General features: G+C 46.3%; 54 protein-coding genes, 1 tRNA gene, 1 riboswitch and 2 other annotated features (2 of these 58 only partly in view). Of the genes, 7 read left to right on the forward strand and 48 right to left on the reverse strand.

Annotated features, from left to right (window positions below; translation table 11 throughout):
- Window positions 1-661, reverse strand: partial view of a valine--tRNA ligase gene (locus tag MHB72_RS15560; protein WP_216919861.1) — the beginning only. Its footprint begins 1,982 nt before the window's first position; 661 of the gene's 2,643 nt are visible here — the first part of the coding sequence; it begins with the start codon at window positions 659-661; its stop codon lies beyond the left edge, outside the window.
- A 60-nt stretch (window positions 662-721) separates the two neighbouring features.
- Window positions 722-954: a binding site (T-box leader), on the reverse strand.
- 167 nt (window positions 955-1,121) lie between these two features.
- Here MHB72_RS15560 and MHB72_RS15565 point away from each other — a divergent pair.
- Complete coding sequence (locus tag MHB72_RS15565) at window positions 1,122-1,313, forward strand: hypothetical protein (RefSeq protein ID WP_020452457.1); 192 nt, start codon at window positions 1,122-1,124, stop codon at window positions 1,311-1,313.
- A gap of 18 nt (window positions 1,314-1,331) precedes the next feature.
- Here MHB72_RS15565 and ysxE read toward each other — a convergent pair whose 3' ends face one another.
- From ysxE to hemA, 8 genes are all read right to left on the reverse strand, one after another.
- On the reverse strand, window positions 1,332-2,354 hold the full coding sequence (ysxE, locus tag MHB72_RS15570; protein ID WP_216919852.1) for a spore coat protein YsxE: 1,023 nt from the start codon (window positions 2,352-2,354) through the stop codon (window positions 1,332-1,334).
- Between the two features lie 27 nt (window positions 2,355-2,381).
- Complete coding sequence (locus MHB72_RS15575; RefSeq protein ID WP_216919844.1) at window positions 2,382-4,013, reverse strand: LysM peptidoglycan-binding domain-containing protein; 1,632 nt, start codon at window positions 4,011-4,013, stop codon at window positions 2,382-2,384.
- Between the two features lie 148 nt (window positions 4,014-4,161).
- Window positions 4,162-5,457 carry a glutamate-1-semialdehyde 2,1-aminomutase gene (hemL, locus tag MHB72_RS15580; protein ID WP_020452460.1) on the reverse strand — a complete coding sequence of 432 codons (1,296 nt, stop codon included), beginning with the start codon at window positions 5,455-5,457 and terminating at the stop codon, window positions 4,162-4,164.
- Window positions 5,458-5,482: 25 nt separating this feature from the next.
- Complete coding sequence (hemB, locus tag MHB72_RS15585; RefSeq protein WP_020452461.1) at window positions 5,483-6,457, reverse strand: porphobilinogen synthase; 975 nt, start codon at window positions 6,455-6,457, stop codon at window positions 5,483-5,485.
- A gap of 3 nt (window positions 6,458-6,460) precedes the next feature.
- Window positions 6,461-7,252, reverse strand: a complete 792-nt coding sequence (locus tag MHB72_RS15590) for a uroporphyrinogen-III synthase (RefSeq protein ID WP_216919841.1) — start codon at window positions 7,250-7,252, stop codon at window positions 6,461-6,463.
- Window positions 7,242-8,183, reverse strand: a complete 942-nt coding sequence (hemC, locus tag MHB72_RS15595) for a hydroxymethylbilane synthase (protein ID WP_023855431.1) — start codon at window positions 8,181-8,183, stop codon at window positions 7,242-7,244. Before hemC ends, MHB72_RS15590 begins: the two co-directional genes overlap by 11 nt.
- Window positions 8,184-8,222: 39 nt before the next feature.
- The gene (locus MHB72_RS15600) at window positions 8,223-9,053 is read right to left on the reverse strand and encodes a cytochrome c biogenesis protein (RefSeq protein ID WP_020452464.1); all 831 of its coding nucleotides are present in this window, start codon (window positions 9,051-9,053) and stop codon (window positions 8,223-8,225) included.
- A gap of 5 nt (window positions 9,054-9,058) precedes the next feature.
- Window positions 9,059-10,420, reverse strand: coding sequence for a glutamyl-tRNA reductase (gene hemA, locus MHB72_RS15605; RefSeq protein ID WP_020452465.1), 1,362 nt, complete (start codon window positions 10,418-10,420; stop codon window positions 9,059-9,061).
- Window positions 10,421-10,608: 188 nt separating this feature from the next.
- On the opposite strand from hemA, the gene MHB72_RS15610 reads away from it, so the two are divergent.
- Window positions 10,609-11,094 carry a hypothetical protein gene (locus tag MHB72_RS15610; protein ID WP_035338224.1) on the forward strand — a complete coding sequence of 162 codons (486 nt, stop codon included), beginning with the start codon at window positions 10,609-10,611 and terminating at the stop codon, window positions 11,092-11,094.
- Window positions 11,095-11,142: 48 nt separating this feature from the next.
- On the opposite strand, the gene yihA is transcribed toward MHB72_RS15610, so the two are convergent.
- The 14 genes from yihA to ilvE form a co-directional block, all read right to left on the reverse strand.
- Entirely contained in the window at window positions 11,143-11,730 is a 588-nt protein-coding gene (gene yihA / locus MHB72_RS15615; protein ID WP_075752023.1) for a ribosome biogenesis GTP-binding protein YihA/YsxC, read from the reverse strand.
- Entirely contained in the window at window positions 11,727-14,051 is a 2,325-nt protein-coding gene (gene lon / locus MHB72_RS15620) for an endopeptidase La (protein ID WP_020452468.1), read from the reverse strand. Before lon ends, yihA begins: the two co-directional genes overlap by 4 nt.
- A gap of 216 nt (window positions 14,052-14,267) precedes the next feature.
- Window positions 14,268-15,923, reverse strand: a complete 1,656-nt coding sequence (lonB, locus tag MHB72_RS15625) for an ATP-dependent protease LonB (protein ID WP_035338220.1) — start codon at window positions 15,921-15,923, stop codon at window positions 14,268-14,270.
- A gap of 182 nt (window positions 15,924-16,105) precedes the next feature.
- Entirely contained in the window at window positions 16,106-17,371 is a 1,266-nt protein-coding gene (clpX, locus tag MHB72_RS15630; protein ID WP_003184083.1) for an ATP-dependent protease ATP-binding subunit ClpX, read from the reverse strand.
- A gap of 268 nt (window positions 17,372-17,639) precedes the next feature.
- A complete protein-coding gene (gene tig, locus MHB72_RS15635; protein ID WP_020452470.1) occupies window positions 17,640-18,914 on the reverse strand; it encodes a trigger factor in 1,275 nt (424 codons plus the stop codon).
- Between the two features lie 226 nt (window positions 18,915-19,140).
- Complete coding sequence (ddcA, locus tag MHB72_RS15640; RefSeq protein WP_023855434.1) at window positions 19,141-20,148, reverse strand: DNA damage checkpoint antagonist DdcA; 1,008 nt, start codon at window positions 20,146-20,148, stop codon at window positions 19,141-19,143.
- A 130-nt stretch (window positions 20,149-20,278) separates the two neighbouring features.
- On the reverse strand, window positions 20,279-20,878 hold the full coding sequence (leuD, locus tag MHB72_RS15645; protein ID WP_026579127.1) for a 3-isopropylmalate dehydratase small subunit: 600 nt from the start codon (window positions 20,876-20,878) through the stop codon (window positions 20,279-20,281).
- Between the two features lie 12 nt (window positions 20,879-20,890).
- The gene (leuC, locus tag MHB72_RS15650) at window positions 20,891-22,309 is read right to left on the reverse strand and encodes a 3-isopropylmalate dehydratase large subunit (RefSeq protein ID WP_216919839.1); all 1,419 of its coding nucleotides are present in this window, start codon (window positions 22,307-22,309) and stop codon (window positions 20,891-20,893) included.
- A 33-nt stretch (window positions 22,310-22,342) separates the two neighbouring features.
- Window positions 22,343-23,455 carry a 3-isopropylmalate dehydrogenase gene (leuB, locus tag MHB72_RS15655; RefSeq protein WP_023855435.1) on the reverse strand — a complete coding sequence of 371 codons (1,113 nt, stop codon included), beginning with the start codon at window positions 23,453-23,455 and terminating at the stop codon, window positions 22,343-22,345.
- A 27-nt stretch (window positions 23,456-23,482) separates the two neighbouring features.
- The gene (locus MHB72_RS15660) at window positions 23,483-25,039 is read right to left on the reverse strand and encodes a 2-isopropylmalate synthase (RefSeq protein WP_026579125.1); all 1,557 of its coding nucleotides are present in this window, start codon (window positions 25,037-25,039) and stop codon (window positions 23,483-23,485) included.
- A complete protein-coding gene (gene ilvC / locus MHB72_RS15665; protein WP_020452476.1) occupies window positions 25,026-26,054 on the reverse strand; it encodes a ketol-acid reductoisomerase in 1,029 nt (342 codons plus the stop codon). Before ilvC ends, MHB72_RS15660 begins: the two co-directional genes overlap by 14 nt.
- A 23-nt stretch (window positions 26,055-26,077) precedes the next feature.
- On the reverse strand, window positions 26,078-26,596 hold the full coding sequence (ilvN, locus tag MHB72_RS15670; RefSeq protein ID WP_020452477.1) for an acetolactate synthase small subunit: 519 nt from the start codon (window positions 26,594-26,596) through the stop codon (window positions 26,078-26,080).
- A complete protein-coding gene (gene ilvB, locus MHB72_RS15675) occupies window positions 26,593-28,317 on the reverse strand; it encodes an acetolactate synthase large subunit (protein ID WP_079289276.1) in 1,725 nt (574 codons plus the stop codon). The genes ilvN and ilvB overlap by 4 nt, the downstream gene beginning before the upstream one ends.
- Window positions 28,318-28,473: 156 nt before the next feature.
- Window positions 28,474-28,735: a binding site (T-box leader), on the reverse strand.
- A 4-nt stretch (window positions 28,736-28,739) separates the two neighbouring features.
- Complete coding sequence (ilvE, locus tag MHB72_RS15680) at window positions 28,740-29,654, reverse strand: branched-chain-amino-acid transaminase (RefSeq protein ID WP_023855438.1); 915 nt, start codon at window positions 29,652-29,654, stop codon at window positions 28,740-28,742.
- 458 nt (window positions 29,655-30,112) lie between these two features.
- Here ilvE and MHB72_RS15685 point away from each other — a divergent pair, with 458 nt between their 5' ends.
- A complete protein-coding gene (locus MHB72_RS15685) occupies window positions 30,113-30,337 on the forward strand; it encodes a hypothetical protein (protein ID WP_081691800.1) in 225 nt (74 codons plus the stop codon).
- A 44-nt stretch (window positions 30,338-30,381) separates the two neighbouring features.
- On the opposite strand, the gene gdhA is transcribed toward MHB72_RS15685, so the two are convergent.
- Window positions 30,382-31,764, reverse strand: a complete 1,383-nt coding sequence (gene gdhA, locus MHB72_RS15690; protein ID WP_020452481.1) for an NADP-specific glutamate dehydrogenase — start codon at window positions 31,762-31,764, stop codon at window positions 30,382-30,384.
- Window positions 31,765-32,162: 398 nt separating this feature from the next.
- On the opposite strand from gdhA, the gene MHB72_RS15695 reads away from it, so the two are divergent.
- Complete coding sequence (locus MHB72_RS15695) at window positions 32,163-32,417, forward strand: hypothetical protein (RefSeq protein ID WP_020452482.1); 255 nt, start codon at window positions 32,163-32,165, stop codon at window positions 32,415-32,417.
- A gap of 44 nt (window positions 32,418-32,461) precedes the next feature.
- Here the strand turns inward: MHB72_RS15695 and MHB72_RS15700 are convergent, their stop codons facing one another.
- From MHB72_RS15700 to MHB72_RS15765, 14 genes are all read right to left on the reverse strand, one after another.
- On the reverse strand, window positions 32,462-32,953 hold the full coding sequence (locus MHB72_RS15700; protein ID WP_031304790.1) for a hypothetical protein: 492 nt from the start codon (window positions 32,951-32,953) through the stop codon (window positions 32,462-32,464).
- Between the two features lie 369 nt (window positions 32,954-33,322).
- Window positions 33,323-33,396 (reverse strand) — tRNA-Arg (locus tag MHB72_RS15705).
- A gap of 119 nt (window positions 33,397-33,515) precedes the next feature.
- Window positions 33,516-34,037 (reverse strand): YfcE family phosphodiesterase, encoded by a 522-nt coding sequence (locus MHB72_RS15710; RefSeq protein WP_101561165.1) that lies wholly within the window; start codon window positions 34,035-34,037, stop codon window positions 33,516-33,518.
- A 16-nt stretch (window positions 34,038-34,053) separates the two neighbouring features.
- Window positions 34,054-34,644, reverse strand: coding sequence for an XTP/dITP diphosphatase (locus MHB72_RS15715; RefSeq protein ID WP_020452485.1), 591 nt, complete (start codon window positions 34,642-34,644; stop codon window positions 34,054-34,056).
- 22 nt (window positions 34,645-34,666) lie between these two features.
- Complete coding sequence (rph, locus tag MHB72_RS15720; protein ID WP_020452486.1) at window positions 34,667-35,407, reverse strand: ribonuclease PH; 741 nt, start codon at window positions 35,405-35,407, stop codon at window positions 34,667-34,669.
- Window positions 35,408-35,532: 125 nt separating this feature from the next.
- Window positions 35,533-36,642, reverse strand: coding sequence for a GerMN domain-containing protein (locus MHB72_RS15725; protein WP_216919837.1), 1,110 nt, complete (start codon window positions 36,640-36,642; stop codon window positions 35,533-35,535).
- 152 nt (window positions 36,643-36,794) lie between these two features.
- Window positions 36,795-37,613: a glutamate racemase gene (racE, locus tag MHB72_RS15730; RefSeq protein ID WP_020452488.1), complete on the reverse strand. Its 819-nt coding sequence runs from the start codon at window positions 37,611-37,613 to the stop codon at window positions 36,795-36,797.
- A 7-nt stretch (window positions 37,614-37,620) separates the two neighbouring features.
- Window positions 37,621-38,064, reverse strand: coding sequence for a MarR family winged helix-turn-helix transcriptional regulator (locus MHB72_RS15735; protein ID WP_003184148.1), 444 nt, complete (start codon window positions 38,062-38,064; stop codon window positions 37,621-37,623).
- A gap of 161 nt (window positions 38,065-38,225) precedes the next feature.
- Window positions 38,226-38,450, reverse strand: coding sequence for a spore germination transcription factor GerE (gerE, locus tag MHB72_RS15740; protein ID WP_003184172.1), 225 nt, complete (start codon window positions 38,448-38,450; stop codon window positions 38,226-38,228).
- A gap of 175 nt (window positions 38,451-38,625) precedes the next feature.
- Entirely contained in the window at window positions 38,626-39,324 is a 699-nt protein-coding gene (locus MHB72_RS15745) for an SDR family NAD(P)-dependent oxidoreductase (protein WP_026579118.1), read from the reverse strand.
- A 17-nt stretch (window positions 39,325-39,341) separates the two neighbouring features.
- Window positions 39,342-39,812 carry an acyl-CoA thioesterase gene (locus MHB72_RS15750; protein ID WP_023855446.1) on the reverse strand — a complete coding sequence of 157 codons (471 nt, stop codon included), beginning with the start codon at window positions 39,810-39,812 and terminating at the stop codon, window positions 39,342-39,344.
- A 63-nt stretch (window positions 39,813-39,875) separates the two neighbouring features.
- Complete coding sequence (gene sdhB, locus MHB72_RS15755) at window positions 39,876-40,640, reverse strand: succinate dehydrogenase iron-sulfur subunit (protein ID WP_020452491.1); 765 nt, start codon at window positions 40,638-40,640, stop codon at window positions 39,876-39,878.
- A complete protein-coding gene (gene sdhA, locus MHB72_RS15760) occupies window positions 40,637-42,400 on the reverse strand; it encodes a succinate dehydrogenase flavoprotein subunit (RefSeq protein ID WP_020452492.1) in 1,764 nt (587 codons plus the stop codon). Before sdhA ends, sdhB begins: the two co-directional genes overlap by 4 nt.
- A 33-nt stretch (window positions 42,401-42,433) precedes the next feature.
- Window positions 42,434-43,042 carry a succinate dehydrogenase cytochrome b558 subunit gene (locus tag MHB72_RS15765; protein ID WP_020452493.1) on the reverse strand — a complete coding sequence of 203 codons (609 nt, stop codon included), beginning with the start codon at window positions 43,040-43,042 and terminating at the stop codon, window positions 42,434-42,436.
- 301 nt (window positions 43,043-43,343) lie between these two features.
- On the opposite strand from MHB72_RS15765, the gene MHB72_RS15770 reads away from it, so the two are divergent.
- Window positions 43,344-43,787, forward strand: coding sequence for a YslB family protein (locus MHB72_RS15770; protein WP_144498754.1), 444 nt, complete (start codon window positions 43,344-43,346; stop codon window positions 43,785-43,787).
- Between the two features lie 150 nt (window positions 43,788-43,937).
- Here MHB72_RS15770 and MHB72_RS15775 read toward each other — a convergent pair whose 3' ends face one another.
- Both MHB72_RS15775 and MHB72_RS15780 read right to left on the reverse strand, forming a co-directional pair.
- Window positions 43,938-46,511, reverse strand: a complete 2,574-nt coding sequence (locus tag MHB72_RS15775; protein ID WP_216919835.1) for an FtsX-like permease family protein — start codon at window positions 46,509-46,511, stop codon at window positions 43,938-43,940.
- Window positions 46,508-47,257, reverse strand: coding sequence for an ABC transporter ATP-binding protein (locus MHB72_RS15780; protein ID WP_216919834.1), 750 nt, complete (start codon window positions 47,255-47,257; stop codon window positions 46,508-46,510). Before MHB72_RS15780 ends, MHB72_RS15775 begins: the two co-directional genes overlap by 4 nt.
- Before the next feature lie 164 nt (window positions 47,258-47,421).
- Between MHB72_RS15780 and MHB72_RS15785 the strand changes: the two genes are divergently transcribed.
- Together MHB72_RS15785 and MHB72_RS15790 are read left to right on the forward strand one after the other, a co-directional pair.
- Window positions 47,422-48,096, forward strand: a complete 675-nt coding sequence (locus MHB72_RS15785) for a response regulator transcription factor (RefSeq protein ID WP_105980114.1) — start codon at window positions 47,422-47,424, stop codon at window positions 48,094-48,096.
- Window positions 48,097-48,098: 2 nt separating this feature from the next.
- Window positions 48,099-49,520: a sensor histidine kinase gene (locus MHB72_RS15790; RefSeq protein WP_216919831.1), complete on the forward strand. Its 1,422-nt coding sequence runs from the start codon at window positions 48,099-48,101 to the stop codon at window positions 49,518-49,520.
- A gap of 562 nt (window positions 49,521-50,082) precedes the next feature.
- Here the strand turns inward: MHB72_RS15790 and MHB72_RS15795 are convergent.
- The 8 genes from MHB72_RS15795 to MHB72_RS15830 form a co-directional block, all read right to left on the reverse strand.
- Window positions 50,083-51,315, reverse strand: coding sequence for an aspartate kinase (locus MHB72_RS15795; RefSeq protein ID WP_216920272.1), 1,233 nt, complete (start codon window positions 51,313-51,315; stop codon window positions 50,083-50,085).
- A 147-nt stretch (window positions 51,316-51,462) separates the two neighbouring features.
- Window positions 51,463-51,643: riboswitch (Lysine riboswitch) on the reverse strand.
- 64 nt (window positions 51,644-51,707) lie between these two features.
- Entirely contained in the window at window positions 51,708-53,480 is a 1,773-nt protein-coding gene (gene uvrC / locus MHB72_RS15800; protein WP_023855450.1) for an excinuclease ABC subunit UvrC, read from the reverse strand.
- Between the two features lie 145 nt (window positions 53,481-53,625).
- Window positions 53,626-53,940 carry a thioredoxin gene (gene trxA / locus MHB72_RS15805; protein WP_020452497.1) on the reverse strand — a complete coding sequence of 105 codons (315 nt, stop codon included), beginning with the start codon at window positions 53,938-53,940 and terminating at the stop codon, window positions 53,626-53,628.
- Between the two features lie 212 nt (window positions 53,941-54,152).
- Window positions 54,153-55,130, reverse strand: coding sequence for an electron transfer flavoprotein subunit alpha/FixB family protein (locus MHB72_RS15810; RefSeq protein ID WP_039072904.1), 978 nt, complete (start codon window positions 55,128-55,130; stop codon window positions 54,153-54,155).
- A gap of 49 nt (window positions 55,131-55,179) precedes the next feature.
- A complete protein-coding gene (locus MHB72_RS15815) occupies window positions 55,180-55,953 on the reverse strand; it encodes an electron transfer flavoprotein subunit beta/FixA family protein (RefSeq protein WP_026579113.1) in 774 nt (257 codons plus the stop codon).
- A 31-nt stretch (window positions 55,954-55,984) separates the two neighbouring features.
- Window positions 55,985-56,761 (reverse strand): enoyl-CoA hydratase, encoded by a 777-nt coding sequence (locus MHB72_RS15820; RefSeq protein ID WP_020452500.1) that lies wholly within the window; start codon window positions 56,759-56,761, stop codon window positions 55,985-55,987.
- Between the two features lies 1 nt (window position 56,762).
- The gene (locus MHB72_RS15825; RefSeq protein WP_020452501.1) at window positions 56,763-57,365 is read right to left on the reverse strand and encodes a TetR/AcrR family transcriptional regulator; all 603 of its coding nucleotides are present in this window, start codon (window positions 57,363-57,365) and stop codon (window positions 56,763-56,765) included.
- 141 nt (window positions 57,366-57,506) lie between these two features.
- On the reverse strand, window positions 57,507-57,671 hold the end of the coding sequence (locus tag MHB72_RS15830; RefSeq protein ID WP_216919829.1) for an AMP-binding protein. Its footprint extends 1,515 nt past the window's final position; 165 of the gene's 1,680 nt are visible here — the last part of the coding sequence; its start codon lies beyond the right edge, outside the window — the gene reads right to left on this strand; it ends in the stop codon at window positions 57,507-57,509.

Below are 57,671 nucleotides of genomic sequence, written 5' to 3' on the forward strand. Positions count from 1 at the left end.
TCGCAATTTCAATCGAGCCTGAACCGTCTTTCAGCGGATAGCGCATATGATAGAACGCGCCTTGTACGTCTTTATAGATGACTTCGATGTCAGACAGAGCCGTTTTAGTGGCCGGGTCCCAGTTAATGATATATTCTCCGCGGTAAATCAGCCCTTTTTCATATAGCTTCACAAATACTTCGCGAACCGCTTTAGAAAGCCCTTCATCAAGGGTGAAACGCTCCCTTGAATAGTCAAGGCCAAGCCCGATTTTCGCCCATTGGCTGCGAATAAAATCGGCATATTCCTCTTTCCATTTCCATGTTTCTTCAAGGAATTTTTCGCGGCCGAGATCATAGCGCGTTTTTCCTTCTTCGCGAAGCTTCGCTTCTACTTTTGCCTGAGTTGCAATACCGGCGTGATCCATACCCGGCAGCCAGAGCACGTCATAGCCCTGCATCCGTTTCATTCTTGTCACGATATCCTGCAAGGTGGAATCCCAAGCATGCCCCAAGTGCAGCTTACCCGTCACATTCGGCGGGGGAATGACAACGGTGTATGGTTCTTTTTCAGGGTCGTTTTTCGCTTCAAAAAATTTGCCGTTCACCCAATAGTCGTATCTGTCTTTTTCAACTGCAGACGGATCGTATTTTGTCGGCATCGTCAGTTCTTGATTATCCATTTTCAAACCTCCAACAGTATTAAACGGCTGAACAATAAAAAAGAGCCCTCTCGATCCTGTTAAAAGGACGAAGAGAACTCTCTCGCGGTACCACCTTTTTTCATGAATGCGAAAAAAACGCATTCACGCACTTAAATGGGATAACGGGACTTTCCCGAATTTCTCTACTTTTTGTTCGAGAAATTGCGCTCCTGGGCGACCTTCCAAAAAAGACTGACTGGGAGCCTTTCAGCGAACCGGCTTCCCTCTCTGCAAGCGTCTGTTTTTGTACTCTTCCCATTCAAAGCGGGTGATCATTGACTTTTCAGCACGTACTTTTTCTTTTTCTTATATTACTAAATCTTTTTCATTTTCGTCAATCATCTTTTCCGTTTTTCTCTTGTTTTATACGATACTGGGCCATGCACACAAGCTCTTTTTCCTCATATGATGCTGTAACGATAAGGAGAGGAGGCATAAGATGCGAAAAAAATTCAACACACATTCATTCCAGCCGTGGCTGAAGCAAGTCAGGCTTGTTGCTGTTCAAGTCGTCCTCCCGATCACGATCTTCCAGGGCATACGCACGATCATCTTTCCGACCACATTTGATGTCCTCCTTTTGGGCATTCTCATATTCCTTGCGTGCGCCTTTCACCTTGACTGGATATAAGCACGAAAAAAGTCCGCATCATGATGATGGGGACTCTGTTTCTTCCTGCAGTTTTCTGTTTTCTTCCGTCTCGTGAATGCTCATCACAAGCGGTTCGGCGTTTTTCATTTGCCAGTACGCCTTCAAAAGCGTTGTACAGGCTTCTTTTTCTCCGGGCCCCTTCTCAAGGTCGTAGCGGTTCAGCACACCGAATACAGGCCCGGGGTAAGCCATATAGCTGAGGAATAAGCTGATTTCTTCCTCCCGCAAAGGATAGACATTGTGATACGTATAAAACCAGTTTACACATTCCGTGCACATCACGGGATTCGTCTTAAACATTCTTGTAAAAAATACGATGAGATCGTTCGCTGGGGGCCCGTGGCCCGCTTTCTCAAAGTTCGTAAAGTAACCCGTTCCGGTATCGTTATAGAGAAAATGCCGGACGGACAGCTGCCCGTGGTTTAAAACCATTCTCGAAGACTCTTTGTCTTTCATGGTCTCATACCACTCTTCAAGGTGGGCAAGCGCAAAGTCTGCAGCTGATATCGTCTCTTTGAAATACATGGCTGCCTGAAGCTGGAACGGGGACATATACCATTCGTTTTCCGCTCTTGAGATGAATTCTTCATATTTCTGTTTTTGCTGTTCCCATTTCCGTTTTGTCCGTTCATAGTGCACGAGTATTTCTTCCCGCCTCACACCGAGCTCTTTTTCCGTTCGCTGGTGAAGAAGAGCGATTTCTTTAAACATATATTCGTGTTTTTGGTCACGCTCTTCCTCTCTTTCAAGGGTAAGCCAAGGCATGAGATAACAGACATCTTCTCCGGCTTGCGTTAAAAATTCGCCCGTGCGGTTTCGATAGACGGGAACAAACTGCCTGTAGCCTTTTTCCTCCAGCAAGATCATCTGTTCTGTGAAGCGGGCGTTTCTTGAAGCCGCCAATTTTTTCAGGGCGAATACACCGCGATCCGTATACACTTTCCATACCTTTGGACTGACCGATTCCATATATTCAGGCGTAAGACCGTACTCATTTAAAACAGACTGGATGCCTTCCATCGGCTTCACCACATTTTTATCAATGCATTAGGCATGGCTGTTTTGATAATCCGGTATATAAAGGATCTGTCCCTCTTTTAATTCCTCGTCAAGGGAAAGGGAATTCATCCGGATGAGCTGCTGGACATTAATATCATAGCGCTCGCACAAAAGATCAATGGTATCGTTTTGCTGAACGATGCACATCCTCATTCGAGTAAACTCCTCCTCTCCCTGTTTTGTAAACAGCTTTGTCAAATAGAGAGCATTGTCATTCTCCTTCGCTGACACTTCCTGGTCGTCTGCTGCCGGCATCTCATCTCTTTCTTCTTCAGGCTCCGTCTGCTCATGAAACGAATATTCCGGGATTTCAATGGTATGTCCGGCTTCCTCTTCTTCATCAATCGCTTCTGCTTTCTGTGTCACTTCAACTTCAAACGTCTCAGGCTCCCTGTCATTCTGGTCTTCCTCCAAAAGAGGCGGAACACCGTAGAACGGGGTTTCTTTCGGTTCATCATGAGTTTGATAAGCCCTTTGGAGCGGCTCCGGCTCTGCTTCCGCTTCTTCCCTTTTTAACTCGTATTCTTCCGGCTTTGCTTCTTTCTCCTCTTTCAGCTCATATTCTTCCGGCTTTGCTTCTACTTTCTCCCTTTTCAGCTCATATTCTTCCGGCTTTGCTTCTACTTTCTCCCTTTTCAGCTCATATTCTTCCGGCTTTGCTTCTTTCTCCTCTTTCAGCTCATATTCTTCCGGCTTTGCTTCTACTTTCTCCCTTTTCAGTTCATATTCTTCCGGTTTTGCTTCTACTTTCTCCCTTTTCAGCTCATATTCTTCCAGCTTTGCTTCTACTTTCTCCCTTTTCAGCTCATATTCTTCCGGTTTTGCTTCTACTTTCTCCCTTTTCAGCTCATATTCTTCTTCCGGATGTTCAAGAGCGGCGTCTTTTGGATTTTCCATTTCACGCTTCGTCCGCTCTGCCGCAGACAAAGACGCTGTAAAAAACGGCTTTGTTTCCTCTGTATCGTCTCCGAGAAACGACTGGTAAATCGGAACCGCTTCCGCATCGGTATCAGTTTCTTCTGCTTCTTCATACGGCTGTTCTTCGTCCTGCTCTTCATAAGACCTGTCAAGCTGAATCAAAAATTCTTCCTCTTTACCCTGTTCTTCGTCGTTTGAAGGTGATCTGAAGGCAGGCTCAAGCTCCTCTTCCGACTGGACGGCCGCAGGCATAGTACGCGGTTCTTCTTCTCCGGCTTCACCGCTTACATTCAAGAGGCCTTCAATCGCCAAATCAGCTTGAATCGTCAGCATCCTCGCATCTGTCAGCTGATAATCGAAAGCGTCAATAAAAACAAATACGTCGTTTAAATGATTGACCTTGTCTTTCGGGATAGTGATATCCACTGGGAAACAATGCGTCAGCTCTGCGCTGCCGTCCCCTTTCAGCTTTACATCTTCCACAAATCGGCTTGTCGCAGGCAGCTCTGCATATTCCCGGGTTTGATCTATGTTGTATTCGCCTGTCAGCTCTAATGACCCTCGTATGGATACATAATCATTTACTTCCTGAACGGTAATGTCAGGATCCAATGAAATCGATAATAATTCGGATACTTCCTGTCCTTTTTGAAAACAGATTGACTCTTCTACAGAAAATTGCAAACGATTGTTTTGCGGCAAACTGATATCCTCCCTTCACCTAATTTTTAAAATTAGATGTCAGTAAAGATGTATGAGAAAAGCAGGCAGAATATGAACAGAAAAATCATAAGCCGTTACCGGCACCATGCAAAAAAGAGCCGCCGGCAATGTCCGGCAGCCCTTTTCTTTATCTGGAGCGGCTGATTCTTTCGAATACGCGTTCAGCAGCTTGAATCGTATGCTCAATGTCGTCATCCGTATGAGCGGTTGACAAGAACAGCCCTTCAAACTGTGAAGGCGGGAGAAACACGCCTTCATCGGCCATCCCTTTATAATATTCGGCAAACAGTCCGAGATCAGACTGTTTCGCTGTATCATAATTGATGACCGGTTCATTTGTGAAGAAAAAGCCGATCATAGACCCCGCTCGATTAAATGTACACGGAATGCCATTTTTCCCGGCAGCTTCAGAAATTCCTTTTTCCAAACGGTCTGCTTTGCGGGAGAATTCCTGGTAGGATTCAGGAGTCAGCTGTTTCAATGTTTCAAGTCCGGCTGTCATGGCAAGCGGGTTGCCGGACAGCGTGCCGGCCTGATAGATCGGACCGCTCGGCGCAATTTTCTCCATGATTTCCGCCTTTCCTCCATAAGCGCCGACAGGAAGACCGCCGCCGATCACTTTTCCGAGGCAAGTCAAATCAGGCGTCACTCCGAAATAGCCTTGCGCACAGTTGTAGCCCACCCTGAAACCTGTCATTACTTCATCAAAAATCAGCAGAGCACCATGCGTCTCAGTCAGCTCGCGAAGCCCTTCGAGGAACCCTTTAACCGGAGGTACAACACCCATATTGCCCGCGACAGGTTCAACGATAACGCCGGCAATGTCCTCTCCGAATTCCTGAAAGACAAGCTTCATGCTTTCCAGATCATTGTAAGGAACGGTAATCGTGTTTTTTGCAATGCTTTCCGGAACTCCGGGACTGTCAGGGAGGCCGAGCGTTGCTACTCCAGAGCCCGCTTTAATCAGCAGGGAATCACCGTGTCCATGGTAGCAGCCTTCAAATTTCACGATTTTGTTACGGCCTGTGTAACCGCGCGCCAGCCGCAAGGCGCTCATCGTCGCCTCCGTACCGGAGCTTACCATCCGAACGATTTCTATGGAAGGAACACGGTCGATGACAAGCTCGGCAAGCTCGGTTTCCAGTTCTGTCGGTGCACCGAAGCTTGTCCCGTGTTCTGCCGTGTTTTGAATTTCTTTCACCACTTTTTCATTGCTGTGTCCTAAAATAAGCGGTCCCCATGACAAGACATAATCAATGTATTCGTTTCCGTCAATATCATAGATTTTTGATCCTTTTCCCCGCTCCATAAAAATCGGGTCCATGTTCACTGATTTAAAGGCTCTGACCGGGCTGTTCACCCCGCCAGGCATGACTCGTTGCGCCTCTTCGAATGCCGCTTTAGACTTCTCATAGCTCCGCATCCTCTAAAACCCCCAGTTCAAATTCTTATTCCGAAATCCATTTTGCCGCATCTTTTGCAAAGTACGTAATGATCAAATCAGCGCCCGCCCGTTTCATGCTTGTCAGCATTTCGAGAACAAGAGCTTTTTCTTCAATCCAGCCGTTTTGGGCCGCGGCTTTGACCATCGCATACTCCCCGCTTACATTGTATCCGACAACAGGCAGGTTAAATTCGTTTTTCACTTCTCTGACGATATCAAGATATGAAAGCGTCGGCTTGACGATCAGGAAATCGGCGCCTTCTTCCACATCGGATTTTGCCTCCCGGAGAGCCTCCCTGCGGTTGGCATAATCCATTTGGTACGTCTTGCGGTCGCCGAACTGCGGACTGCTTCCCGCGGCATCGCGGAACGGGCCGTAAAACGCGCTCGCATATTTTACAGCGTACGACATGATCGGCACATTTGTAAATCCTTCCTGATCAAGCGCATCCCTGATGGCGGCAACGAAACCGTCCATCATGTTTGAAGGCGCAATAATGTCAGCGCCTGCACGGGCTTGGCTGACAGCGGTTTTTGCCAAAAGAACGAGCGATTCGTCATTTAGTATTTCACCGTTTTCCACAAGGCCGCAGTGACCGTGGTCCGTGTACTCGCATAGGCATGTATCTGCGATAACGACAAGCTCAGGAAAGTCTTGTTTAATTTGCGCAATCGCTTTTTGAACGATGCCGTGGTTGTGATAGGCTCCGCTTCCCACATCATCTTTGTGTTCAGGCACGCCGAAGACGATCACAGATTGAATGCCGAGGCCTGCGACTTCCTCCATTTCCTCTTTCAGCCGGTCCAAAGACAGCTGGTATACGCCCGGCATGGACGGAACTTCGCTTTTAACGTTCTCTTCCTCGGTTACAAATATCGGATAAATGAAGTCAGATGCTCTTAACTCGGTTTCTCTTACCAATTTTCGCATACCTGCTGTCGTCCGCAGGCGGCGGTGTCTTTGAAATGATGCTTCCATTTGTCATTCTCCCTTTCTTGAAATGCGGCATATTTCACGCAGCATTCCGTCGATTGTATAGACGTCCGGCATATATGAAGGAATTCCGTAGTCCGACAGCGCCTTCTTTGTCATAGGCCCGATCGTAATAAAAGCCGTACCGTTCTTTTCGGCCCACGTTCTGCTCTCCTCTTTCAAAATGGACATGAATGTATGTACCGTCGAGGAGCTGGTAAATGTCACAAAATCAAAAGACGCGTGTTTTGCTGCTTCCTTAAGCTCCAGAATTCCTTTTTCATCATGAACGGTTTCATACAAAATCCATTCCGAAACTTGAATTCCGAGCGGAGTGAGGGTTTTCTTGATGACGTCCCGGGATAAATTTCCTTTTAAAACGGCCACTTTATCATGACGGCCGACATTTCGCTTCAGTGCCTCCGCCAAATGTTCAGCCACGTATAACTCAGGCATCAGATCGACAGAAAGACCCCTGTCGCGCAAATACCTGGCCGTTTTTTCACCGACAGCGGCAACCTTGGCCTTTGATGCGAAAGGAACGCTGAACCCGGCGTTCTTTAAATAAGAAAAAAAGAATTTTGCCCCGTTCACGCTTGTAAAAACAAGCCAGTCCGCGCTTTCAAGATCTGCTCGAAAGCGTCGGACCTGTTCTCGCGGGAGGGCGGGCCGAAACGAAATCAATGACGTTAAAACAGCTTCTCCGCCCAAAGCCTCCACCTTTTCCCTGAAGGATTGGGCTTGGGCTTTATTGCGGGTGACGAGCACTTTCTTTCCCTGTAAAGGAAGATCATGCTTCATTGTCTTCCAGCTCCTGTTTCACACGGTCAATCAGTGCCTTTGCTCCTTTTGCCGACATGACCGCCGCGCATTCTCTGCCGACAGCCTCCGGATCTTTTCCTTTTACTGTTTCTCTGTATGCGGTTTTTCCGTCAGGCGATGCCACAAGACCGGTCAGTTCGATGACGCCGTCTTCGTCCATCGTCGCAAATCCGGCGATTGGCACTTGGCAGCCGCCTTCCATCGCATGAAGAAAAGCGCGCTCGGCCGTGACGGTCAGCTGTGTGTAGCGGTCGTTCAGGCGCGAAAAGAGGGACAGCAGCTCCTCATCCGAGCCTCTGCACTCGATCGCCAACGCGCCTTGCCCAACGGCGGGAAGGCAGCTCTCTGGATCAAGAAATTCGGTGACGACATCGTCCTTCCAGCCCATTCTTGACAGGCCTGCCGCTGCTAAAATAATCGCGTCGTAATCTTCGGTTTCAAGTTTTTTTAACCTTGTATCGATATTTCCCCTGATCCACTTGATCTCAAGGTCGGGGCGCATTTGCAAAAGCTGCGCGCTTCTTCTGAGGCTGCTCGTGCCGATAACCGCACCTTGTTTCAGGTCGGCCAGCTTTTGACGGCTTTTTGAAATGAGAACGTCCCTGGCATCTTCCCGTTTTGGAATGCAGCCGACCACCAGCCCTTCGGGAAGCGCCGACGGCATGTCCTTCATGCTGTGAACGGCCATATCAATTTCCCCGGAAAGCATCGCCTGTTCGATTTCTTTGACGAACAGGCCTTTCCCGCCGACCTTTGACAGGGTAACATCCAAGATCCGGTCGCCTTTTGTAACGATTTCCTTTATTTCAAACGTGAAATCCGGATTTAATTCCTCCAGCTTTTTGATCACCCATTTTGTCTGGGTCATCGCCAATTTGCTTCTTCTTGAGCCTACAATGATGTTTCTCATGTTTTCTTCCTCCCAATCCGTCACGGGCAACCGTTTTAACTAACTAAACCAATGAAATTGCGAAAAGCTGCCGAGCAAAAAGAAATTGATTAAAAGAACAAGAAAAGACGCGGTATTCCACATGGCCGCGATCCTTCCCTGCAGCTCTTTGACAATCCTGATAAATAAATAGTATCCGTATAAAAAAAGCAGCACGATCGATCCGAGCACTTTCGGATCCGCCCAGTACAGGGTTTCAAGCGATACATACGACCAGATAATCCCCAGAATCAGACTCAGCAAAAGCATGGGAACGCCGATGAGATTAAGGACATAAGCCATATGATCAAGTTTTGGCAAATCTTCGATTCGTAAGAGCCATTTCCCCCACTTTTTCTTTTTCAATAAACGGTACTGAAAAAGATACAGCACGGAAAAGACAAACGACAATGAAAACGCTCCATACGAAAGAATCGCCATTGTAATGTGGATGATCAAGAGCTCGGACACGAGCCTTCCCGAAAGCTCCGCCGACTGCTGGGCCGTCGGTGTAAACGTGTGGATCGCCGCCATTGAAAAGCCGATGAGATTGGTGAAAAAAACGAGAAATTCCACTTTCAAAAGCTTCGTCAAAACGAGAGACAGCGTGACAAGCACCCACGCGTAAAAATAAAGCCCCTGTGCATTATTCAAAACAGGAAACTGATCTGTGTACTGCATGAAATAAAAAAGGTATACCGTCTGCAGAATCCAGACAATAGAAAGCAACCAGAAGGCCGCTTTTCCCGCCTTCCGGTTGTGCTGTAAAAAGTCTATAAAATAAAAGAGGACGGTGAGCGCGTACAACACGATTGTAACTTCGTTAAGCCTTGCTAACAATGTGTCTGTCATGTCTGTCACTCGCTCGCGATAGAAGTCAAACCCTGCTGGTTTTGCCGCTTAAACGCATGAACCGGCTGGCGTTCGTCTTGATTCTCTCCGTCAGGAAAAGCCGCTTCTTCAATATCAAAAATCTGCGTAAACAGCGCAAGCTTTTCTTCGGCATCAGCTTCTGACGCAAACTCCTTCACTTTTAAAATCGGGTCGCGCAAGAGCTGGTTGATAATGCTTTTCGTATGCTTGTTTAAAAGTTTTTTCTCTCTTGTGCTCAAGTGAGGGAGCTTCCGTTCGATGCTCTGCATCGTTTCCGCCTGGATTGTCAAAGCTTTTTCCCTGAGAGCAGAGATGACCGGCACGACGCCGAGCGTATTCAGCCATTGTTTAAAAGCGACGATCTCAGCTTCAATAATCAGCTCCACTTCTTCAGCAACGGCCTGACGCTCCTTCAGATTTTCTTCCACGATCCCTTCAAGATCGTCAATATCGTACAGAAAGACGCCTTCCACATCGCTGAGAGCCGGGTCAAGATCCCGCGGCACGGCAATATCCACCATAAAAAGCGGACATCCTTTGCGAAGCTTATTGACATGTTCGATCATCTCTTTTGTGACGACATAGCCGCTTGCGCCCGTTGAACTGATGAGAATGTCGGCTTCCATTAAAGCGCATTGCAGCTCATTTAAGCTTTTCGCCGCGCCTGAAAAACGGCCGGCAAGCTCCTTCGCTTTTGAAAATGTTCTGTTGATCACGGTAACCTGTCCGATTCCGTGGCCGTGCAGGTTTTGAACCGCAAGCTCTCCCATTTTGCCCGCGCCGAGAATCAGCACGTGTTTATCGGAAAGGTCGCCGAAGATTTTCCTGGCAAGCTCGACGGCTGCATAGCTGACGGATACAGCATTTGAAGCAATGTCCGTTTCGGCATGGCAGCGCTTCGCGACGGTGACAGCCTGCTTAAACAAATAGTTGAAAACGGTACCAATTGTCTTCTCTTCCTGAGCCAGCTTAAAACTTGTACGCACTTGGCCTAAAATCTGCGTTTCTCCAATAACCATCGAATCCAATCCGCACGATACGCGGAACAAATGTTCAACGGCTCCGTCGTTTTCATAAAACTTCAAGTAAGGCGAAATGTCCTCTTTGCTTAGTCCGAACCAGTTCGCCAAAAACATTTTCATATAATAACGTCCGGTGTGCAGCTGATCAACGACTGCATACAGCTCTGTCCGGTTGCATGTCGACACGATGATATTCTCAAGTATGCTTTTTTCTTCTTTCAATTGCGACATCGCCTGCCCCAGCTCATCCGGCTGAAAGGTTAACTTTTCACGTATATCAACAGGGGCTGATTTGTAATCCAATCCCACGACAAGTATATGCATAACTCTTGCTTGCACCCCCAGCATCTATCTAAATTAGAATGATTATAATATAGAATTTATTATTCAAAACGATTATAACATATATTCACTATTTTCTCTTCCCAAAATGTGAACAGATTTTAAAAAATTGATGTGATATAGTAGAAAATGTGTTTCTATTTCTTTCACTACATCAAGAAGGTGATACTTTGAAAAAGAAATCTGTTTTGCTTCCATTGCTGTTGATAGCCGTGGCTGTCTACGCCTTTCTGCGGTCGGGCCGGATCAACCTGTTTGACGGACAGGAAGAATGGTCTGTACTTGCGGGGCTCATCGGGCTGGCTCTTTTTTATCAGGGGCAGAAGGAAGCCGATTCCGCCCATTCCTTTGCAGGGCTCTTCATGACAGCGATCGGTGTTTATTTCACATTTAAAGAGGACTATTTCAGCCGCGCGGATGATTTTGCGGTCATCGTGCTGATCCTCGGTGCGGCACTTCTTGTCAAATCGTTTAAGACGAAAGAATATCAATATGAGAGTCTGCTGATGATCGCAGTCGCCCTCTATCTTTATTTTTTCCGGCAGATTGCCGCCTGGCTGAAGACGGCGAATATCGAGACGGCATATGTAGAAGCTTATTGGCCGGCCGCTTTTATCGCGGTTAGTCTGCTTTTATTATTCTTAAAAAGAAAATAGTTTATTCAAGAAAAAGCACTTGCATCAATCCCGCAAGTGCTTTTTCTTTTATCTCGCGATCATTTGCTCGATCGCCGACCACGCTTCTTGTTTACCCTTTTTCGTCTCGGAGGAAAACAAGATGAGCTTGTCTTCTTTTTCTATATTGAGCGTCTCTTTGACGACTTTGGCATGCTTTTCCCATTTACCTTTAGGGATTTTATCCGCTTTTGTCGCAATCACGATCACAGGAATTTCATAATGCTTTAAAAAGTCGTACATCATCACATCATCCTGTGAAGGGGCATGTCTGAGGTCGACAATTTGAACGACCGCTTTCAGTTCTTCGCGGGATGTCAAATACGTCTCTATCATACGGCCCCAAGCCTCGCGCTCCGTTTTGGAGACTTTCGCAAATCCGTAACCGGGCACATCGACAAAGTGAAGGACATCGTTAATGATATAAAAATTTAATGTCTGTGTTTTCCCCGGCTTTGATGATGTCCTCGCTAAGTTTTTACGGTTGATCATTGTATTGATAAATGACGATTTTCCGACATTAGATCTCCCGGCAAGGGCGATTTCCGGCAGCCCCCCTTCAGGGTACTGCTCGGGTTTCACCGCACTGATGACAATCTCTGATTTCGTTACTTTCATTTCTCTTCTCCTACTAGCGCATGCTTTAGAACTTCGTCCAGGTGAGCGACAGGAATGAAGGTTAAGCCTTCCCGCACGCTGTTTGGAATGTCCTCAATGTCTTTTTCATTATCTTTCGGCATAATGACAGTCTTTAAGCCGGCACGGTGTGCGCCGAGCGCCTTTTCCTTCAAGCCGCCGATCGGAAGGACGCGGCCTCTTAACGTGATTTCGCCGGTCATGCCGACATTTCGTGAAACAGGTCGGCCCGTCAGCGCCGAAACAAGAGCTGTCGCCATTGTGATCCCCGCGGATGGCCCGTCCTTCGGAACGGCCCCTTCCGGCACGTGAATGTGAATATCGTGTTTTTCATGAAAATCAGGGTTGATGTTTAACTCTTCCGCTTTTGAACGGACATAGCTGAATGCGGCTTGTGCCGACTCTCTCATGACATCGCCGAGCTTTCCGGTTAAAATGAGCTTGCCTTTCCCGGGGGAAAGAGACACTTCGATGGACAGCGTATCTCCGCCGACCGTCGTGTAGGCAAGACCTGTGACAACGCCGATCTGATCGTCGAGCTCAGCCTGTCCGTACCTGAACATTCTTTTTCCTAAATAGTCTTCAAGGTTTTTGTCCGTGACCGTAATTCTTTTTCTTTCCCCTGATACGATCAGCTTCGCCGCTTTTCTGCATATCGCTGCGATTTGGCGTTCAAGACTTCTGACGCCGGCTTCCCTCGTATAATAGCGAATAACATCAAGGACAGCCTGCTCCCGTATTTGCAGATTGGATTTTTTCAGACCGTGTTCTTTCAGCTGTTTTGGAAGCAGATGGTCTTTGACGATTTCGACCTTTTCCACTTCCGTATAGCCCGCGATCGTGATGATCTCCATACGGTCTCTGAGCGGACCCGGGATTGTGGCCAGGTTGTTCGCGGTCGCAATAAACAAAACCTTTGATAAATCAAACGTCTCTTCAATATAATGGTCGCTGAACGTATGGTTTTGTTCAGGATCGAGCACTTCCAGCATCGCTGAAGCAGGATCTCCCCTGAAATCCGAAGCCATTTTATCAATCTCGTCCAAAAGGAACACGGGATTGTTCTTGCCTGCTTTTTTCATCCCCTGAATAATGCGGCCCGGCATGGCGCCTACATATGTGCGGCGGTGGCCGCGGATTTCGGATTCATCCCTCACGCCGCCAAGGGAAATGCGGACAAATTTGCGTCCGAGCGATTTGGCGATCGATTTGGCCAGCGAGGTTTTTCCGACACCCGGAGGTCCGGCCAAGCATAAGATCGGTCCTTTTAACGAGCGGGTCAGCTTTTGGACTGCCAAATATTCGAGAACCCGTTCTTTCACTTTTTCAAGTCCGTGATGTTCTTCATCAAGAATTTGACTGGCGAGATTTAAATCAAGCCTGTCTTCTGTTGCATCATTCCATGGGAGGGAAATAAGCCATTCAATATAATTGCGGATGACAGAACTTTCAGCTGAGCTTGATGGGATTTTTTCGTACCGGTTTAGCTCTTTAAACGCGGTTTCTTTCACATTGTCAGGCATGCCGGCCTGTTCGATTTTCTCAGTCAGCTTTTGGACCTCGCCCGTTTTTCCTTCTTTATCGCCAAGCTCTTTTTGGATGGCTTTCATCTGCTCGCGCAGGTAATACTCCTTTTGCGTTCTTTCCATTGAACGCTTGACGCGCTGCCCGATCTTCTTTTCAATCTCAAGGACTTCTTTTTCGTTGTGAATCAGGTCGATCACTTTGTTTAATCTGGCTTTGACATCGATCGTTTCCAGCACTTCCTGCTTGTCTTTCAACTTAAGCGGCAGGTGGGAGGCGACGATATCGGCCATTCTTCCCGGCTCTTCAATATCTGTCACAGCGGCAAATGTTTCAGCCGATATTTTTTTCGAAATCTTTATGTATTGATCGAAGTGGTCAAGCAATGTGCGCATGAGTGCTTCATCTTCAACATCTTTTTCAGTCTCTTCATCGATTCGTTCGATTTTTACAGACGTATATTCATCTAAATCATGGTACTCAAGAATGCGGGCGCGCTGCAGCCCCTCCACCAAAACGCGGATCGTTCCGTTCGGCAGCTTGAGCATCTGCTTGATTTTTGTATAGGTTCCGAATGTAAAAATCTCGTCTTCATCCGGTTCGTCTATGGATATGTCCTTTTGTGTTGCCAAAAAGATCATATGGTCATTCATCATCGCCTGTTCAAGCGCCTGAACCGACTTTTCACGCCCGACGTCAAGGTGCAAAACCATCGTCGGATAGACGAGTAAACCTCTTAAAGGGAGGAGCGGGATGTTTCGTTTCGTTTCATCTGCCATTTTGACTGACACCTCCGTAACTTTAGTATGAACCATTATAATATACTTTTTTTATCCCTGTACAATTGTAAGCCCGGCGAAATAAAAAGGGTCTCCTGTAGTATACCCTTTCTTTCAGTTCTGAAAAAGGAAAAGATGTCCTCCGCTAAGAAAACATGCCGGCGCCTGTCGGAGAAAACCGGCCCGAAAAAAATCCCCATCTGAAATGATGGGGATTTATACGGATTCTCTTTTCATCTGAGCGCCGTCAGGCATTTCTGAAGGAGGGTTGACCAATGCAAGGTCCAGCACTTCCTGCAAGGTTTTGACGGGAATGATATGTACGCCTTCTATCCGCTTTAAAATCGACTGGACATTTTCATGCGGAATAATAACCGTTTTTGCCCCCGCATGCTTGGCCGCTTTGATTTTCGGAATCACGCCGCCGATCGGCTTTACCCGGCCGTTCAGGCTGATTTCCCCCGTCATGGCGACAGTATGGTCTATCGGAACCTTATGAATGGCGGAGAAAATGCCCGCCGCCATGGCAATTCCTGCAGATGGTCCGTCAACCGGGATACCGCCGGGGAAATTCACGTGAATATCATAATCCGAAGCTTTTACTCCCATTGTCCGCAATACAGTCATGACATTTTCGACCGACCCTTTCGCCATGCTTTTCCGTCGGATCGATTTTGACTGGTTGCCGATATTCTCTTCTTCTGCGATGCCTGTGATATTAATCGATCCCTTATCAGCAGCCTTGTTGACTGTGACTTCAATTTCGAGCAGCGAACCGCTGTTAGGGCCGTGGACGGCAAGTCCGTTGACGATGCCGACCTGCGGTTTGGAGGCGATTTTTTGTTCGTATTTCGGTGTCAGCTGGCTCGAATGGATCACCCATTCGATATCTTCAACCGTCACCTCGTCGCGCTCTTCAGTCAAAGCCATTCCGGCGGCGATTTGCATCATATTGACGACTTCGCGGCCGTTTCTCGCATACCGCGTCAACAGGTCAAGTCCTTCCTCTGCGACTTTCTTCTGAATCTTATCAGCCGCTTTTTTGGCGACCGTTTTTAATTCTTGCTTTTCAAGGTCGCGGAAGAACACTTCCAGACATCTCGACCGAATCGCTGGCGGGATTTCGTCAGGCATCCTCGTCGTCGCGCCGATCAGTCTGAAATCCGCTGGCAGCCCGTTTTGAAAAATGTCGTGGATGTGTTTGGGGATTTGCGTGTTTTCTTCACTGTAATAGGCGCTTTCCAAAAACACTTTCCGATCTTCAAGCACCTTCAGCATTTTATTCATTTGAATCGGATGAAGCTCTCCGATTTCGTCGATGAATAATACCCCGCCGTGCGCATGCGTAACGGCTCCCTGCTTTGGCTGAGGAATTCCGGCCTGCCCCATCGCTCCGGCACCCTGATAAATCGGATCGTGGACCGATCCGATCAACGGGTCGGCGATTCCCCGCTCGTCGAAGCGGGCCGTTGTCGCGTCAAGCTCGACAAAGACGGAATGTTCCTGGAACGGTGAGCGCTTGTTCTTTTTCGCTTCTTCGAGGACAAGCCTTGCAGCTGCGGTTTTCCCCACACCTGGAGGGCCGTAAATAATGACATGCTGCGGATTTGGTCCGCAAAGGGCGGCTTTCAGCGCTTTAATGCCGTCCTCTTGGCCGACGATGTCTTTAAAAGCTGTCGGCCTTACCTTTTCTGATAACGGTTCTGATAAATGGATTGATCTCATTTTCCGGAGCTGTTCCATCTCTTTTTTGGACTCTCTGTCTATCGTAACCTTTTGGGTTCTTTGATTCTTGAGCAGATTCCAAAAATATAATCCGATGATGATCCCGAAAAATAGTTGTACAAAAAGTGCAATGCTCGTCCAGCTCAACTGATGGTCCCTCCTGAAATGGTTTCGTATCTTTAAGTATGTCAGATAGTATTTCCTGATCACGGAGGGAATAAACGTACAGAAAGGGATAATTTTGCTTTTGGAAACCGTCACTTTTTTCTGTATGGCGACGGTTTCCAAATGCAAAAAAAGAACCTCCTTTGGCTAGGAGGTTCTCTTCATTATGCTGAAGTTTTTTTGTCTTTATTGACGACCGTGCCGTCTTTCATAATGAGACGCGGCGGTTCGCCGTCAGTGACGGTTTTGCCTGTAATCACGCATTTTTCAATATCCTCGCGGGACGGCAGATCGAACATCACGTCGAGCATGATTCCTTCGATAATGGAACGAAGTCCGCGTGCTCCTGTTTTACGTTCAATTGCTTTTTTAGCGATTTCTGTGAGCGCTTCGTCTTCAAATACAAGCTCCACATCATCCAGCTCAAGCATTTTTCTATATTGTTTAACAAGTGCGTTTTTCGGTTTTGTTAAAATTTCAACCAGCGCTTTTTCATCGAGTGGTTCAAGGCTTGCGATGATCGGGAGACGGCCGATGAATTCAGGGATCAGACCGAAGCGAAGCAAGTCTTCCGGAAGAACTTTGGAAAGAAGCGCTTCTTTTTCAAGATCTTCATGCTTGTTGTCAGAGCCGAAGCCGATGACCTTTTGACCGAGACGGCGCTTGATGATTTGCTCGATTCCGTCAAAAGCTCCGCCGCAAATGAACAGGATGTTGGTTGTGTCAATCTGGATGAACTCTTGATGAGGATGCTTTCTTCCGCCTTGTGGAGGAACGCTTGCAACCGTACCTTCAAGAATTTTAAGCAGAGCCTGCTGAACGCCTTCACCTGATACATCGCGTGTAATTGAAGGGTTCTCGGACTTTCTGGCCACTTTATCGATTTCATCGATGTAGATAATGCCTTTTTCCGCTTTTTCAACATCGTAGTCAGCAGCCTGAATCAGCTTAAGCAAAATGTTCTCCACATCTTCACCGACATAACCTGCTTCAGTAAGCGAAGTGGCATCTGCAATGGCAAACGGCACATTCAGGATGCGGGCTAGTGTTTGAGCAAGAAGCGTTTTTCCGCTTCCAGTCGGTCCGATCATGGAAATATTACTTTTTGACAGCTCGACATCATCGACTTTGCTGTTCGAATTGATCCGCTTGTAATGATTGTAGACGGCCACGGCAAGGGATTTTTTTGCCTGGTCCTGGCCGATGACGTATTCATCAAGAATCTCGCGGATTTCCTTTGGTTTTGGGACATCTTTGAACTCCACTTCTTCTTCAGAGCCGAGTTCCTCTTCTACAATTTCAGTGCAAAGTTCGATGCACTCGTCACATATATATACGCCTGGTCCGGCGACAAGCTTGCGTACCTGATCTTGTGTTTTTCCGCAAAACGAGCATTTTAATTGTCCTTTTTCCTCGTTGAATTTAAACATTCTTTCACCCCTTATATCCTTGTCATTCCTGTTTCTTCGTTAAAAGAAACATCGCTTGAAAACATTCGTTCCATTATGTATTGCATTTTACCACACTTTCCAAAAAGGCGATAACGTTGTGTTTGCCGTTCGGCATATTCAATATGTATGTTGATCAAAACGACATTATCTATCCTTTCCCAAAGAAAAGATGATAAGTCAAAATTGTATAAAACAAGGCACGAAACATTCGCGCCCTGTTTTATATAAAGTATGATTATGAAACATATTAACGGTTTTCTACAAGAAAATCAATTGCTTTGCGAACTTTTAAGTCCTCTTTCATTCCTTCTGTAGAACCGATTGCTTGTTTGATGTTTTCAACAGGCATGTTGTACGCTTCAGCCATTTTAGAAAGCTCTTCTTCGACTTCTTCGTCAGTGACTTGAAGGTTTTCAGCTTTGGCGATCGCTTCCAGTGTCAGGTTGGATTTCACGCGTTTTTCAGCATCCTCTTTCATTTGCTCTTTCAGCGCGTTTTCATCCTGTCCTGAGAATTGGAAGTAAAGCTCAAGGTTCATGCCTTGCATTTGCAGACGCTGTTCGAATTCTTTCATCATGCGGTCAAGCTCTGTGTCGATCATCGCTTGAGGAATGTCAGCTTCAGCGTTTTCAGCTGCTTTTACGACAAGCTCTTCGCGAAGTTTAGCGTCCGCTTCGTTTTCTTTTGCTTCCTCGAGACGTTTTTTCGTTTTTTCAGTCAGCTCGGCAAGCGTTTCAACTTCCTCATCGACATCTTTCGCAAACTCGTCATTAAGCTCAGGAAGCTCCTTCGCTTTGATTTCGTGGATTTTCACTTTGAATACGGCAGGTTTGCCCGCAAGCTCTTCCGCATGGTATTCCTCAGGGAATGTTACTTCTACGTCTTTTTCAGCACCGGCTTCAAGTCCGACAAGCTGATCTTCAAAACCTGGAATGAAAGAGCCTGAACCGACTTCAAGGGAATAGTTTTCCGCTTTTCCGCCTTCGAACGCTTCGCCGTCTACGAATCCTTCGAAGTCAAGAACAACAGTGTCCCCTTCTTCCACTTTGCCGTCTTCTTTTACAACGAGTTCAGCCTGGCGCTCTTGAAGAGACTTCAGTTCATTTTGAACGTCTTCATCCGTTACGGCAGTATCGTCTTTTTCAATGCCAAGGCCTTTGTATTCGCCAAGTTTCACTTCAGGCTTAACCGTTACCTTCGCAGTGAAGATCAGGTTTTCGCCTTTTTCGATTTTTTCCACATCGATTTCCGGGCGATCAACAGGCTCAATGCCCGCTTCCTCTACCGCTTTCGGATACTCGACAGGAAGCAGGATGTCCAGCGCATCCTGATAAAGCGCCTCAACACCAAAACGCTGTTCAAACAAACCGCGCGGTACTTTCCCTTTGCGGAATCCAGGAATGGATACTTGCTTTACGACTTTTTTAAATGCATCATCAAGGGCTTTATTAAAGGTATCGGCATCTACCTCAACCGTTAAAACGCCTTCGTTTCCTTCTTGCTTTTCCCATTTTACTGACATGTGTTTCCCTCCAAAATCTATTCAGGTTGTGTCGGTTTTCCATTTTAAAACAAACAAACGGCTACGTCCATCGCAAGCTGCCGACTGTGTGCAGCTCATGTGTTTCTGACAGCCATCATTATGTATACAAAGATAAATAATGAACTTTAAGCGGCAAACGGATCAACTTCCGTTTTTCACAAATGCAACCACTATATTATAACACAATGCCCGCTGCTTTCAACATTTACAAATAAGAAATTTCTTCTATGTCTTTGATGAGCGCGCAGGCCTCGTCAAGCTGTCTGTCATTGAATTCATAGAGAATATGAAGCTCCTCTTTATCGATGTCGATCCCGTGCATTTCGTATCCGACTTTATGCAGCGCAGCAGCCCAGAGCTCGCGGTTTGAGTATTTCGGCTGAAACGGATAGAGGACGTAAATATGCCTTCTCCACAGCTCTTCGACCGCTTGGTACAGCGTGGGATTTTCATTCCCCAGCGTGTCATCCAGCACGCTCAGAACATGCTTTAATATCGGCATATCATCCGGCTTGACTGTCTCTGTCGGATTAATTGTCATCGAATCGCCAAATTTTGCGACAAGTGTCGGCTTTTCATGGTCTGACTCGGCCAAAAGCTGGAGAATCATCGTTTTTACGACAGGATGCGCGCTCGGATTTTGCAAAATTGTTTTCAACAAGCCGATATAGCTTGTCAGATTGCGGTCCTTCAGTCCGTGAAGAAGCTTAACCTGCTCTTCCGTGTCATTCAAAAGCCTTTCCTGATCAACCTCCTCCGTCTCGGGAAGGTCTTCGGTGATATCCTCAGGTCCGGGGTCTTCCGTCATCTTGCGGCTGAAATCAAGCAGTTTATAAAACTGTTCCGCGCTTTCAGGAGGCAGCTTATTTTCTTCGAGTACAGCTTCAATCGTTTCTTTTACTTTTTCGTATTGTCTGAGCTGGATTAAAATCGTCATATAGACTTGTAAAACGGTAAAATAATGGCCGTGGCCTTCTTTCAGCATTTTTTCACAGATGCCTTTCGCTTCTTCAAGCTCGCCGATTTCCAGCAGGCAGATGGCCATTCCCAGATAAATATCCGATTCCTCGTCATCATAGCGCTTCGCTTCAGAAAACAGCCTGAGCGCTTCATGGTAATTCTTTTCTTTAAGCGCGGCCATCCCTTTGTGCACTAAACGCTCCTTAACGTTCGGGAACGGGATGATCTTCGAGTTTTTCTTGTCATGCTTCATTTCTAAGTTCCTTTCAGGCACTTATTTTTTAACAAGTGTATCAACCCGGCCCGCTAAACACAAGAAAGAACCGGCGGCAGTATGCTGCCTTCAGCAAAAAAAAGCCTCCGATCTACATCGGACAGCTTTTTTATGCTTGCAACCAAGAACTTCTCTGTTTCTCAAATTGTTCGATTTCTTCTTCAAGGAGCAATGTTAAAGAAATTTCATCGTAACCGTTCAGCAGCATCTCTTTCCAATGCGGATCGACCTCAAATGCAATCTGCTGCCCGGCGTGGTCTGTTATCGTCTGTTTTTCAAGATCGACAGTCATCGGCAAAGACTGATGTTCATACTGTTCAGCAAGCACTTTCCACGTCTCATAAGGAAGGCGGATCGGCAGCATGCCGTTTTTGAAACAGTTTTGGTGAAAGATATCGGCAAAAGACGGCGCGATAATGATTTTAAATCCGTAGTCGTCTAGCGCCCATGGGGCGTGTTCCCTTGAAGAGCCGCAGCCGAAGTTTTCGCCGGCGATTAAAATCGAAGCGCCTTTGTATTCCGGCCGGTTCAGCTCAAAATCAGGGTTTGGATCGCCGTTATCCAAATACCTCCAGTCAAAGAAAGCAAAGCGGCCGTATCCCGTTCTTTCGATCCTCTTTAAAAATTGCTTCGGAATGATCTGGTCCGTGTCTACGTTGATTCTGTTTAGCACCGCCGCTATTCCGGTATGGGTCTTTAATGGCTCCATCTTGTCACTCCTCTATACAGCTGTTGTCTCTTGGTAATATTTTCTGACATCGACAAAGCGTCCGTGAATCGCGGCCATCGCGGCCATCGCCGGGCTGACGAGATGCGTCCTGGCCCCTTTGCCCTGTCTGCCTTCAAAATTGCGGTTGGAAGTGGAAGCACAGCGCTCTCCTTCAGGGACAACATCGTTGTTCATGCTCAAACACATGCTGCATCCCGATTCTCTCCATTCAAAACCCGCTTCGATGAAAATCTGGTGAAGCCCTTCATTTTCAGCTTGAATTTTGACGCTTTGCGAGCCGGGAACGACGATCGCTCTGACGCCGTTGGCGACTTTTTGGCCTTTTATCATTTCAGCAGCCTGGCGAAGATCTGTCATGCGCGAGTTGGTGCATGAACCGATAAAGACGTGCTCGATTGTAATGTCCTCGATTTTTTTATATGGTTCAAGACCCATATATTCATATGCGCGCTGCGCTTCTTTTTTATCGTCTTCCTGAGAGAAGGCCTCAGGGCCTGGAATCGTTTCATCAACCGGCAGCACCATTCCAGGGTTGATGCCCCACGTCACCATCGGTGAAATCGCGCTTCCGTCCATCACGATCGTCCGGTCGTAGACCGCCCCCGGATCGGTTCTCAGATTCTTCCACTCTTCTACAGCTTTCTCAAACTCTTCGCCTTTTGGCGCATATTTTTTCGTTTTGACATATTCAAATGTTGTTTCATCCGGTGCAATCAATCCTGCTCTTGCCCCAGCTTCGATTGACATGTTGCACACCGTCATCCGTTCGTCCATCGACATGTTTCGGAATACTTCGCCGGTATATTCAATGACATAACCCGCACCGAATTTAACCCCGTATTTTCCGATGACCGCCAGAATGACGTCTTTAGCCGTCACTCCTTTTTGCAGTTTGCCGTCAACGCGGATTTCCAGCGTCTTCGGTTTTTGCTGCCAAAGCGTCTGCGTTGACAAGACGTGCTCCACCTCGCTCGTTCCGATTCCGAAAGCGAGCGCACCAAACGCTCCGTGTGTAGATGTATGACTGTCTCCGCAAACGATCGTTTTGCCCGGCAGCGTCAGCCCCAGTTCAGGCCCGATGACATGGACGATCCCCTGGTCGACGCTTGACAAGTCTGCGAGGCGGATGCCGAATTCTTCGCAATTCCGTTCGAGCGCACTGACCTGCCGTTTGGCGACATCATCTTTAATCTCAAACCGATTGACAGTCGGAATATTGTGGTCCATTGTGGCAAACGTATTTTGAGGCCGTCTGACTTTTCTATTCTTTTGCCTTAGGCCTTCAAAGGCCTGGGGTGACGTTACCTCGTGTATCAGATGCAGATCGATATAGAGAAGGTCAGGCTTCCCTTCACCTTTTTTAATCACGTGTTGATCCCAAATTTTTTCGATGATCGTTCGAGGCATCATCTTTCTTCCTCCCTCTACCAATATCCATTTTCCTTAAACGTAAGCGGTCATGATGTTTGAAATGGCATTGTCGTCTGCCAGCGCAGCTTTTACTTCCCCTGTAATCGATTGAGTCGTGGAATGTTCCGATCCTTTTGCCAGGTCCTTCGTCCGCTTACCTGCCCGGAGAACTTGATCGACTGCGTGTTCAACAGCTTTCGCTTCAGCTTCAAGACCGAATGACGTCCTGAGCATCATAGCCGCGGACAAGATCGCCGCAAGCGGATTGGCTATGTTCTGCCCCGCGATATCAGGGGCCGAGCCGTGGACAGGTTCATATAGATGAAGTCCGGAGCTTGATAAGCTTGCCGACGGCAGCATGCCGAGCGACCCAGTCAGCATCGATGCTTCATCGCTTAAAATATCGCCGAACATGTTTTCAGTCACGATAATGTCAAACTGTCCAGGCGCATAAATGAGCTGCATCGCTGCATTGTCGACGAGCATGTGCTCAAGCTTGACGTCAGGAAACTCTTTCGCTACTTCTTCCGCCGTCTTGCGCCATAGTTTGCTTGACTCAAGGACGTTCGCTTTATCAACTGAGGTCACTTTGCCTTTTCGTCTCTGCGCCATTTGGAAGGCCTCCCTGATGACCCTTTCCATTTCCGACTTTTTATAAAACAGCGTGTCAACGGCTTCTTCCTCGCCGTTCTGATTGACGTACTGCTCGCTAGGCTTTCCGAAATACAGGCCGCCAGTCAGCTCGCGAACGATGACAAAGTCAACACCTTCGATATATTCAGCTTTTAACGGAGAAGCTCCCGCAAGGCTTTCAAATACTTTAACAGGCCGCAGATTGGCAAAAAGATCGAGCTGCTTGCGGATGGCGAGCAACCCTTTTTCAGGCCTCAGCTCAGAAGGATTTTGATCCCATTTCGGCCCGCCTACTGCTCCGAGCAAAATGGCGTCCGCAGCTTTGCAGGCGGCGACAGTTTCCTCGGGAAGCGGCGCTCCCGCCTCATCAATTGCCGCTCCGCCGATCAGGCCGTATTCAAATTCGAATTCATGCTGATAATGTTCAGCAACGCTTTTCAGCACATCAACAGCCGCGTCCAATACTTCGGGACCAATTCCGTCACCGGGCAAAAGTGCGATTCGTTTTTTCAAATTCAACAAACTCCTTCCTTATTACTGTTATGATCCTACAGCCGCCTGTTTTGACAATCCTTCCGTATTCGTCTTCAATACGAGATAGCGGTTCACTGCGTTCAAGTAAGCTTTGGCAGATGCTTCGAGAACATCCTGGGCGACTCCGCGTCCTCCGGATTCTTTTCCGTCGATCATCACCCTGACGTATACTTGCGCGAATGCATCCTGTCCCTTGCGATTGGATTGAATCCGGTAATCAAGGAGCTGGACTTCTTTATCCATACAGCGCTTCAGCGTGTTGTACACCGCTTCAACACTTCCCGCTCCGGTCGCCGCTTCCTGGATGATCTGATCCGTTTCCTGATCTTTAAGGGAAACCGTTGCTGTCGGAACCTGCGAGGTGCCGTAATGAACCTGCAGCGAAATAAATTCATAGCCGATTTTGCGGTCTGCCGTTTTCTCCTCGAGAATCAGCGAGATGAGATCTTCATCCGTAAATTCCTTTTTCTTGCCGGTAAGTTCTTTAAAGATGTTAAAAAATTTGTTGATTTCTTCTTCTCCAAACTGGAATCCGAGGTTTTGCAGCTTATCTTTAAATGCGTGGCGCCCTGAATGCTTTCCGAGGACAAGCGCATCCGTTTTTACGCCGACAAGCTCCGGAGAAATAATTTCATATGTTGTTTTTTCTTTTAAGAAGCCGTCCTGGTGAATGCCTGATTCGTGGGCAAAGGCATTATCGCCGACGACCGCTTTGTTCCGCGGCACGGCCATGCCGGTCAGTTTGCTCACTAAATCACTTGTCCGCTTAATCTCATTCAGCTGAATCGTTGATTCCGCCTGGTAGAAATCTTTTCGGAGATAGAGGGCGACGGCGATTTCTTCAAGAGAGGCGTTCCCCGCTCTTTCGCCTATGCCGTTGATGACCGATTCGACTTGATCCGCTCCGTTTTCAATCGCAGCCAAAGAGTTGGCGACAGCCATGCCTAAATCATCGTGGCAATGGGCTGAAAGCGTGACTTTGTCAGCATTGCGGGCATTTTCTTTAATATAGCGGAAGATATTTCCGTACTCGGCGGGCGCTAAATAACCGACCGTATCCGGAAGATTGACGACGTCCGCTCCCGCGGCGATCACTTCGCTGACGATCTCGGCTAAAAACGGAAGGTCGGTCCGGCACGCATCTTCGGCAGACCACTGGACGATCGGGAAGCGTTCTTTGGCGTATTTCACCATTGCGACCGCCTGTTCCAGAACCTGTTCGCGCGTTTTTTTCAGCTTATATTTTAAATGGATGTCAGAAGTGGCGATAAAAATGTGAAGCCTTGGTTCAGCCCCGTCTTTGAGCGCTTCCCACGCCGAATCGATATCTCCTTTGACAGAGCGGGCAAGCCCCGTTACCGAACAGTTTTTAATCGTCCTTGCGATTTCTTTTACTGCGTTGAAATCCCCGGGGGATGAAGCGGGGAAACCCGCTTCCATAATGTTGACCCCGAGTTTTTCAAGCTGCTGGGCGATCGCCAGCTTCTCCTGCGTGTTTAAATTAACGCCCGGCGACTGCTCACCGTCACGGAGTGTCGTATCAAAAAAGTTAATTTTTCGCACCGGCTACCACCGCTTCCTTCTTCTTGCCCTGCTTGACAAACGGCATCATTTCGCGAAGCTTTCTTCCGACCACTTCGATTTCGTGTTCGTTTTCGCTTGTATTGATGGCGTTGAAACGGGGACGGTTGACTTGGTTTTCGACGATCCATTCTTTCGCGAATGTACCGTTTTGGATGTCTTTCAATACTTCTTTCATTGATGCTTTTACCTTCTCATCGACGACGCGCGGGCCTGATACGAAATCTCCCCACTGCGCTGTGTCTGAAATCGAATATCTCATGCCTGCTAAACCTTCTTCATACATCAAGTCGACGATGAGCTTCAGCTCGTGCAGACACTCGAAGTATGCGAGTTCAGGCTGATAGCCCGCTTCTGTCAGCGTTTCGAATCCTGCTTTGACAAGGGAAGTCAATCCTCCGCACAGCACCGCCTGTTCACCGAAAAGGTCGGTTTCAGTTTCTTCTTTAAATGTTGTTTCAAGAACACCGGCTCTTGCTCCGCCGATCGCTTTAGCATAAGCAAGGGCTTTGTCTTTCGCTTCCCCTGTGACATCCTGATAGATCGCAAACAGCGCCGGAACCCCTGCACCTTGTTCAAACGTTCTTCTGACAAGATGTCCCGGTCCTTTAGGAGCGACAAGGAATACGTCAACATCTGCCGGAGGCACGATCTGATGGAAATGAACGTTGAATCCGTGGGCGAATACGAGTGAATTGCCCGCTTGAAGTCCGTCTTTAATTTCCGCTTCATACACTTTTTGCTGCTGTTCATCCGGAAGAAGCACCATAACGATGTCGGCCTGTTCTGCCGCTTCTCTTACCGTGAAAACTTGATGGCCGTCTTCCTCTGCTTTAGCAAAGGATTTCCCTTTTCTGACGCCGACAATGACGTCCACTCCGCTTTCTTTCAGGTTCAGTGCGTGCGCATGGCCTTGAGAGCCGTATCCGATTACCGCTACTTTTTTGCCTGCCAATACGTTTTCTTTGATATCACCGTTATAATATACTTTTACCATTTCAATCTCTCCCTTTTTATGTTTTATACAATTGATATTGTTTTAATAGAGGACGGCTTTTGCTGGGTTCCCCTCGCAAAGGCCGTGGTGCCTGTTCTGGCAACCTCTTTAATCCCGTATGGTTTCAACAGTTCGATCAGGGCTTCGATCTTGCTTGATTCCCCCGTCACTTGAATCACGACGCTGTCTTTTGCGACATCGACGACAGTCGCCCGAAACGGTTCAATGACGCCGTTTATTTCCGCCCTGCTCGACGGAGGGGAAACCACCCTGATTAATGCCAGCTCTCTTTGGACGATCGATTGATTTGTAATATCCGTGACTTTCAGTACATCAATCTGTTTGTTTAATTGTTTTGTCAGCTGTTCCGTTTCTTTTTCATCTGCCACATGCACGACAAACGTGATCCTGGAAATCCCCGCTGTTTCGGTGTGGCCGACGGTAATGCTTTCAATGTTGTAATGCCGTTTTGTAAACAACCCTGTAATTCTGTTTAAGACGCCGCTTTGATTCAAAACCGTCAGCGTGATGATTCTTTTCAAGGTTTCACCCCCACCATTTCGTGCAGCCCTTTTCCAGGCGCAACCATTGGAAATACTTTTTCAGCTTGTGCAACCTGAACATCGATGACCACCGGTTCATTCGACGTTAGCGCCGCTTCCAGCTTTTCTTCCGCTTCTTTTTCAGATGTGATTCGGACACCTTTGATGCCGTATGCTTCAGACAGCTTGATAAAATCAGGCTGTGATGCGAACTTGGAGTGTGAATAGCGCTCATCGTAAAAGATCTCCTGCCATTGCCGGACCATTCCGAGGCAGCGGTTGTTTAAGACCACGACTTTGATCGGAAGGTTCAGATCGCGAATGACGGACAGCTCCTGCAGTGTCATCTGGAATCCTCCGTCGCCGAGTATCGATACAACTGTCGCATCCTTATCCGCAAGCTGTGCCCCGATTGCCGCCGGAAGTCCGAAGCCCATCGTGCCGAGCCCGCCGGAAGTGACCCACCTGTCGGCTTTTTGGAACTGATAAAATTGCGCGGCCCACATTTGATGCTGTCCGACGTCCGTCGTTAAAATAGCTTCGCCTTTTGTATAGCGGTGGATATATTCGATCAGCTTCTGCGGTTTGAATCCTTCTGCTTCATTCTCTTCATACCAGAGCGGATATTCGTTTTTCCAGTCCGCAAGCTGCTTTTTCCATTCATCGGAAGCGCTCGGTTTGCCGTTTTGCTTGATCAGCTCTGTCAGTACAAGCTTGCTGTCGCCGACAACCGGAATGTGCGTATGAACGATTTTGCCAATTTCAGCCGGATCGATGTCAATGTGAGCGACTTTCGCATATTTTGCAAAATGCTTCAAGTTCCCTGTGACCCGATCATCGAATCTCGCACCGATGCTGATTAACAGATCGCTTTCATACAGAGCCATGTTGGCCGCATACGTTCCGTGCATTCCGGCCATCCCGAGGAAAAGCGGATGGTCGGCTGGAAATCCTCCCAAGCCTAACAGCGTATGCGCCACCGGAATTTGCTGCTGTTCGACATAATTTTTTAATTCTTCTGACGCTTTCCCGTGCAATACGCCCGCGCCCGCTAAAATTACCGGCTTTTTCGCTGCACTGACCGCTTCCACAAGCTTTCTGATCTGCAGATAATTCGGTTCCTTCGTCGGCTGATAGCCAGGAAGGTGAATCTCATGGTCGTAGCGGAATTCTCCTTCTACAACGGCGATGTCTTTAGGAATATCGATTAAAACGGGGCCCGGTCTTCCTGTTGTTGCGATATGAAATGCTTCTTTAATAATTCTCGGCAGATCTTCTGCATGGCGAACCTGGTAGCTGTGCTTTGTAATCGGCATCGTAATTCCGATGACATCAGCTTCTTGAAATGCGTCAGATCCGATAACCGAGGTCGCAACCTGACCGGTGAATACGACGAGAGGCAATGAATCGATCATCGCGTCGGCCAGACCCGTTACAAGGTTGGTCGCTCCCGGACCGGATGTGGCGATGACGACACCCGGTTTCCCCGAAATCCTCGCATATCCTTCGGCTGCGTGGATAGCGCCTTGTTCATGGCGCGTTAGTACATGAAACATCCCCGATCCGTAGAGTTTGTCATAAATCGACAGGACCGCACCGCCGGGATACCCGTAGATCACTTCGACATTTTCCTTTTTTAAAGCCTCAATCAGCATTGACGCCCCTGCCATTGTTTGTGTACATTGGGCATTTTCAGCATCCAACTGTACATTCGTCCCCATTTTTCTTCCTCCTTATCAAGTGATCATCATCACTGTTCATTCACGTGGTTTTTTAAAAATAATTCATGTATATATGCCGCAAAGCATGTTTCCAATCTGCTTTTGCAGCTAAAAAAAGCCTTCCCGCCCACTGTTGACGCTGCACACCTTGCAGGCCAAAGGGGCGAAAAGGCTTTTCTTTCCGCGGTACCACCCTTGTTCGCGGCTTTCGAAAGCCGCCTTATGGATAATCGCTTATCCGGTTTAATAACGAGTGAACCTTCGTGACGTTCACCCGGCCAGCCTTACTAAACTTGGAAGTCGTTCAGGCTGACACTCAGAGGGGAGTTCACAAGCGGAGGCCGTCACCGGTTTCCAGCAATCCCGGCTCTCTGCAGGCGGCGTTTCCGCTGTTACTTATCCTCTTCAACGTTTGTCTTTATTCAACTGACACTTAAGCTTTGATCTTCGAGGCTGACTTTTATCCCTTCACGGACGACGCGCTCGCGGAACTTTTCAAGCATCCGGTTTGTGTGGACTCCCGGTTTGCCGTCCCCGATCTTGCGGCCGTCAACTTTAACGACCGCGATGACTTCTGCAGCCGTTCCGGTTAAAAACACTTCGTCGGCTGTGTATACGTCATGGCGGGTAAACGGCTCCTCCTTCACTTCATAGCCGAGCTCCTGCGCTATTTCGATAATGGCATTCCGAGTGATTCCTTCAAGCGCTCCGATATAGCCCGGAGGCGTCAAAAGCTTTCCGCTTTTATAAATAAATACGTTATCCGCAGAACCTTCGGCGACATAGCCTTGATCATTGAGCATGAGCGCTTCTGTCACGCCCGCCATGTGCGCCTCGATCCGGACAAGAATATTGTTTAAATAGTTCAGCGATTTCACTTTAGGGCTCAGCACATCAGGTCTGTTTCTTCTTGTCGGAACCGTAACGATGTCAATTCCCGTTTCATATAAGTGTTTCGGGAATATTGCCAATGGTTCGACAATTATAATGACACTCGGGTGTGAACAATTGTTTGGATCGAGTCCGAGGTCACCTGCTCCTCTTGAAACGACCAAGCGGATGTAAGCGTCTTTAAGCCCGTTTTTTTCGACTGTTTTGAGAACGTGCTGTGTCAGTTCTTCCTGCTGATATGGAATCTCCAGCATGATCGATCTCGCAGAATCGTAGAGGCGGTCCATGTGCTCTTTCATTCTGAAGATGTTGCCGTCGTATACCCTGATCCCTTCAAACACGCCGTCCCCGTATAAAAATCCGTGATCATAGACTGATATTTTAGCGTCTTCTTTTTTAACGAGTTTGTCGTTTAGGAAGATCCACTGGTCTTTCTGGTCCCCCATCCCTCTAGCACACCTTTCTGTTGTAAATGAACGCTTTAAACGGTTAAAAATCGATGATGCGGGAACCCGTTTTCCCGCTGTCATTCCCGGGAAAGATGAAAAGTTTTCAAGTGATTTGTTCTTTTGTTTGAACTCATATTACGCCCCTTTACATGCAGTGTCAACCGTATTTTTTAAAATTATTAGACAATTTCGATTAATCAATCTACTTGTATACGCTTACATGATTGATATAAAAGGAAATGCAAAATTGAAAAACAATTTGAAATTTTTTATGCAATCTATAAAGATTACATAAAAAAACTGGTGTTTTATACAGTTTTGTTAGATTTTATAACTGACAACTTTTTGAAATTTCATCCCGGAAGGTTAGATTTTTTACCACATTTGTGTACAGACTCCATTTTACGATTTTTTACATAAACTGCTGTTAATCCAAATAGAAACGGGTGAATATGATGTACCGCACCTTTCCTCCATACTCTGATCCCCGCGTGCGCCAATACCCGGGATACTTCGGTTATCCGACTACTTATGTCTATAATCCTTCAGCACACGGGCCCTATACCTATTATCCGTACGGCGGAGTGTTCACCACTCCGACTCTCGGATTCAGCATCAGCTATCCGGGAATTTCCGTTCCCGCTGTGCACGGCTTTACCGGTGGATTCAGAGAAGATTAACAAAGCACAAAAAAGAGAGAGCATTTTGCTCTCTCTTTTTACGGTTAAACGACTCCCTGAGCGATCATCGCATCCGCCACTTTAATAAATCCGGCTATATTGCAGCCGTCAAGCAGATTGCCGGGACGTCCGTATTCTGAAGCCGCTTCAACGCTTCTCTTGTAAATATCGGTCATGATCATTCTGAGCTTCTCATCCGTTTCTTCCGCCGTCCAGTGGAGCCGTGCGCTGTTCTGCGCCATTTCGAGCGCTGAAACGGCCACACCGCCGGCATTTGCAGCCTTAGCCGGCCCGAAAAGAACCCCCGCATCCAAAAAGCGTTTGACGGCGCCCTCTTCAGACGGCATATTCGCCCCTTCTCCGACGGCTTTGACCCCATTTGAAATGAGCACTCCGGCAGCCTCTTCGTCAATTTCGTTCTGGGTCGCGCACGGAAGCGCGATATCGCACGGAATAGACCAAATGCCGGAGCATCCTTCGAAATAGTGTGCTTCCGGATGCTCGCTGACATACTCGCGAATCCTTCCGTTCCCGCTTTCTTTAAGCCGCTTCACCGTCTCAAGGCTGATGCCTTTTTCGTCATAGACATAGCCGTCAGAATCACTGCAGGCCACTACTTTTCCGCCGAATTGAGCGGCTTTTTCCATCGCATACAGCGCGACATTGCCTGAACCGGAGACGACAACGGTGCTGTTTTCAAAACGCAGCCCCTGATCCTTCAGCATTTCTTCTACGAAATAAACCAGACCGTACCCTGTCGCTTCTTTCCTCGTCAAACTGCCCCCGTATTCAAGGCCTTTGCCTGTTAACACACCTGCATCATAGCGGCCCCGAATCTTTTTATACTGTCCGAACATAAACCCGACTTCCCTAGCTCCGACACCAATATCACCGGCAGGGATATCCGTGTCCGGTCCGATATGTCTGTACAGTTCATTCATGAAGCTTTGCGTAAAACTCATGATCTCCCTGTCAGACTTGCCCTTCGGATCAAAATCAGCCCCGCCTTTTCCGCCGCCGATTGGCTGGCCGGTCAAAGAATTTTTAAAAATTTGTTCGAAGCCCAAAAATTTAATAATGCTCGCATTTACAGAAGGATGAAAACGGATGCCGCCTTTATACGGACCGATTGCGCTGTTAAATTGAACCCGGTATCCCCTGTTAACCTGGATATTGCCTTCATCATCGACCCACGGCACCCTGAAGGTGATCATCCGTTCAGGCTCTGCAATCCTTTCAAGAATGCGGTGTTCGATATACTTTGGATGTCTTGCCAATACAGGGACGAGGGAATCGAAAATTTCTTTTACAGCTTGAAGAAATTCGCTTTCGTGAAGATTTCGCTGCCGCACTGTCTCGTATGCTTTTGTCACATAATCTCTCGCCATCTGAACATTTGTTTGCTCCATTTTTTCTAGCGTATGCATCTTTCTTCAGCTCCCTTTCTAAAATAAAAGCAGAACGAACGTTGTAAGATTTTCTACATGGTAAATTTTACAACCAATGCCCCATTTACATCAATCTGGAAAACAGATTAAACCATTGCTGAATTGAGATGTATAACAAAAAGCGAGAATAGACGGGTATTAAGATAGAAGAACCGTTCTTAAATGCTGAGGAAAAAAGGACCAATAAACCATAAAATACCATAACATCCGAAAGGTCTTTTCTGTGCTTTTCGTTGCGATCGGCGCATTTGCCCGTTGTACTCTCGGCAGAAAATGAGCATCTTCTCCCGTTCTTAAAATGAATCCTACTGCACAAAACGAAAACACATAGCTCTTCTTTTTCATGGCAACAATAAAACTAAAACAGGGGTGATCTGATGGACGACAAAAAAGAACTGTCAAACGTTGAAACACAAAGAAACTTTTTAACGGCAGAAGAATTTCCTGAAGGAGCGTATGGAGCTGCCCAGGGCAAAGACAAGCCTGTTGAAAACAAAAACACGCCATGGAAGGAAGGTCAGCAGTACTACAGCAATTTCACATATGAATTCCGCAACCTCCACCAAGGAATGCCGCGACAGTACCCCGGGGCGCATCCAACTCATGACGAAAAGGATCAAAACGAGGAATGACCGATATAAAAAAGAGCCGTGCTAAACGGCTCTTTTAAGCTTTTTTATTGGAGGGGCTGCTGGAAATTTTGATTGTGCTGCTGGTTTTGTTGGTTTTGCTGACCCTGTTGACCTTGCTGTCCTTGCTGGTTAAATGATTGCTGCGCCTGCTGAAGTGCCTGGCTCATTTGGTTCATGGCCTGGTTTGTCTGGATTCCTTGAAGAGCCTGATTCAGCTGCTGAACAGCCTGCTGAATGCTTTGCTGAATTTGCTGATCCGTCTGCTGCATTTGCTGCTGAGATTGTGAGCTGAATTGCTGAATTTGCTGCTTCAGCTGATTGATTCCCTGGCTCAATTGAGAGCTCTGCTGGCCGCTTTGGCCCTGCTGCTGTGACCCCATTTGATTAACAGTTTGCTCCAGCTGGGCAAGCTGCTGCTGGATATTTCCGAATTCCTGAGCAAGTTCGGTATCCGTGATGTTCACTCCGAGCAGCTGCTCATGCTTTTGTTTTTGTTGCTTTTGTTTTTGCTGCTGGTTTTGCTGTTGTTTTGTCATGACAACATCCTCCTTAAAATTGATCACACCCTTTATCTTTTTCATTTTGTTCGAAATGATGAAAGGGAATTTTTAGGGTGTTGTTATTTGAAGAAAAAGGCCATTCAGAGAACTACTCTCACCTCAAGATACAAATGGAGATGTTCTTGGAAGAAGTATAGAAAGAGGATTAGGTACCTCAGAAGTTGTTATAAATAAAAAAATGGAGTGTATATTTTAATAGGATATCCAATAAATAATGGAGTTTTAAATCCGCTCCCAATCCACTCCCAAAACATATTTTCAAACCAAAAATAGAGCAGAAGTTCCCATCAAATAAAAAAGCCTCAAACCCTTGTATACCAAGAAGTTTGAGGCTTTTTTCAGAGACGTCCCAGGAGAGATTCGAACTCCCGACCGACGGCTTAGAAGGCCGTTGCTCTATCCTGCTGAGCTACTGGGACATGATGTTGTTTTGTTTCGCTTTAACTATCAGCGACAAGATTTATTATATGCGGATCGGGACATAAAGTCAACAACTTTTTAGAATTTTTTTCTTCACGAGGAAGAAAAAAATTCTTCCTCATGAATGTGCTGGCAGTTGGACATGGTTCGTCAGGCTTTCGACTTCCCGGCCGTCCAAGTCGTAAAAGCGGACCGTTGCATTGTCTTTATCAATGTTCAGTATAGCATAAGTTTTTTCTTTCCGCACCCGCGGAAGGCGGATGCTGCCGGGGTTGATCAGCAGTTTTCCGTCCATCAGTTCGCTTCCCGCGATGTGGGAATGGCCGAAACAGATGATATCGGCGCCGAGTTCTTCAGCGCGGTAGTATACATTTAAAAGCGACTGTTTAATGCCGTATAAATGCCCGTGTGTGAAAAAAAGCTTTTTTGATCCGACGGGAACGACAATTTCGTCTTTAAACTCCCCGTAAAAATCGCAGTTTCCTTTTACCGTTAAGTAAGAGGAAAGCGCGGGATGGGAAGGATCCAATTCGGAATCTCCGCAATGGATGATGAGATCTGTTTCCTTCCCGTGCCGCTCAGCGATCATTTCCAGTTCGTCTTCAAGGCCGTGGCTGTCGCTGACAATCAGAACCTTCATGATCGGCCCTCCTCCTTTACGCTTGGTCCAATAGAGCGGACAGTTTTTTCAGTGCTTCCGCTCTGTGGCTGATTTTGTTCTTTTCGCCGCTTGAGAGCTCGGCCATCGTTTGATCTTTGTCTTTGACGAGAAAAACCGGGTCGTAGCCGAAGCCGTTTGTGCCGCGCGGTTCTTCGGTAATGTATCCTTCCACAGAACCTTCGACCGTTTTCGTTTCCTGTCCTGGAATGCATAATGCGAGCGCGCATCTGAACCTCGCGGAGCGGTCTTCTTTTTCCACCCCTTCAAGCTCTTTCAATAGCTTTTTCAGGTTGGCGAGATCGTTTTTCTCTTCTCCTGCATAGCGGGCCGAGTATACGCCGGGGCTGCCGCCGAGGTAGTCGACAGACAGGCCTGAGTCATCGGCAATTACGATTTTGCCGGTTTCTTTCGAAATCGTTTCCGCTTTAATCACCGCGTTTTCTTCAAACGTCTGCCCGGTTTCTTCGATTTCGGGCGTATAGCCGATGTCCAGTAGAGATTTGACATCGTAGCCTCTTGGTTCGAGCATCGCTTTGAATTCCCTGACTTTTCCTTCGTTTTTCGTGGCAATGATGACTTCTTTCATCGTGTATCAAGCCTTTCTCATGTTATTGTTGAATGGCTGATGCAACGTCGCCGAGCACTTCTTTCTGCTTTTCGATGAGTTCGGCGATCCCTTTTTCAGCCAGTTCTAAAAGCCCGTCCAATTCACTTCTTGAGAATGTCGCTTCCTCTCCTGTTCCCTGAAGTTCGACAAAGCGGCCTTCGCCTGTCATGACGACGTTCATATCCACCTCTGCCGCAGAATCTTCCTGGTAGTTCAAATCAAGGATTAATCCTTTTTCCTTATCGATTCCCACTGAAGTGGCAGCCAAAAAGTCAGTGATCGGCATCGCCTTCAGCGTGCCTTTTTCGACAAGTCTTCCGACGGCAAGCGCCATGGCTGTAAATGCTCCGGTGATCGACGCGGTTCTTGTGCCTCCGTCAGCCTGAATGACGTCGCAGTCGATCCAGATCGTCCGTTCACCGAGCTTTTCCAAATCAACGACCGCCCGCAAAGCTCGTCCGATTAGCCGTTGAATTTCCATCGTCCGCCCGGAGATTTTCCCTTTTGACGATTCCCTGATCGTCCTTTGGTTCGTGGCCCGCGGCAGCATGCTGTATTCCGCGGTGATCCAGCCCTTCCCTTCTCCTCTCAAAAAAGGCGGTACGCGGTCTTCCACAGACGCGTTGCATATCACCTTTGTCCCGCCGACTGTGATCAGGACCGATCCCTCGGGATGCGTAATGAAGTCGAGGTCCATTGTGACAGGGCGCAGTTCATTGTTTTCTCTTCCATCGTATCTCATTTTTTACCTCCGATTGTATGTACATAAACCTTTCACAATCATTCCGCTCTTCCAAAAAGCTGAATAAAGAAAGAGGCAGCTTTAATCGCTTACCTCTTTTTTTATAGTATATCAAAAATCTCTGCTTAAAAACTACCTGTGTTCACCTTGCTCGGTCTTGAAACCGGCTTGGAAAGCTTTTCTCCTTTCTCATTGACGAGCTCGGATTTTCCGTTCACAGTAACCGACACACTTTTCACATCAGGCAGTTCGGTTAATGTCAGCACAATACTATTTAACACTTCATCCGATATCACTTTCTTCTCGCCGTCGGCACTCCCGTAGATCGCTTCGTTAAAATCGAGAGTCACATGGCCGTCTTCAATCTTCGGCTCGTTTTCAAGCTTGACATCGCCCTGGAAATCGGAAAGCAGGCCGCTTTTATTGCCCGGTCCTTCCGTCAGCTCTTTAATCGCCGCCGTCACCTGGTCTTTTTCTTTTGCAGACGTCCGTTTCGTTACAGGAACATAGTATGTGCCTTTGTCCGATTCAGCCAAATAATAGACGGTGACCGGCTGTGTCGCTGTTATATCGGTCACACCGGTCGTATCGAGGTTGATGCCGTCCTCGCGGCTGAGTTCTTCTGAAATCGGCGTGCCGTTAACAGGCATTTCTTTCAAATCATGGCCGTTCATGCGGATCTTCACTTTATCAATCGAGTTAAACTGTGTTAACGTCCATGTAATCGCCTGTACGATTTTTTGCTCGTCTTCAGCTTTATAGTTTTTAAATTCATTTGAAAAGTCAGCGATCGCTGTTCCGTCTTCTTTAATATCAACATTGATCGCTGTATCCGCCGGCAGCACGGCTCTGAATCCATTTGGCATGATGTTTGAAACAGGGCCGCCTTCAACGAGGTATTCAAGCGCTTGTTTAGCCGTACCTTCCTGCTTTGGCAGCGGCAGCGTCTGCGCTGTCACATAGCCGTTCTTATCAATGAGATAAAGCTCTCTCATGACCGTATCGCTCGTTTGAGCCGCTTTATCGTCGCTTGTCGTTTTGCTGCCTTTGTCTTCTGTTTTATCTTTGGTTTTGTCTGTTTTGTCTTGCTCCTTCTCCTCTTTTACATATGTGATGTCCTGCGGCGGATCTATCTCCTCTGAGGCTTGATCTGACTGAAATATTCCGCACCCGGAAAGAAGCAGCGCGGAGGCCGTAACCGAAACCGCGATTCCTTTCATTCCTTTTTTTAGCATACTTTTCCCTCCTAAGGCAGTTTGTACTATTATGTATACGAGCCCGTTTTTGAATTAGACCGTTTTTTAAAAAAATCCCTCTGAATACAAAAAACCTTTTCTTTTAAAGAAAAGGCTCATGAAAAAAGCTGCCGTTTGCTTGTGCGGCAGCTTTATTTTATAGCGGTTTCCTGAAGAGAAATGCTTTCCACATTTTTCACTTCGTATCCAAACCAATCATTTGCAATTTTTGTGAAGCGGGCGCGCTCCCCGGTTGTTAAAAACAAGTGTTCCGGCGGTTCACCCGTTTTGCTTAATAAACCGTTGTATGACAAGATCGTGCTGACTTCCCTGGCCGTTTCATCTCCGGAGGAAATGATGTTGACGCGCTCTCCCATATAGCGCTGAATCGGCTCTTTTAAAATCGGATAATGCGTGCATCCGAGAATCAGTGTATCGATTGATGAATCCCTGAGCGGGTGCAGTGACGACCTGACGATTTCATCAGCCGTCTCATCCAAAAATTTACCGCTTTCCACAAACGGGACAAACATCGGGCAAGCCAGATTTTCTACCGTTAAATCTCCGTTCAGCGAAAGAAGCGCTTCTTCATATGCGCCGCTTTTGATCGTGTTTTCTGTTCCGATCACGCCGATCCGCTGGTTCTCCGTCACTTTAATCGCGGTTCTGGCTCCGGGCTGCACAACGCCGATGACCGGGATCGCTACTTCTCTGCTGATTTCTTCAAGTGCGATGGCCGTCGCTGTATTGCAGGCGATCACGAGCATTTTAATATGGTGGCGGGATAACAAATAATTTGTCATTTCCCATGTATATGACAGGACTTCTTTTCTGTCCCGGGGTCCGTACGGACACCTTTTCGTATCTCCAAGATATATAATTTTTTCTTTCGGCAGCTGCCTCATGATTTCTTTTGCAACGGTTAAACCGCCGACTCCCGAATCGATGACTCCTATCGGTTGATCCAACAAAATCGCCTCATTTTCTGTTCATTTCCTGCTGAAGTTTAATTAATAATTTTTCAAATGCGGCTGTTTCTTCCTCGGAAAACGCCTCTAACATGTCTTCCAAATAGTCCTGCCTTTTTTGAATGACCTCCTGGATGATCCGCTCTCCTTCCGAGAGAAGATGAATGCGGACTACGCGCCTGTCGGACGGATCTTTCACCCGTTCAACGAGGTTGTTTTTCTCCATTCGGTCAATTAAATCCGTCGTGGTGCTGCACGCCAGGTACATCTTTTGTGATAACTCGCCGATCGTCATATCCCCGTATTCATACAGCCATTGAAGACCGACAAACTGGGGAGGGGTAATCGTATATTGGGTGAGAATTTCTCTTCCTTTTTGTTTGATGATGCCCGCAATATGGCGGAGTGATTTTTCAATATCCGCTATGTGATTCAAAGAAGCATTCGAATTCATTTTCTCTACCTCGCTCGACTCGTTGTTTTGTTTTCAAAACACTTGAGTCTATTTTCCTTCTTTTCTACACAAATTGCAAGACTTCAACATGAATATACAAATTGCACCTCAAAACAAATAACCGGTTCCCTTCTTGTTACAAGAAGGAACACCGGCTCAATTTAGAGCTCTAGCTCACCCATTCGAAGAAGTTCAACAACAGCTTGCGAACGGCCTTTCACTCCCAATTTTTGCATCGCATTGGAAATGTGATTACGTACAGTCTTTTCACTTATAAAGAGCTCGCTTGCGATTTCCTTTGTTGTCTTGTCTTGAACGAGCAATTCGAACACTTCTCTTTCTCTTTTTGTTAGCAGCGGCTTTGATTGAAACTCTTTCTCCTTCAAGTATTGTAACCCTCCTTGCTAAGGTGAGAGCTGATCTGAAACGAATGGGTTTCGATATAGTCGTGATATCATATGAAACATACGCAAGGTCGGTGACGTTTCTGACGGAGAAAAGGGTTCCCTCAAACACCTATTTTTCAGATCATGACACAGGCATCGTTTCAGGGCTGAACTTCTAAGGAAGACATTTTAAAATCCAGGCGATCAGCCGCCATCTTTTCGTAATATATGCGTGCGTTTTCTTTTTCTGCACAGCACTGATGATTTGTGCAGCCGCTTTTTCGGGCGAAGCCGTCCAAAACAGGTGATCACCTTTTGCAAGAGCCGTGTCCACAAAGCCTGGCTGAATTTCGGTGACCACGATTTCATCATACCCAAGTTTTTTCACTTTTTGACGGAGCCCTTTTAAGTAATTAGAAACGAATGCTTTTGAAGCGGCGTAGGTGACGGCCCCTCCGTTTCCTCTCAGCGCGGCAATGGATGAAATGCCGACTAAATGCCCTTTCCCATTTTTGATAAAATGCTCCATCAACACGTTCGAGCAGGACACAAATCCTGTCATATTGACATCGATCGTTTCCTTTTCTTTGCTCCAATCCATTTCGCTTTCCAAATATCCAACACCTGAACAGATGAAGACTGCATCTGCCCAATTCATCTCATCAAGCAGTTCTTTCAACAGTATAGGCGAGCGTTCGCTGTCGGCTGTATCGATCTTTTTAATGTATGAAGGTCCAGGGAGGTCGTCGCGCAATTTGGCTAGCAGTTCATACCTTCTTGCAGCAAGACCGACCTCCACTCCTGCGGCTGACAGCTGCTTGGCAAGCGCCTTGCCAATTCCGGAACTCGCGCCGATGATCATCGCTTTTTTCATTTTCTTCTCCCTGTCAATTATTTCTCAGGAAATGAGTGATTGCCCAGCAGTTTTGCTTTTTGTTCATCTGTCCATTTCACCGGTTTACCCGTATCTTTCGCAATTTGCACCATAACCGCCACCCCTGTAAAGCAAAGGTCACCTTCCCCATTTTTCGCCGCATAGTGGAGGGTGAGGGAAGCGTTGCCGACAGATGCTGTTTTGACGCCGATTTTCAAATGTTCATGAAGCATGACCTGCTGAAAATAATCGCATTGCTGGCTCGCCACGACGGGAATGGCCGCGCTCTTCCCGTCTGAAAGGCGGTCCATGACGCCCAGGTGCTTGAAATAGGAAATCCTCGCTTCCTCGAAATAGACAAACGGTGTGACATTGTTCATATGACCGAACATGTCCGTTTCTGAAAAACGGACGGATACTTCATCAAAAAAAGAAAATGACTGACACCATGTGTCAAACGGTTCTTCAATATATCCCGGCAGCTTCATTGTTTTTCATCCCCTTTGGTCATAAAAACACCTCTTCGGCTTGAAGAGGTGCGTTTTTTCGTGTTATTCCGTGTTGTCGCTTCCGAAGAAGTTTTTAAACGCCTGAACGGTCGTATCCCTGTTTAATGCAGCGATTGAGGTTGTGAGCGGGATGCCTTTCGGACATGACTGCACGCAGTTTTGCGAATTTCCGCATTCGGCCAGTCCGCCGTCTCCCATAATCGCTTCAAGCCGTTCCGACTTGTTCATCGCGCCTGTCGGATGGCTATTGAATAAGCGGACTTGCGAGAGCGGTGCAGGTCCCATAAAGTTTGTTTTATCGTTCACGTTTGGACAAGCTTCAAGACATACGCCGCAAGTCATGCATTTTGACAGCTCATACGCCCACTGCCGTCTTCTTTCCGGCATTCTCGGTCCCGGACCGAGGTCATATGTGCCGTCGATCGGTACCCATGCTTTGACTTTCTTCAATGAATCAAACATGCGGCTCCGGTCCACTTGAAGGTCGCGGACAACCGGGAATGTTTTCATCGGTTCAAGGCGGATCGGCTGCTCAAGCTGGTCGATCAGGGCTGTACAGGACTGTCTCGGCTTGCCGTTGATCACCATCGAGCAAGCGCCGCACACTTCCTCAAGACAGTTCATATCCCACGCAATCGGCGACGTTTTTTCCCCTTTCGTATTAACCGGGTTCCTTCTGATTTCCATCAAAGCGGAAATGACGTTCATATTCGGACGGTATGGAATTTCAAACTCTTCCTGGTAAGGACTAGAATCCGATGTATCCTGACGAGTGATGATAAACTTGATTGTCTTATTTTCACTCATGATTTCGCCACCTTTTTCTTCGAGTAATCCCGTTTACGCGGTGCGATTAATGAAACATCGACATCCTCATAATGGAATTTCGGGGCTTCAAAATCGCCTGCATGTTTCGCCATTGTTGTTTTCAGCCACTCCTCGTCATTACGTTCAGGGAAATCCGGTTTATAATGGGCGCCGCGGCTCTCATTCCGGTTGTATGCACCGAGCGTGATCACCCGTGCCAATTGCAGCATGTTGTGCAGCTGGCGCGTGAATACGGCGCCCTGGTTGCTCCATTTTGCCGTATCGTTGATATTGATGTTTTGGTAGCGCTCGGCAAGCTCTTGAATTTTTTCATCCGTTTTCAGCAGCTTGTCATTGTGGCGCACAACCGTCACGTTGTCTGTCATCCATTCGCCGAGCTCTTTATGAAGGACATATGCATTTTCATTGCCGTCCATTTTCATAATGTCAGCCCACTTTTCTTCTTCCTTTTTGACGCAGCTGTCGAAAACGGAAGAAGACAGATCTTCTGCGGATGTTTCAAGACCTTGAATGTATTCAACGGCTTTCGGACCTGCCACCATGCCGCCGTAAATGGCTGACAAGAGCGAGTTCGCGCCCAGGCGGTTTCCGCCGTGCATTGAATAATCGCATTCTCCTGCGGCAAACAGTCCTGGAATGTTGGTCATCTGATTGTAGTCGACCCAGAGTCCGCCCATTGAGTAGTGGACTGCAGGGAAAATCTTCATCGGCAGCTTGCGCGGATCGTCACCCATGAATTTTTCATAGATCTCAATGATTCCGCCCAGCTTGATGTCCAATTCCTTCGGATCTTTGTGGGAAAGATCGAGATATACCATGTTTTCGCCGTTGATGCCGAGCTTTTGTCTGACGCATACATCAAATATTTCACGCGTCGCAATATCCCGCGGCACAAGGTTTCCGTATGCCGGATATTTCTCTTCGAGGAAATACCAAGGCTTGCCGTCTTTATACGTCCAGACTCGTCCGCCTTCACCGCGCGCCGATTCGCTCATCAGACGGAGCTTGTCGTCTCCCGGAATGGCGGTCGGGTGGATCTGGATGAATTCTCCGTTCGCATAATAAGCGCCCTGCTGGTAAACGATCGAAGCGGCTGATCCGGTATTGATCATCGAGTTCGTCGATTTTCCAAAGATGATGCCCGGTCCCCCTGTCGCCATGATGACTGCGTCTGAACGGAACGACTCGATTTCCATCGTCGTCAGATTTTGGGCGACGATGCCCCGGCACGCATTGTCATCATCAAGAACGGCTCCGAGAAACTCCCAGCCTTCATATTTCGAAACAAGCCCTTCTACTTCAAAGCGGCGAACCTGCTCATCCAGCGCGTACAAGAGCTGCTGTCCGGTCGTCGCCCCCGCATATGCCGTTCTGTGATGCTGGGTTCCCCCGAAGCGCCGGAAGTCAAGCAGCCCTTCAGGTGTTCTGTTAAACATGACGCCCATGCGGTCAAGCAAATGAATAATCGACGGCGCCGCATCACACATCGCTTTGACCGGCGGCTGGTTGGCCAGAAAGTCGCCTCCGTAAACGGTATCGTCAAAATGCTCCCAAGGGGAGTCGCCTTCACCTTTTGTATTGACCGCTCCGTTGATTCCGCCCTGCGCACATACGGAATGTGAGCGCTTAACGGGAACGATCGAAAATAGTTTTACATTTGTTCCTGCTTCCGCAGCTTTAATGGTCGCCATCAGACCCGCAAGTCCTCCGCCGACAACGATGATGCTTGAATTGCTCATGCCTGCCCCACTCCCTCTAGTAATCTAGTTCTTTTACACAAATGCCAAAATCGCTCTCAGCCCTACATAGGACAACACAACAAAGACTCCCATTGTCACAAACGTGGCGATTCGCTGTGAGCGGGGAGAAACGGTGATTCCCCAAGTGACAGCAAACGACCATAAACCGTTTGAAAAGTGGAAGATTGTTGAGAGGACACCTACAATGTAAAAGCCGAGCATGATCGGGGAGCTCAAAATATCAGCCATCATGTCAAAGTTCACTTCTGCCCCCATTTGGGCGGCAATCCGTGTTTGCCACACGTGCCAGCTGACAAAAATCAAGGTAACGATTCCTGTAATCCGCTGCAGAACGAACATCCAGTTTCTAAAAAATCCGAATCTGTTCGCATTATTTTTTGCTGTAAAAGCTATGTATACTCCATAAACAGCATGATAAATCAGCGGAAGGAAAATCACGAAGATTTCCAAGACGTACCTGAACGGCAGGTTTTCCATAAAATGAGCGGCGTTATTAAACGCCTCTGCTCCGCTTGCCGCAAAATGGTTGACAACCAAATGCTGGATTAAAAATATGCCTACCGGTATGACGCCAAGCAAAGAATGCAGTCTTCGATAAACAAACTCTCTGTTCCCGGCCATTGCTTTACCCCCTAGTTGAAAAGTGCAGTAAAAATGAAAGGTCTCCTATCCCCCGTCCTGTTTCAAATATCGCACTTTGTTAAGTTTTTATGACAATTTCATTTTACTCCTATGAGAAATAGGCGTCAAGAAAACGCGTACATAAATTGAAATTTTCTAAAATTTAATCATATTTTAGAAAATTTTATTTTATCAAAATATAAATATATCAGATTTTTTTCTTCCTAATTGCATGTCCCCGCTGTAATCTTTCACCCCATTTAAGCTATAATAAACGGAGAAAAGAGGGGAGACATTGGATATGAACAAATATGAAGCAAACTTAGCGCAATTAAAAGAGCTGGAAGTCTCCGCATATGGCTATGAGTTGATCAGGGAAGTGCTGCTTCCCGATATGCTGGGACAAGACTACGCAGATATGATGTACTGGGCGGGAAAAAAGCTCGCCCGCAAGTTCCCGCTTGAATCCAGGGAGGATCTTCCCGCTTTCTTTCTGGATGCAGGCTGGGGAACGCTTACGATCGCCCATTCAAAAAAACAGGAGCTTGAGTTTGAGCTCGAAGGCCCGCTGGTCTCAAACCGCCTCAAATATCAAAAGGAACCCTGCTTTCAGCTCGAAGCCGGATTTATCGCCGAGCAAATCCAGCTGATGAACGAACAAATTGCCGAATCGTATGAACAAGTGAAAAAAAGAGCCGGAAAAGTTGTATTGACCGTCAAATGGGATATGAAAGATCCGGTATGATGCTCGAAAGGCTGCTGTTGATTTTCAGCAGCCTTTTTACAATAAAACCCAAATAGACACACATTCTTAAACCTTCTGTTGAGAATATCGGCAAATCACACATCCACTGCTTCATTCTTCCAGCACGTTAGAAACGGTTATGCTTAAAAATTAATCTTCAAACACCGATTTTACTAAGTTACTTTTTGAAAGCCACAGTGCAGAAGGAAGGGCAGATAGAATACCCAGTAACGGACTTATTAATAATATGATGAAAATTATCACATAAGGTATTTCGAGGTTCTTTACATCTAAAGCTGATAATAGATTATACCCCAGTATAACGCTTGAAATTAAACCCATTATACAGCCAGCTAATGAAATAACAATTCCTTCATATAAAGCGAGTCGAACGATTTGCCACGGCTTTCCACCTATGGCTCTCATCATCGCAAACTCTTTTTTACTTTCCTTTAAATTGCTTGCCATACTATTCATTAAGCCAACAAGTGCAATTAAGGTGATGATTAACACGCTGCTTCCCAATAATACAATACGCTGTTTGTACTGTTGATAAAATTTATCCATTTCTTCTTTTCTATCATACAAAATAGCATCTTGATATTGTGGATTTTCCATCAGTTTCTCAATTTTGGCCTTTATATGGCCTTTTTCACTTTGGTCCTTAATATTAAAAAATATTTGTTCTGTTTTTTGAAGATGAAACAACCCTTTTAACGTAGTCTCATTAGTAAAGAATCTTAAATCTTCATCAGGTAAAATAGGCACTTCGTCAACCACACCGACAATGCGTAATGTAAATGGCTTCTTGCCAGAAACTTCACTTAATTCATCTGGTTCCAATGTGACTGTATCTCCGACTCGAAACCCGATGTCCTCAGAGAATTGTTTCGTAATCACGGCCTCATCATCTTTAAGGTGATCAATTCGGCCTTTCACAATTTCAAAAGGGGCAGTGTTGCGTACTTTTTCCAAATCCAGGCCGCCCACACTCGTTAAAACTTCTTTTTTTCCGTTTACGGTCATAAATTGCCCGTTCCAGTTTGAATCTACTTTTTTTATATCTAAATCCAAAGTATGTGTTAATATACTTGTTTGAACCGGGATTGTTTCAACTCCGTTCATATGATCAATTTGTTTTATAATTGAAGAAGAGAAACCTGGTTCATACGAGGCTTCTGTAGCCTGTATGACATAATCAAGCGGATATTGTTTTGATATTGTTTTTTCTGTTTGACTGACAACAGCTTGCAAAATCATATATCCAACGAATCCAACAATGACTGCTAACGTTAATACCCTGGCAATTTGCTGACTTCTTCTCATTCTTTTCAGAGCATTTCTTCCGGCAATCATGCTTTCCATTTGATAAAACGGCCTTAAGAGAAAAGTTAGTGCCGTTACAATGATCCTCAATACTGCAGGAGTCATCACAAACATAATGAGTACAAATGATACCCCTAACAGAATACTGAAGCTGCCGCTTCCTCCGCTTTTATGCACTGCAAATGTCATAGCTGCCAGCAATAGCAAAATCATGGTCAGGCCGATAATGGTTCCTTTTGATTCCGCTTTACTTTTACTGATTTTTTGGCTGTATGCAGCGATAGGAGAAAGCCTGCTAGTCGATAAAGCTGGTATTGTTGCTGCTAAGACAGTCAAAAGAATGCTTCCAAAAAACGAAATGATTATACTTTTTGCCGGGATTGATATTGATTGGATGGAATAGCCTATAAATTGTTCAGCAATATTTGTCAGGGCATAACATAGTACAGTACCTGTAACCGTTCCTATTAATGCAGCCATAGTCCCTATCAGAAAAGCTTCCCAGATGACCATATAAAACAATTGGGCAGGCTTTCCGCCTAAAAGTCTTAATGTTGCTAATTCCTTTTGTCTTTCTTGAACCGACATTTGCAAAGTGCTGACTACGATTAAAAGGCTTCCTAACAAGACTGTAATTGATAAACCGTTGACAATCGGTTTTAACCCGCCCAGTTGTTCTTTCTCTGTCGTCATCGCCTTTCGTTGATCAATGGATATGTCTGCAAAATGTTCCTTTAAATCCTCTATTACTTTTTGTTTATCAGCTGATTGATTTAATTTCAGCATGACTGCCGTTGCTTTATTTACATTATGAGTTTGTGCTGCGAGCCAATCATAATCAAAAATGACGATATTATTTAATTGCTCGCTTTCATTTAAAATACCAGATACTCGTACCTTTACGTCGTCCCCTGGAGGAAAAGGGAAACTAATTTCAGAATCAATATCCAAGCCCTTAGCTTTTGCATATCGAGCAGGGATTACCACTTCCTGAGCTTTCGGAAATCCACCTTTACCGATGGAAACCAGCGGGTGCTCCATAGCCAATTGGTGATGTTTAAAGCCTATATAAACAGGCTGAGATGCAACAGCAGCCGGCATATCTTCACTTGCATACGGAAATAACATCGGGGTTATTTGATCTACATCTGGAAATCCCTCTATCTTTTGCAAATCTTTCGCACTCAATTTTTTGGTTGATCCGTTATAACCTGAAACCAAATTAAAATCTCCGTATTTTTCCAACACAGATTTTTCGTTTGATTGTTCTAAAGTTGTCATCATGATTTGCGAAATAATGAGCAGCATAACCCCAAGACTAATACCGATCACAGCAAATATAGACCTGGCTCTTCTTGCTTTCAAAAATCGCCAAGCCAATTGAGCAGTTAATTTCATGCGTATACATCCTCTAATCTTTTAGTGATATGGCTTAAATTTACTTTAGGAGTCGCAGTGAGCTGAATATCTCCCGCCAATTCCCCGTCCTTCATAAATATAATCCGATGTGCATGTGAAGCCACATTTGCATCATGCGTCACCATGATAAGCGATTGTTTTTTCGTATCGCAAAAGTGGCGGAGAATTGTCAAAATGGCATCACCAGTTTTTGTATCAAGACTTCCGGTTGGTTCATCTGCTAATACGATACTGGGTTCCATAATAAGCGCTCTTGCAATTGCAACCCGCTGCTGCTGTCCCCCTGACATCTGGGACGGATAAGAAGAAGCGAGTCTTCCAATCCCTAATAATTGCAGCAAATCATTTGCCTTTTTATTTACCGATTTATCTTTCTTTCCAGCTAGGAGTATAGGAAGCGTTATATTCTCCTCCGCCGTTAGAACAGGAATCAAATGAAACATTTGGAAAATAAAACCGATATTATCTCTTCTGAGTTGTGTAATTTGAGCCTCATTGCAATGAGATAAATGAATACCGTCTAGTGTGACTTCTCCTGAAGTTGGTTTATCTAGCCCTGACAGCATATTTAATAACGTAGACTTTCCCGAGCCGCTAGGACCCATAATGGCTGTAAATTCACCTTTTTTTATATCCAAATCAATATTTCTCAATGCAAAAAATTGATGTGCTCCCTCTCCATATGACTTTGATAACTTTTTAGTTTGCAGGACTGAAGCTCTCATGTTTTTCACCTCTTTTTATAGTTCAGTTTCATTTTAAATAGCTAAACTCAATAGGGCGTTAATAAAATATCAATAAAATATCAAGATTTATTCACACATATTCCGCAATTACCAAAAAAACGTCATAATGTTATTCAGAAGCAAAACAGAAAGGAATGGCGATAATGAAAGAAACCATTTTAGTCGTCGATGATGATGCAGAAATTATTGAACTGATGAAAGACTTTCTGGAGATCGAGAATTACAATGTTCTAACAGCATTTAATGGAGAACAAGCCCTCTCCATTGTCAACAAACAAGAGGTCGACTGTATCTTACTAGATGTAATGATGCCGGGGGAATCAGGCTTTTCGATATGCAAGAAGCTGAGAGACATAAAGGATGTCCCTATCTTATTTTTAAGCGCCAAAGAGGATCCAACCGATAAAATCAGGGGATTAAGTGTCGGGGGTGATGATTATATTGTAAAAACGGCAACACCAGGTGAGATTGTAGCCAGAATCAAAGCAGTGAGACGGCGCTCCGGACAGCAAAAACCCGGACACTCATTCAACGGCCTTACAATTGATTACTTATCCCGAGAAGTACATATACACGGAAGAAAAGTTTCCCTCACCTCAAAGGAATTTGACTTATTATCTCTACTTAGCAGACATCCCCATCAAGTATTTACACACGATCAAATTATCCAATTTATATGGGGGGAGCATTATAGTGATCCGCATACAGTAAGGGTATTCGTCGCGAGAATCAGGGAAAAAATTGAAGAAACCCCCTCTCGGCCGCGCTGGATCCTAACTGTCTGGGGTGTCGGATACAAATTTGTGGAGGGGGCATAAACATGTTAAAGGGGCATAAAAAAAGACTGACAATAAAAAAATGGCTGTTTCTCTTCATGATTGCATTTATTTTGCTCCCCATTCTTACTACAAAAATGGCCGTCCATTTTTATAATGAATCAAAAACAAATTCTATTGAAATAGAAGATATAATGCCTTGGCTGGAACAAAACATTCTAAATCAGCCGGAAAATTGGAACAAAAAAGAGTGGCAAAAACAAATACATCATAAAACTGATGAGCTTCATATAGGGATACGCTTGCTAAACAAAGATCAAAAAGTCTTATTTTCAACAGTAGAAAAACCAGATAATCATCAGATTATAAAAATAAAGCAAACAGCAGATTACTCAGTTGGGAATACAAACTATCTTCTTGAAGAATATTATGTATATCAGAACAAAAAACTCGCAGGCATTTTATATGTTCAAGATAAAAGGCCTGCACTCCATGCTTTCAATGGTCCAGAAAACAGTTTTCTAGAACAGTATGGAGGCTTATTCATCGCATTATTTGTTTTCCTAATGCTTTTGGCGACAGCTGCATGGTTTATGAATAAACAAGTATTAATTCCGTTGACTGCACTGGAGAAAACATCACAGCTCATTTCAAAGCAGGATTTCAATTTTTCTCTTCCTTCTTCACGTGTTACAGAAATTCATGAAGTATCAAACGGATTTAAGTCTATGCAGCTGCAGCTAAAGAAATCATTAGCCAAACAACAATCACTTGAAAACGAAAGAAAACTGTTTATTGCTTCTATCGTGCATGATTTACGAACACCAATATTTACAATCCGGGGATATCTAGAAATCATAGAAAAGCAATTACACCAAGCCCCTGAAAAAGTAAAGAAATATATTGTAACATGCAGAAATAAAGCGGATATGCTGAATCATTTAGTGTCAGACCTATTCTCGTATACGAAGCTAGAATTTTACAAAGAAAAACCAAGTGTAGAGTTTGTAAACCTAAACCGCTTACTTGACGATTACCTGAACGATTACTCAGCAATATTAGAAGAAAAGGGAATTCATCTCATAAAATCAATTCCTGAAGGTGATACATATGTTTATGCAGATCCCGAGCTTTTTTCCAGAGCTTTTTACAACATAATAGACAATGCCATAAGATTTTCTTTTAAAAACAGCGACATCTACGTTTCACTGTTCGAAGAGAAAAAATACGCTGTCATTGCCATTCGGGATAAAGGAAAGGGGTTGCACGAGTCCGAGTTAGACCAGATATTTACGCCGCTTTACAGAGGAGAAACCTCTCGCAATCGAAAAACAGGAGGAGCCGGATTGGGCTTAGCCATAAGCAAGGAGATTTTAGAAGTGCATGGAGGTAAAATCACTGCAGAAAACCATAACAAACAAGGTGCCGTTTTTAAATTATATTTGCCATTACCTAATGGATCATGATTAATCATCATACTTTTTTTGATCGCTTGTTTTAGATGATATAGAAAAAGCAATAAAGAAATCGCTCATCATACAATAAAAGCACATAGCTTGAATATGAAAAAAGGACCCATACATCAAGTAGAAACCAAAACAGCCAACCAATAGCTGAAAAGTAACATTTTATTTTTCGGCCTATTATTTATATCAAAAAGGAATAAAATTTGGCCTCTGGCTGATTCGGTATTACAAACATCGCAACCGTATTGGGCTATGTTTAATCAAATTTATTTCGCACAAAGTGTCATAGGCGGGGACCGCGGATATATTTTATGAAGAAAAAGGATGCAGCACCGTAAAATCGCTCTGTGTTATTATCAATCGTCTCTCGACTACTGGAGCCATTCCACAACAAACAATGGATAAAAGCTTATCAGAGCGGAAAACAGCGATATGATTGAGCTCCCTAAGGAAAAATATTCATCTTCATTTTCGCGGATTTCCCGCCTTATTCGACTTTGCATTAGCCCTTACTAACTCTGATTACATACCATTCTCCTCCTGCTAGCAAATTGCAGGATGTTTAATTCGCAGCTATGCTTATTTTCGACAGTTCAAAAGCATCATGCAGCGCTTCAACGGCTTTCACCATATCGACTTCGTTGACGACAGTCGAAACTTTGATTTCGGATGTGCTGACCATTTTGACCTGGATGTTTTTTTCCGCCAGCACAGCGAACATTTCCGCTGCTACTCCCGGGTTGGAGATCATGCCTGAACCGACGATCGAGACTTTGGCCAGCCTGTTTTCCGTTTCAATCTGTTCATAGTCGAGCGCGTCTTTGTATTCTTCGAGAACTTCGACCGTCCGTTTTAAGTCTTCCGTTTTCACGGAGAAAGAAATCGACGTTTGGCTTGTGCTTGTCACTGATTGAATGATGATGTCAACGTTGATGTTCTGTTTAGCGAGCGTTGTAAAAATCGTTGACAGCGTCGTCAAGCCGCTCGCCAGGCCGCATACGGTCACGCGTGTGATCTGATCTTCAAATGCAATGCCTCTTACGATTAAATTCTGTTCCATTGATGATTCCTCCTCGATTAATGTGCCCGCTTCTTTCTCGGTGCTTGAACGGACTTCCAAAGGCACCTGATAGTTTTTCGCAAATTCAACAGCTCTCGGATGCAGGACGCCTGCTCCAAGATTGGCAAGCTCAAGCATTTCATCGTAGGAGATTCCGGCCAGCTTCCGCGCTGTTTTCACATAGCGGGGATCGGTTGTGAAAACCCCCGGTACATCGGTGTAAATGTCGCATTTATCGGCTTTCAGGGCAGCTGCGAGGGCAACGGCTGTCGTATCTGATCCGCCTCTGCCGAGCGTTGTGATTTCACCTTCCGCTGTCGTCCCCTGGAATCCGGCGACAACGGCGATTTTCCCTTCATTCAGACGCTCTTTCAGCTTGCCTGCATCAATGTTCGTAATTCTTGCGTTGCCGTGAATATTTTCGGTTTCGATGCCGGCCTGCCAGCCTGTATAGGAAACCGCATCATACCCTTTGTTCTGCAAAGCCATTGTCAACAGCGAAATTGTTACCTGTTCTCCTGTTGTCAGCAGCATATCCATTTCCCTGCTGCTCGGCTGTTCGGTAATTTCCTTAGCAAGCGCGACGAGGGAATCCGTCGATTTGCCCATCGCTGAAACGACGACGACAACATCATGACCGCGCTGTTTTTCTTCGATGACGCGGTTTGCGACATTCAATATTTTTTCCACTGATCCTACTGAAGTTCCGCCAAATTTTTGGACGATGAGACCCATCAAATACCACCCTTTTTGTTTTCGTTCGTGCTTGTTTATGTATGAAGAGGAAAACTTGACCGGCGGGCTGTACGTTTTTTCGTACAAAAAAAGCAATGAGAGAAATTCCCTCATTGCTTTAACCAACAAAAATGCCGATGATTTTAACAACGAGATAGCCCTCCAAGAAATGATTTCTTGACAGCCTTACATTTATTCAATGTAAAGCCAGCAGGAAAAACGAATGGATTTTTTCCCCGCTTCGGCGACGCTCCCCTTTCAGCTTTTTTCATCGGAATCCATCTTCCTCATCAAGCCTACTCTTGAAGTTCGCACCTCTATCTTCACCATATCACACGATCTTATTATGAAATTAGTACAAATTCTATCAGATTCTTTTTAAAAGTTCAACATTATTTTTTCAAAGCCTCTTCAATCAGCTGCGCCGTCTTCAGGGGGATGCCGAGCTTGCGGATATCTTCGGCGCTCGCTTCCTTCATTTTCTTAACGGAACCGAAATGTTTTAACAGCAGTTTTTTCCGCTGTTCGCCGACGCCCGGTATGCCGTCGAGCACCGATTGAAATGCGCTTTTTCCTCTGAGCTGCCTGTGGAAGCTGATCGCAAACCTGTGAACTTCATCCTGAATGCGCTGAAGCAGGTAAAATTCCTGGCTGTTCCGCTCAAGCTGGACGATCTCAAGGGGGTCGCCGATCAAAAGGTTGGAAGTTCTGTGTTTATCATCTTTCACCAGACCGGCAACAGGGACATCGAGCCCCAATTCATTTTCCAAAACGTCAAGGGCGGCAGACACCTGGCCTTTTCCGCCGTCGATCAATACTAAATCAGGCAGTGGCAGATTCTCTTTCAGCACCCTTGTATATCTTCTTCTGATGACTTCGCGCATTGACCCGTAGTCGTCAGGGCCTTCAACCGTCTTAATCTTATATTTGCGGTACTCTTTTTTATGCGGTTTTCCGTCGAGAAAGACGACCATCGCCGAAACGGGGTCCGTTCCTTGAATATTTGAATTATCAAACGCTTCAATTCGGTACGGCGTGTAGATGCCCAGTGCTTTGCCGAGCTTTTCAATCGCGCCGATCGTCCGCTCTTCGTCCCGTTCAATGAGCGAAAACTTCTCTTTCAAAGCGAGCTTTGCATTTTTATGGGCAAGGAGCAGCAGGTCTTTCTTCGCTCCCCTTTTCGGCTGGCGCACGTTCACGTCCAAAAGCTCCTCAATCATGTCCTTATCGACGCTGTCTGGAACCAAAATTTCCCTTGGGAGGAAATGGTTGTTTTTTGAGTAAAATTGCCCGATGAACGTCAAAAACTCCTCGTCTGCTTCCCTGTATAAAGGAAACATGCTGACATCTCTTTCAATCAATTTGCCCTGCCTGATAAAGAAGACCTGGACGCACATCCAGCCCTTGTCATACGAATAGGCAAATACATCGCGGTCAACCATGTCATTCAGCATCATTTTCTGTTTTTCCATCGTTGACTCGATATGGGCCATTTGATCGCGGAATTCTTTCGCCCGTTCGAACTGCAGGTTTTCCGAGGCTTCGAGCATTTTTGCTTCAAGTTCTTTCTTGACTTCATTGTATCCGCCCTTTAAAAAGCGGGTGATTTCTTCTGTGAGCTGTCGGTTTGTCTCCTCAGACACATCATATACGCATGGCGCCAGACATTGTCCGAGATGATAGTACAAACAGACGCGGTCCGGCAGTTTGGCGCACTTTCTGAGCGGATAGAGGCGGTCCAGCAGCTTTTTTGTTTCCCTCGCAGCCTGGACATTGGGATACGGCCCGAAATAGCGGCCTTTGTCTTTTTTGACCTTCCTCGTGACAATCAGCTTCGGATGCCGCTCGTTCGTGATTTTAATAAACGGGTAGCTTTTATCATCTTTCAGCATCACGTTATATTTCGGGTCGTACTTTTTGATTAAATTCATTTCAAGAATGAGCGCTTCGATGTTGGAGGAGGTGACAATGTATTCAAAATCTTCAATTTCACTGACAAGACGCTGTGTTTTGGCATCATGGGACCCGCTGAAATAGGAGCGGACCCTGTTTTTTAAGATTTTCGCTTTCCCGACGTAGATGACGGTATCCTGCCTGTCTTTCATCAAGTAGCAGCCAGGCTGATCCGGGAGAAGGGCCAGCTTTTCTTTGATTTTTTTGTTCATCAAAAATCCTTCCTTGTTTCGGCGTTTTTTCTTCATTTCAGTTTACCATGACCGACCGTACGTTCGCTACAATTGGAGGAGGAAGATGGCGCGTTGTAAGAAAAAAGCGATCCCTTTGGAATCGCCTTTTTCACAGGTTTCTATTTTACAAATGTTTGTTGACCAGTTCTTCAAGGGCTTCTTTCGGTTTAAAGCCGACAGATGTTTCAACCACTTCGCCGTCTTTTAGTATGAGGAGAGTCGGGATGCTCATCACGCCGTATTTGCCGGCAGTTTCTTGGTTTTCGTCAACATCGATTTTTACGATTTTCAGTTTGTCTCCCATTTCTTGATCAAGCTCTTCAAGTACCGGCGCGATCATTTTGCAAGGTCCGCACCAAGGAGCCCAGAAGTCGGCAAGAACTACGCCTTCACTTGTTTCAGATGAGAATGTTTGATCAGTTGCTTTTACGATAGCCATTCTTTCATTCCTCCAATTGTGAAATTATGCTTTTTAGTATAGCATCTCCCTTTGGTTCACGCTAACATAATGCTTGATTATACATTTCCCTATCTGCGCAGTTTTACACATCGGGATTTTAGCCTTTCTAAAAATGTCCTTATTCCATGTTATTTTGCAAAAGGCGGAAATGTGCCTATGTAAAAAGCCGGCCATTTCAGGCCGGCTTTTGATCAAGTACTGACGCTCAGCTTTTTAAATTCCTCCGTGAGCAGCGGAACGATTTCAAATAAGTCGCCGACGATCCCGTAGTCGGCAATTTTAAAGATGTCGGCTTCCGGATCTTTGTTGATGGCAACGATGATTTTGCTGTTTGACATCCCTGCGAGGTGCTGAATCGCTCCTGAAATGCCGCAGGCGATATATAAGTCTGGAGTTACGACTTTGCCGGTCTGGCCGATTTGAAGCGAATAGTCGCAGTAGTCTGCGTCACAGGCTCCCCTTGAAGCGCCGACCGCGCCGCCCAGTACGTCGGCAAGCTCCTGCAGCGGTTTAAAGCCTTCCTCGCTTTTGACGCCGCGGCCGCCGGCTACGATGATTTTCGCTTCAGACAAATCGACGCCTTCGGACGTTTTTTTGACAATGTCCTTGATAACCGTTCTGATGTCCCGAATATCCGCTTCGATGCTTTCGACCGCTCCCGTTCGCGTCTCATCTTTGTCGAGCGGGGCGATATTATTCGGTCTGATCGTTGCAAAAATCGTTTCATCTTCGGAAATGATCCGCTCAAACGCTTTGCCTGAGTAGATCGGTCTTGTAAACACGATGTTGCCGCCGGCTACTTCGACGTTGACGGCATCTGATATCAGCCCTGTTCCCATACGGGCTGCAAGCTTCGGCGACAAGTCTTTGCCCATTGACGTATGGCCGAAAATTATCACGTCCGGACTTTCGCGCTCAATGATCGGCATAAAGGCTTGAACATAGCCGTCAGACGTATAGTTTTTCAAGAGCGGGTTTTCGGCTGTAAGCACTCTGTCAGCGCCGTAATGGATCAGTTGTGCCGCATCGCTTGAAACGCTTTCACCGAAGAGAACACCGATCACCTCTCCCCCTTCGGCAACCGTTTTTCCTGCAGCTATCGCTTCGAATGTCACATTTCTCAACGAACCGTCCCTGAACTCTCCCAATACGATAACTTTTTTGCTCATGTCCATTTCCCCCTGTATTTTAATGACCGTGTTTTTGCTCCCTTCGGTTTCAAACGACCTTTGCTTCGCTTCTCAGCAGTGATACAAGGTCTGCCGCCTGCTGTTCCGGCTCCCCTTCAAGGATTTTCCCGGCTTCTTTTTTCGGAGGCAGGAACCGTTCGATCGTTTTTGTTTTGGCGGCCACGTCTTCCTCGTCGATGTCCAGATCATCAAGTTCAAGCTCCTCAAGAGGCTTTTTCTTCGCCTTCATGATTCCCGGAAGTGACGGATAACGCGGTTCGTTCAACCCCTGCTGTGCAGTCGCTACGATTGGAAGCGACGTTTGGATCACTTCAAGGTCACCCTCGGCGTCGCGTTCCGCTTCAACATCTCCGCCGTTTACCATCAGCTTTGTAATCGTCGTGATACAAGGGATGCCGAGCAGCTCGGCCAAACGAGGCGCCACCTGTCCCGATCCCCCGTCGATCGCCACATTCCCGCCGAGTATCATGTCATACTCGCGGTCTTTCAAATAGTTGTATAGGATGGCTGACGCCGTATATTGGTCCGCTTCTTCCAGATCGTCTTCAATGTTGATCAAAACGGCTTTGTCGCACCCCATCGCCAGAGCCGTCCTGAGTTCTTTTTCAGCTTCTTCCTCGCCGACTGTGACAACCGTAATCTCACCGCCGTGCTTCTCCTTCAGCTGAAGCGCTTCTTCAATGGCGTACTCATCGTACGGGTTGATGATGAATTCCGCTCCATCCGTGCTGATTTCCCCTTGTTCAATCTGAATTTTCTCCTCTGTATCAAACGTGCGCTTCATTAAGACATAAATGTTCATGTTCTATTCATCCCCTTTGTTTTCACGTTTGTTATTTCCCTTTAAAATGCGGCTTCCGCTTTTCAAGAAATGCCTGAATCCCTTCCTTCGCATCCTCCGATTGGAACACTTCGCCGAAGTATTTTCCTTCCAGCTTGAGGCCGCCTTCATACGAATACACTTTGCTCGAATTCAGGAGTTCAATGACATAAGCCATCGTCTGCGGACTTTTTTCAGCGAATTTTCGCGCGAGCTCTTGTGCCTTTTGCAGCACTTCTTCTTCATTCGCCGCCAAAATCGTGACAAGGCCGTATTCAAAAGCTTCCTTGCCGGATATCGGCTCTGATGTCCCGATCATTTCAAGCGCTTTGGCGGTGCCCACATACTTCGGAAGGCGCTGCGTTCCCGCAAAGCCGGGAATGATTCCGAGATTCAGTTCGGGAAGGCCGAGCTTAGCGCTCTCCTCGGCAATCCGGATGTGGCATGCCATTGCAAGCTCCAGACCTCCTCCAAGAGCAGCTCCGTGAATCGCGGCGATCACGGGCTTTGGAAAAGATTCTACTTTTTCGAAAATCTGCTGGCCTTTATCAGCCAAATTTGCATAATCAGACCCGTCCATCAATGATGTAAACTCTTTAATGTCAGCGCCTGCCGAGAAAAATCTTCCTTCCCCGTGAATCACGACGCTTCTGACATCCTGACGTTCTGAAAGCTCCTCAAGACATGCGGAAAGGTCTTCAAGCACTTGCGTCGATAGCGCATTTGCCGGCGGGTGCTGAATCGTAATGGTTGCGATATAGTCGTCTACGGCGTATGTTAATGCTGCCATTTTATTTCTCCTCCTTCGTCTTTTGGCTGCCGAACCCATGGATCAGCAATTCATGAATGCTGTCTGCCAGCTTTGGCAGATCGTATTTTTGATCATTCATCACCCAGGTTGTAACCGTCTCATCCACCGTACCGAAAATCATCTGCTTCGCCAGGCGGACATCAAGCGTGCTCTTAAATTCTCCCGCTTCTTTTCCTTCGGTGATGATGTCTTCCAGGATCGTCAAGTACCCTTTGAGAATCTCATTGATTTTCAGCCTCAGCTCAAGATTCGACTGCCTCAGCTCAAGCTGGGTGACAATCGCGAGGTGGCGATCGCTGCTGAGCAGTTCAAAGTGCTTTTTGATGAACAGCGTGAGCTTTTCTGTCGCCGAATTTGTCACTTCCATTTCTTCGTTCATCTGCTCGATAAACTGTCCCATTTTCTCTTTGAATAGCGAGATGAGAATATCTTCTTTGTTTTTAAAATAAAGATAAATGGTGCCGTCCGCCACTCCGGCCTGCTTGGCGATTTTCGAAACCTGCGCCTGATGGTATCCGTTTTCTGCAATCACAATGACAGCTGCGTCGATAATCTGCATATACTTTGGTCTCTTTTGTTTCAATTGGCTTCGTTCCTTTCAAATTAATGAATGAATACTCATTCATGAGTTTATCGTAAATAAAAATGGACGCTTTGTCAAGAAGCTAAACTCAAATCGCACCACAAAAGCATGCCGTCAAAATCGACGGCAGACTTCGCTTTTTCAGACGCCGGTTTTTTCTTCTTGAACGAGCGCTCTTCTTAAAATCTTCCCGACTGCCGTTTTCGGCAGTTCGTCCCTGAACTCGTATACTTTCGGCACTTTATAAGGAGCCAGACGCGATCTGGCATATTCGTCCAATTCCTTCTCCGTTATTGTAACATGATC

It is taken from the genome of Bacillus sp. FSL K6-1284 (assembly GCF_038002625.1).
Classification (GTDB): Bacteria; Bacillota; Bacilli; order Bacillales; family Bacillaceae; genus Bacillus; species Bacillus paralicheniformis.

Coding starts and splice junctions, on each gene's coding strand:
- MHB72_RS15685 (WP_081691800.1), top strand. CDS start 30,113: ATGTACCGCACCTTTCCTCCATACTCTGATCCCCGCGTGCGCCAATAC.
- MHB72_RS15810 (WP_039072904.1), bottom strand. CDS start 55,130: ATGAGCAAAAAAGTTATCGTATTGGGAGAGTTCAGGGACGGTTCGTTG.
- hemB (WP_020452461.1), bottom strand. CDS start 6,457: ATGGAAGCATCATTTCAAAGACACCGCCGCCTGCGGACGACAGCAGGT.
- MHB72_RS15735 (WP_003184148.1), bottom strand. CDS start 38,064: ATGAATTCGAATGCTTCTTTGAATCACATAGCGGATATTGAAAAATCA.
- MHB72_RS15815 (WP_026579113.1), bottom strand. CDS start 55,953: ATGAACATTTATGTCTTAATGAAGCGCACGTTTGATACAGAGGAGAAA.
- MHB72_RS15785 (WP_105980114.1), top strand. CDS start 47,422: ATGAAAGAAACCATTTTAGTCGTCGATGATGATGCAGAAATTATTGAA.
- MHB72_RS15790 (WP_216919831.1), top strand. CDS start 48,099: ATGTTAAAGGGGCATAAAAAAAGACTGACAATAAAAAAATGGCTGTTT.
- MHB72_RS15695 (WP_020452482.1), top strand. CDS start 32,163: ATGGACGACAAAAAAGAACTGTCAAACGTTGAAACACAAAGAAACTTT.
- MHB72_RS15565 (WP_020452457.1), top strand. CDS start 1,122: ATGCGAAAAAAATTCAACACACATTCATTCCAGCCGTGGCTGAAGCAA.
- leuC (WP_216919839.1), bottom strand. CDS start 22,309: ATGATGCCTCGAACGATCATCGAAAAAATTTGGGATCAACACGTGATT.
- ilvE (WP_023855438.1), bottom strand. CDS start 29,654: ATGGGGGACCAGAAAGACCAGTGGATCTTCCTAAACGACAAACTCGTT.
- hemL (WP_020452460.1), bottom strand. CDS start 5,457: ATGCGGAGCTATGAGAAGTCTAAAGCGGCATTCGAAGAGGCGCAACGA.
- lon (WP_020452468.1), bottom strand. CDS start 14,051: ATGGCAGATGAAACGAAACGAAACATCCCGCTCCTCCCTTTAAGAGGT.
- ilvC (WP_020452476.1), bottom strand. CDS start 26,054: ATGGTAAAAGTATATTATAACGGTGATATCAAAGAAAACGTATTGGCA.
- tig (WP_020452470.1), bottom strand. CDS start 18,914: ATGTCAGTAAAATGGGAAAAGCAAGAAGGAAACGAAGGCGTTTTAACG.
- MHB72_RS15745 (WP_026579118.1), bottom strand. CDS start 39,324: ATGAAAAAAGCGATGATCATCGGCGCGAGTTCCGGAATTGGCAAGGCG.
- ysxE (WP_216919852.1), bottom strand. CDS start 2,354: ATGGAAGGCATCCAGTCTGTTTTAAATGAGTACGGTCTTACGCCTGAA.
- trxA (WP_020452497.1), bottom strand. CDS start 53,940: ATGGCTATCGTAAAAGCAACTGATCAAACATTCTCATCTGAAACAAGT.
- clpX (WP_003184083.1), bottom strand. CDS start 17,371: ATGTTTAAATTCAACGAGGAAAAAGGACAATTAAAATGCTCGTTTTGC.
- MHB72_RS15795 (WP_216920272.1), bottom strand. CDS start 51,315: ATGGGTCTCATCGTCCAAAAATTTGGCGGAACTTCAGTAGGATCAGTG.
- MHB72_RS15590 (WP_216919841.1), bottom strand. CDS start 7,252: ATGAAGCATGATCTTCCTTTACAGGGAAAGAAAGTGCTCGTCACCCGC.
- gdhA (WP_020452481.1), bottom strand. CDS start 31,764: ATGCATACGCTAGAAAAAATGGAGCAAACAAATGTTCAGATGGCGAGA.
- MHB72_RS15775 (WP_216919835.1), bottom strand. CDS start 46,511: ATGAAATTAACTGCTCAATTGGCTTGGCGATTTTTGAAAGCAAGAAGA.
- hemA (WP_020452465.1), bottom strand. CDS start 10,420: ATGCATATACTTGTCGTGGGATTGGATTACAAATCAGCCCCTGTTGAT.
- MHB72_RS15820 (WP_020452500.1), bottom strand. CDS start 56,761: ATGGCAGCATTAACATACGCCGTAGACGACTATATCGCAACCATTACG.
- yihA (WP_075752023.1), bottom strand. CDS start 11,730: ATGAAAGTAACGAAATCAGAGATTGTCATCAGTGCGGTGAAACCCGAG.
- ddcA (WP_023855434.1), bottom strand. CDS start 20,148: ATGAAGCATGACAAGAAAAACTCGAAGATCATCCCGTTCCCGAACGTT.
- MHB72_RS15725 (WP_216919837.1), bottom strand. CDS start 36,642: ATGCTAAAAAAAGGAATGAAAGGAATCGCGGTTTCGGTTACGGCCTCC.
- MHB72_RS15700 (WP_031304790.1), bottom strand. CDS start 32,953: ATGACAAAACAACAGCAAAACCAGCAGCAAAAACAAAAGCAACAAAAA.
- MHB72_RS15770 (WP_144498754.1), top strand. CDS start 43,344: ATGAACAAATATGAAGCAAACTTAGCGCAATTAAAAGAGCTGGAAGTC.
- sdhA (WP_020452492.1), bottom strand. CDS start 42,400: ATGAGCAATTCAAGCATCATCGTTGTCGGCGGAGGACTTGCGGGTCTG.
- hemC (WP_023855431.1), bottom strand. CDS start 8,183: ATGAGAAACATCATTGTAGGCTCAAGAAGAAGCAAATTGGCGATGACC.
- uvrC (WP_023855450.1), bottom strand. CDS start 53,480: ATGAACAAAAAAATCAAAGAAAAGCTGGCCCTTCTCCCGGATCAGCCT.
- MHB72_RS15715 (WP_020452485.1), bottom strand. CDS start 34,644: ATGAAAGAAGTCATCATTGCCACGAAAAACGAAGGAAAAGTCAGGGAA.
- sdhB (WP_020452491.1), bottom strand. CDS start 40,640: ATGAGTGAAAATAAGACAATCAAGTTTATCATCACTCGTCAGGATACA.
- ilvB (WP_079289276.1), bottom strand. CDS start 28,317: ATGGGGACGAATGTACAGTTGGATGCTGAAAATGCCCAATGTACACAA.
- MHB72_RS15780 (WP_216919834.1), bottom strand. CDS start 47,257: ATGAGAGCTTCAGTCCTGCAAACTAAAAAGTTATCAAAGTCATATGGA.
- rph (WP_020452486.1), bottom strand. CDS start 35,407: ATGAGATACGATGGAAGAGAAAACAATGAACTGCGCCCTGTCACAATG.
- MHB72_RS15750 (WP_023855446.1), bottom strand. CDS start 39,812: ATGAAGCTGCCGGGATATATTGAAGAACCGTTTGACACATGGTGTCAG.
- MHB72_RS15765 (WP_020452493.1), bottom strand. CDS start 43,042: ATGGCCGGGAACAGAGAGTTTGTTTATCGAAGACTGCATTCTTTGCTT.
- MHB72_RS15710 (WP_101561165.1), bottom strand. CDS start 34,037: ATGAAGGTTCTGATTGTCAGCGACAGCCACGGCCTTGAAGACGAACTG.
- MHB72_RS15600 (WP_020452464.1), bottom strand. CDS start 9,053: ATGACAGACACATTGTTAGCAAGGCTTAACGAAGTTACAATCGTGTTG.
- leuD (WP_026579127.1), bottom strand. CDS start 20,878: ATGGAGCCATTAAAGACCCATACCGGAATAGCGGCGGTGCTAAACAGA.